This window comes from Streptomyces sp. CB02009, assembly GCF_001905825.1.
Lineage (GTDB): Bacteria > Actinomycetota > Actinomycetes > Streptomycetales > Streptomycetaceae > Streptomyces.
In genome coordinates this window covers 1-57671 of record NZ_LIVV01000013.1, presented here as the reverse complement: position 1 = coordinate 57671, position 57671 = coordinate 1, and the positions used below count along the sequence as shown (strand labels likewise).

General features: G+C 71.7%; 50 protein-coding genes and 1 pseudogene. 27 read left to right on the top strand and 24 right to left on the bottom strand.

Annotated elements, in window-relative coordinates:
* Positions 1-55: 55 nt before the first annotated feature.
* Positions 56-842, top strand: a pseudogene (locus tag AMK27_RS43875) (hypothetical protein); the annotation flags it as partial.
* Here the strand turns inward: AMK27_RS43875 and AMK27_RS37455 are convergent.
* The 4 genes from AMK27_RS37455 to AMK27_RS37440 all read right to left on the bottom strand — a co-directional run bounded on the left by AMK27_RS37455 (position 819) and on the right by AMK27_RS37440 (position 5119).
* The gene (locus tag AMK27_RS37455) at positions 819-1373 is read right to left on the bottom strand and encodes a tellurite resistance TerB family protein (RefSeq protein WP_073918430.1); all 555 of its coding nucleotides are present in this window, start codon (positions 1371-1373) and stop codon (positions 819-821) included. The pseudogene AMK27_RS43875 and the gene AMK27_RS37455 sit on opposite strands and share 24 nt — an antisense overlap.
* Positions 1374-1588: 215 nt before the next feature.
* Positions 1589-2041 (bottom strand): ATP-binding protein, encoded by a 453-nt coding sequence (locus tag AMK27_RS37450; RefSeq protein WP_241847739.1) that lies wholly within the window; start codon positions 2039-2041, stop codon positions 1589-1591.
* A gap of 175 nt (positions 2042-2216) precedes the next feature.
* Positions 2217-3509, bottom strand: coding sequence for a PP2C family protein-serine/threonine phosphatase (locus tag AMK27_RS37445; RefSeq protein WP_079188758.1), 1293 nt, complete (start codon positions 3507-3509; stop codon positions 2217-2219).
* On the bottom strand, positions 3506-5119 hold the full coding sequence (locus AMK27_RS37440) for a sensor histidine kinase (RefSeq protein ID WP_073918427.1): 1614 nt from the start codon (positions 5117-5119) through the stop codon (positions 3506-3508). The genes AMK27_RS37445 and AMK27_RS37440 overlap by 4 nt, the downstream gene beginning before the upstream one ends.
* Positions 5120-5238: 119 nt before the next feature.
* Between AMK27_RS37440 and AMK27_RS37435 the strand changes: the two genes are divergently transcribed.
* Complete coding sequence (locus tag AMK27_RS37435) at positions 5239-6030, top strand: response regulator (RefSeq protein ID WP_198956006.1); 792 nt, start codon at positions 5239-5241, stop codon at positions 6028-6030.
* A gap of 212 nt (positions 6031-6242) precedes the next feature.
* Entirely contained in the window at positions 6243-6779 is a 537-nt protein-coding gene (locus AMK27_RS37430; RefSeq protein WP_073918424.1) for a hypothetical protein, read from the top strand.
* 31 nt (positions 6780-6810) lie between these two features.
* Here AMK27_RS37430 and AMK27_RS37425 read toward each other — a convergent pair whose 3' ends face one another.
* Positions 6811-7293, bottom strand: coding sequence for a DedA family protein (locus tag AMK27_RS37425; RefSeq protein ID WP_073918421.1), 483 nt, complete (start codon positions 7291-7293; stop codon positions 6811-6813).
* A 622-nt stretch (positions 7294-7915) separates the two neighbouring features.
* Between AMK27_RS37425 and AMK27_RS37420 the strand changes: the two genes are divergently transcribed.
* Positions 7916-8506, top strand: a complete 591-nt coding sequence (locus tag AMK27_RS37420) for an epimerase (protein ID WP_241847725.1) — start codon at positions 7916-7918, stop codon at positions 8504-8506.
* Between the two features lie 64 nt (positions 8507-8570).
* On the opposite strand, the gene AMK27_RS37415 is transcribed toward AMK27_RS37420, so the two are convergent.
* Complete coding sequence (locus tag AMK27_RS37415) at positions 8571-9005, bottom strand: pentapeptide repeat-containing protein (protein ID WP_073918416.1); 435 nt, start codon at positions 9003-9005, stop codon at positions 8571-8573.
* Between the two features lie 320 nt (positions 9006-9325).
* Between AMK27_RS37415 and AMK27_RS37410 the strand changes: the two genes are divergently transcribed.
* Positions 9326-9931 carry a hypothetical protein gene (locus tag AMK27_RS37410; RefSeq protein ID WP_073918414.1) on the top strand — a complete coding sequence of 202 codons (606 nt, stop codon included), beginning with the start codon at positions 9326-9328 and terminating at the stop codon, positions 9929-9931.
* Between the two features lie 100 nt (positions 9932-10031).
* On the opposite strand, the gene AMK27_RS37405 is transcribed toward AMK27_RS37410, so the two are convergent.
* Positions 10032-10433, bottom strand: a complete 402-nt coding sequence (locus AMK27_RS37405) for a MerR family transcriptional regulator (RefSeq protein WP_073918411.1) — start codon at positions 10431-10433, stop codon at positions 10032-10034.
* A gap of 65 nt (positions 10434-10498) precedes the next feature.
* On the opposite strand from AMK27_RS37405, the gene AMK27_RS37400 reads away from it, so the two are divergent.
* Positions 10499-11662 (top strand): alkene reductase, encoded by a 1164-nt coding sequence (locus AMK27_RS37400; protein ID WP_073918408.1) that lies wholly within the window; start codon positions 10499-10501, stop codon positions 11660-11662.
* Between the two features lie 75 nt (positions 11663-11737).
* On the opposite strand, the gene AMK27_RS37395 is transcribed toward AMK27_RS37400, so the two are convergent.
* The gene (locus tag AMK27_RS37395) at positions 11738-11965 is read right to left on the bottom strand and encodes a hypothetical protein (protein ID WP_073918405.1); all 228 of its coding nucleotides are present in this window, start codon (positions 11963-11965) and stop codon (positions 11738-11740) included.
* 171 nt (positions 11966-12136) lie between these two features.
* On the opposite strand from AMK27_RS37395, the gene AMK27_RS37390 reads away from it, so the two are divergent.
* From AMK27_RS37390 to AMK27_RS37350, 9 genes are all read left to right on the top strand, one after another.
* Positions 12137-13474 carry an outer membrane protein assembly factor BamB family protein gene (locus tag AMK27_RS37390; RefSeq protein ID WP_107425770.1) on the top strand — a complete coding sequence of 446 codons (1338 nt, stop codon included), beginning with the start codon at positions 12137-12139 and terminating at the stop codon, positions 13472-13474.
* 126 nt (positions 13475-13600) lie between these two features.
* Entirely contained in the window at positions 13601-14011 is a 411-nt protein-coding gene (locus AMK27_RS37385) for a RidA family protein (protein ID WP_073918400.1), read from the top strand.
* Positions 14012-14147: 136 nt separating this feature from the next.
* Entirely contained in the window at positions 14148-15242 is a 1095-nt protein-coding gene (locus tag AMK27_RS37380) for a LacI family DNA-binding transcriptional regulator (protein ID WP_073918397.1), read from the top strand.
* A 138-nt stretch (positions 15243-15380) separates the two neighbouring features.
* Entirely contained in the window at positions 15381-16688 is a 1308-nt protein-coding gene (locus AMK27_RS37375) for an ABC transporter substrate-binding protein (protein ID WP_073918646.1), read from the top strand.
* 108 nt (positions 16689-16796) lie between these two features.
* On the top strand, positions 16797-17693 hold the full coding sequence (locus AMK27_RS37370) for a carbohydrate ABC transporter permease (RefSeq protein WP_073918395.1): 897 nt from the start codon (positions 16797-16799) through the stop codon (positions 17691-17693).
* Positions 17690-18643, top strand: a complete 954-nt coding sequence (locus tag AMK27_RS37365; protein WP_073918392.1) for a carbohydrate ABC transporter permease — start codon at positions 17690-17692, stop codon at positions 18641-18643. Before AMK27_RS37370 ends, AMK27_RS37365 begins: the two co-directional genes overlap by 4 nt.
* A gap of 189 nt (positions 18644-18832) precedes the next feature.
* Entirely contained in the window at positions 18833-19813 is a 981-nt protein-coding gene (locus AMK27_RS37360; RefSeq protein ID WP_073918389.1) for a hydroxyacid dehydrogenase, read from the top strand.
* A 105-nt stretch (positions 19814-19918) separates the two neighbouring features.
* Positions 19919-21928, top strand: a complete 2010-nt coding sequence (locus AMK27_RS37355; RefSeq protein ID WP_073918387.1) for a hypothetical protein — start codon at positions 19919-19921, stop codon at positions 21926-21928.
* Positions 21929-22108: 180 nt separating this feature from the next.
* Positions 22109-23071 carry an ROK family protein gene (locus AMK27_RS37350; RefSeq protein WP_073918385.1) on the top strand — a complete coding sequence of 321 codons (963 nt, stop codon included), beginning with the start codon at positions 22109-22111 and terminating at the stop codon, positions 23069-23071.
* A 64-nt stretch (positions 23072-23135) separates the two neighbouring features.
* On the opposite strand, the gene AMK27_RS37345 is transcribed toward AMK27_RS37350, so the two are convergent.
* Entirely contained in the window at positions 23136-23591 is a 456-nt protein-coding gene (locus tag AMK27_RS37345) for an SRPBCC family protein (protein WP_073918382.1), read from the bottom strand.
* Positions 23592-23710: 119 nt separating this feature from the next.
* A complete protein-coding gene (locus tag AMK27_RS37340; RefSeq protein ID WP_073918379.1) occupies positions 23711-24727 on the bottom strand; it encodes an aldo/keto reductase in 1017 nt (338 codons plus the stop codon).
* Between the two features lie 139 nt (positions 24728-24866).
* On the opposite strand from AMK27_RS37340, the gene AMK27_RS37335 reads away from it, so the two are divergent.
* The 3 genes from AMK27_RS37335 to AMK27_RS37320 all read left to right on the top strand — a co-directional run bounded on the left by AMK27_RS37335 (position 24867) and on the right by AMK27_RS37320 (position 28404).
* Positions 24867-25769, top strand: coding sequence for a LysR substrate-binding domain-containing protein (locus tag AMK27_RS37335; RefSeq protein ID WP_073918376.1), 903 nt, complete (start codon positions 24867-24869; stop codon positions 25767-25769).
* Positions 25770-25920: 151 nt separating this feature from the next.
* On the top strand, positions 25921-27150 hold the full coding sequence (locus AMK27_RS37330) for a PP2C family protein-serine/threonine phosphatase (protein WP_073918373.1): 1230 nt from the start codon (positions 25921-25923) through the stop codon (positions 27148-27150).
* Between the two features lie 684 nt (positions 27151-27834).
* Positions 27835-28404, top strand: a complete 570-nt coding sequence (locus AMK27_RS37320) for a SixA phosphatase family protein (protein WP_073918645.1) — start codon at positions 27835-27837, stop codon at positions 28402-28404.
* 61 nt (positions 28405-28465) lie between these two features.
* On the opposite strand, the gene AMK27_RS37315 is transcribed toward AMK27_RS37320, so the two are convergent.
* The 5 genes from AMK27_RS37315 to AMK27_RS37295 all read right to left on the bottom strand — a co-directional run bounded on the left by AMK27_RS37315 (position 28466) and on the right by AMK27_RS37295 (position 34456).
* Complete coding sequence (locus AMK27_RS37315) at positions 28466-29608, bottom strand: polyprenyl synthetase family protein (RefSeq protein ID WP_079188755.1); 1143 nt, start codon at positions 29606-29608, stop codon at positions 28466-28468.
* On the bottom strand, positions 29605-30753 hold the full coding sequence (locus AMK27_RS37310) for a tetratricopeptide repeat protein (protein ID WP_073918365.1): 1149 nt from the start codon (positions 30751-30753) through the stop codon (positions 29605-29607). Before AMK27_RS37310 ends, AMK27_RS37315 begins: the two co-directional genes overlap by 4 nt.
* Positions 30754-31042: 289 nt before the next feature.
* Positions 31043-31693 (bottom strand): DUF4360 domain-containing protein, encoded by a 651-nt coding sequence (locus AMK27_RS37305; protein WP_073918362.1) that lies wholly within the window; start codon positions 31691-31693, stop codon positions 31043-31045.
* A 448-nt stretch (positions 31694-32141) separates the two neighbouring features.
* Positions 32142-32921 (bottom strand): carbonic anhydrase, encoded by a 780-nt coding sequence (locus tag AMK27_RS37300; protein ID WP_073918359.1) that lies wholly within the window; start codon positions 32919-32921, stop codon positions 32142-32144.
* Positions 32922-33088: 167 nt separating this feature from the next.
* A complete protein-coding gene (locus tag AMK27_RS37295) occupies positions 33089-34456 on the bottom strand; it encodes an ROK family transcriptional regulator (protein WP_073918356.1) in 1368 nt (455 codons plus the stop codon).
* Between the two features lie 170 nt (positions 34457-34626).
* On the opposite strand from AMK27_RS37295, the gene AMK27_RS37290 reads away from it, so the two are divergent.
* The 5 genes from AMK27_RS37290 (at position 34627) to AMK27_RS37270 (ending at position 40416) form a co-directional block, all read left to right on the top strand.
* A complete protein-coding gene (locus AMK27_RS37290; protein WP_073918354.1) occupies positions 34627-35931 on the top strand; it encodes an ABC transporter substrate-binding protein in 1305 nt (434 codons plus the stop codon).
* A gap of 11 nt (positions 35932-35942) precedes the next feature.
* Positions 35943-36935 carry a carbohydrate ABC transporter permease gene (locus AMK27_RS37285; protein ID WP_073918351.1) on the top strand — a complete coding sequence of 331 codons (993 nt, stop codon included), beginning with the start codon at positions 35943-35945 and terminating at the stop codon, positions 36933-36935.
* Positions 36936-36969: 34 nt separating this feature from the next.
* A complete protein-coding gene (locus tag AMK27_RS37280) occupies positions 36970-37809 on the top strand; it encodes a carbohydrate ABC transporter permease (protein ID WP_073918348.1) in 840 nt (279 codons plus the stop codon).
* 35 nt (positions 37810-37844) lie between these two features.
* Positions 37845-39236, top strand: coding sequence for a GH1 family beta-glucosidase (locus tag AMK27_RS37275; protein ID WP_073918346.1), 1392 nt, complete (start codon positions 37845-37847; stop codon positions 39234-39236).
* Positions 39237-39384: 148 nt separating this feature from the next.
* Complete coding sequence (locus tag AMK27_RS37270) at positions 39385-40416, top strand: phosphotransferase (protein ID WP_079188754.1); 1032 nt, start codon at positions 39385-39387, stop codon at positions 40414-40416.
* 64 nt (positions 40417-40480) lie between these two features.
* On the opposite strand, the gene AMK27_RS37265 is transcribed toward AMK27_RS37270, so the two are convergent.
* Entirely contained in the window at positions 40481-41500 is a 1020-nt protein-coding gene (locus AMK27_RS37265) for a LacI family DNA-binding transcriptional regulator (RefSeq protein ID WP_073918343.1), read from the bottom strand.
* A gap of 191 nt (positions 41501-41691) precedes the next feature.
* On the opposite strand from AMK27_RS37265, the gene AMK27_RS37260 reads away from it, so the two are divergent.
* From AMK27_RS37260 to AMK27_RS37245, 4 genes are all read left to right on the top strand, one after another.
* Positions 41692-43887: a discoidin domain-containing protein gene (locus tag AMK27_RS37260; protein ID WP_073918340.1), complete on the top strand. Its 2196-nt coding sequence runs from the start codon at positions 41692-41694 to the stop codon at positions 43885-43887.
* Positions 43888-44012: 125 nt separating this feature from the next.
* Positions 44013-46196, top strand: a complete 2184-nt coding sequence (locus tag AMK27_RS37255) for a discoidin domain-containing protein (protein WP_073918338.1) — start codon at positions 44013-44015, stop codon at positions 46194-46196.
* A gap of 27 nt (positions 46197-46223) precedes the next feature.
* The gene (locus AMK27_RS37250) at positions 46224-47330 is read left to right on the top strand and encodes a DUF1996 domain-containing protein (protein WP_073918336.1); all 1107 of its coding nucleotides are present in this window, start codon (positions 46224-46226) and stop codon (positions 47328-47330) included.
* A gap of 82 nt (positions 47331-47412) precedes the next feature.
* Positions 47413-48831: a GH1 family beta-glucosidase gene (locus AMK27_RS37245; RefSeq protein WP_073918333.1), complete on the top strand. Its 1419-nt coding sequence runs from the start codon at positions 47413-47415 to the stop codon at positions 48829-48831.
* 31 nt (positions 48832-48862) lie between these two features.
* Here AMK27_RS37245 and AMK27_RS37240 read toward each other — a convergent pair whose 3' ends face one another.
* The 8 genes from AMK27_RS37240 to AMK27_RS37205 all read right to left on the bottom strand — a co-directional run bounded on the left by AMK27_RS37240 (position 48863) and on the right by AMK27_RS37205 (position 57019).
* The gene (locus AMK27_RS37240; RefSeq protein WP_073918330.1) at positions 48863-49129 is read right to left on the bottom strand and encodes a hypothetical protein; all 267 of its coding nucleotides are present in this window, start codon (positions 49127-49129) and stop codon (positions 48863-48865) included.
* A gap of 35 nt (positions 49130-49164) precedes the next feature.
* Positions 49165-49389, bottom strand: coding sequence for a DUF6479 family protein (locus AMK27_RS37235; RefSeq protein WP_073918327.1), 225 nt, complete (start codon positions 49387-49389; stop codon positions 49165-49167).
* A gap of 103 nt (positions 49390-49492) precedes the next feature.
* Positions 49493-50569: an aldose epimerase family protein gene (locus AMK27_RS37230; protein WP_073918324.1), complete on the bottom strand. Its 1077-nt coding sequence runs from the start codon at positions 50567-50569 to the stop codon at positions 49493-49495.
* Positions 50570-50710: 141 nt separating this feature from the next.
* A complete protein-coding gene (locus AMK27_RS37225; protein ID WP_073918321.1) occupies positions 50711-51769 on the bottom strand; it encodes a LacI family DNA-binding transcriptional regulator in 1059 nt (352 codons plus the stop codon).
* Positions 51770-51861: 92 nt separating this feature from the next.
* Entirely contained in the window at positions 51862-52917 is a 1056-nt protein-coding gene (locus AMK27_RS37220) for an ABC transporter permease (protein WP_073918318.1), read from the bottom strand.
* Complete coding sequence (locus AMK27_RS37215; protein WP_073918315.1) at positions 52914-53888, bottom strand: ABC transporter permease; 975 nt, start codon at positions 53886-53888, stop codon at positions 52914-52916. The genes AMK27_RS37220 and AMK27_RS37215 overlap by 4 nt, the downstream gene beginning before the upstream one ends.
* Positions 53885-55630: a sugar ABC transporter ATP-binding protein gene (locus tag AMK27_RS37210; protein ID WP_079188753.1), complete on the bottom strand. Its 1746-nt coding sequence runs from the start codon at positions 55628-55630 to the stop codon at positions 53885-53887. Before AMK27_RS37210 ends, AMK27_RS37215 begins: the two co-directional genes overlap by 4 nt.
* A gap of 297 nt (positions 55631-55927) precedes the next feature.
* The gene (locus AMK27_RS37205; protein WP_073918312.1) at positions 55928-57019 is read right to left on the bottom strand and encodes an ABC transporter substrate-binding protein; all 1092 of its coding nucleotides are present in this window, start codon (positions 57017-57019) and stop codon (positions 55928-55930) included.
* Between the last annotated feature and the right edge of the window lie 652 nt (positions 57020-57671).

The following is a 57671-nucleotide window of genomic DNA, read 5'->3' as shown; positions in this document are numbered from 1 at the left end:
GTCGAGGAACGCGACGACCTCCACTGCGTGCGGTGGACAGCCACATTCCGGACACATGATCCGTCTGCTGTGGATCCGCAGGATGACCGACGCAAGGATCGCCCGGGACCACATCCGTGACGCCTTCACCCACGGCACAAGTTCCGCCGGTGCGGACAGCGCGGAAGCCATCGCGGGCATCCTGGAGCGGCTGGAGGGAACGCTTGCCGAGCAGGAGAGGGGACTGTGGCGGCGACGGACCGCCGTGCAGCGGACGCGTACCGAAGCCAGACGGATGGGCCTGCACTCCGACTTCGTCACCCGACGTCTCGTGAACCTGCCCTCAGACTCCCCGCGTCAGGCAGACCTGGACACGCTGCTGGTCACCGAACGGATCCTCGGCCCGCTCGGCACGGCCGTCCAGGCCACTCGATTCATCGCCCCGGCCGCACACACCGCTCTGCGGGAGGAGTCCGAGCGACTCGATGAGGCTGAGGAGGCCCTGGACGACAGGGTCGCCGTCGATGATCCACGCGTGACTCAAGTGGCCGTCGAGCGCCGCCTTCGAACGCGCCCTCCAGGCCGTGATCGAGGAGTCCGGCACGGACGAGGACGACGATGTCCTCTTCGACGCTTGGGACGCTTTGCACCCCGTGGACGGCGAGCACGAGGCGGACCGCAACCCCGGCAGGCCGGGGGGCGACTCCATGAGCGTGCTCGAAGCCACGGGCAGGATGCCCTACGACCTTTCCCCAGCCCGCCTGCGCTGGACCGGCGGTCGGCGGGTCGGCGGAGGGGCTCGGCCATGTGTTTCTTTCCCAGGACAGCAGGTCAGCAGGTCAGATGCCGAACTCCGCCGCTGACAGACCAAGCGCACCACACGCCTCGCGGATGATCTGCTCCTCGGCAGGATCGATGTATCCGTCCGCACCCGCGATCACGATGCCGGTCTGGATGACAGCCCGTGCCTCGGTGGGCTTCTTCGCCACCTTGACAACCTCCTGAAGCACTGTCGCCTTGCCCATGACGAAGCCGGCCGAAAGCTGGTCGACGTGCTTGTTGAAACGCTGGCGGAGCTGGTCGGTGGGGAAGTTCTGAAGGACGTCATTGGTGAGGATGAGCGACTCGACGTGCTGACGCTCGGCCGGGTCGACCCGTCCGTCAGCGGCGGCCACCAACGCGCACATGGCCATGCTGGCGTCCCGGAAAGCGCCGCTCTTCAGCTCCGTCTTCAGCGATGTGAGCTGCGACTTCAGCGCGCTCACGAGCTCGGCCCTGGAAGTACCCCCGGACCGTGCGCCAGCAGGCCCATGGCCGCCGGAGCCGCCGCGCGCCCCTTGGGCCTGCTGCAGACCTCTGGTCGCCTGGTCCTTGATCCGATCCCACATCGCCACTCGTGCCACCTCGGCTTCAGCCACGTCGTCCCTCGTTGGAGACGCATCATCGTGCTAACGCCTTCGCCACACCGGGAAGTTCCACCACCACGACCGACACGACGGACTCGGCTGTCCACATGGCCGTCGAGCCTGGCACAATCTCCGTCGAGCCCGACAGCGGGTCCCACCGAGGCTCGCACTGCGGGTCGGCGGCTGCCGAGGGGCCGTCTGTGTCAGAGCGGGCAGCCGGTAGCGGTGTCGTCGGCCAGGGGGATGACCGCGGTGACGCGCTTGCCGACGGGTTCACGGTGGAGGGACAGACTCTGCCCGAGGGCCATCACGATCTCCAGCCCGTGCCGGCCGATCCGTGTCGGGTCGGGACCCATGAGAACCGGGAGCGTGGGGCTGCTGTCCCAGACCGACACCTCGACCGCACCGCCGGCGATCTCCAGGGTCAGCAGGCAGGGGCCCGGCGCGTACTTCCGGGCGTTGGTGACCAGCTCGCTGACTACCAGCTCGACCGCGCCTCTGGCCGTCTCGGACACCGTCAGCCCGTGCACCGCCTGCGCATCGGCCAGGAAGTCGCCGGCCAGATCGCGCGCGACCGCGATGTCCTCACTGCCCTCGAACAGGCCGGAGACCGACACGACCTCGTCCGTCAGCAGCCGCTCCGCAGCCCTGGCCACCAGCTCCACTCGGTCCCCCTCGCCCTGATCTCGTACCTGTCCGGGCGGTCGTCTACCCCGGTTCCGGACTCTCACACCGCGGCCTTGCCCATGATTCCTTCCACGCCCCTTGCGACCCGGGATCGGCAACGGCGCCCGCGGAGCGGGGGTGAACCCGTACAGCCCCTACGGCCTCCTACCCGAGTGTCGGTTCGTCCGCGGGCGGGCCGACCCTGGACGCCTGATCCGTCGTACGTGACAGACAGGGGTCGGCGACGTCGTTGCGGGCGCTCCAGGCGTCGATGTTCCAGTCGAGCCTGAGCACGGCGACGTCGTCCGTGTGCCGGTCCGCGTTGAGGGTGCGGGCCTCCTTGATCAGGTGGTCGAGATGGGTCGCCGGGTCGTTCGGAGACAGCTCGTGGATGAGTTGCAGCAGGCCCTCCACACCGAGCCGGTCACGGCCGGAGCCGTGGTGGCCTTCGGTGAGGCCGTCGGTGTAGATCGTCAGCGCTCCGGCACGCGGCAGCGGGACGACCGTGGCGGTCCAGGCGCCGAGGTCGGGGACGAGGCCCAGAGCCGTACCGTGTGTCGCCGGTATCTCCCGGGTGCCTTCGGCCGTGGTGAGGAGCGGGCGGTGGTGGCCGGCGAGGTGGAGGGTGGCGGTCGCCGCCTCCTGGTCGAGGGTGATGATCGTGCAGGTGGCGAAGAGCATGTCGGTGCCGCACTCGGCGATCAGCACGCGCTCCATCAGCCGCAGGAGTTCCGGGCCCTGGTGCCCTCCCAGGACGAGGGAGCGCCAGGCGATGCGGAGGCAGACGCCGACGGCCGCGGCGTCCGGGCCGTGTCCGCTCACGTCACCGACGACGGCGTGCAGCAGGCCGTCGTCGCCCTCGACGACGTCGAGGAAGTCCCCGCCCAGCAGGGCACCCTCCGCACCCGGCAGATAGCGGCTCGTGACGGTGACGGCGGAGGTGCCGAGGATGGGCGGGGGCAGCAGCCGCCGTTCCAGGCGTGCGTTCTCCTCGGCGCGCAGGCGGGCCTTCTGGGCCTGGGCGGCGGCGCGCTCGGTCTCGCTGCGGTAGACGGCGTAGCGCAGGGTCCGGTGGAGCAGCTCGGCCTCGACCCGGCCCTTGACGAGGTAGTCCTGGGCTCCGGCCGTCATGGCCTCGGCGCCGGCCTGTTTCTCGGACAGGCCGGTGAGGACGATCACGGCGGTGTGCGGGGCGATGGAGCGGACGGCGGCGACGGCCTCGGTCCCCGAGATGTCGGGCAGGTGCAGGTCGAGGAGGATGCAGTCGATCGGCCGCGCGGCGAGTTCGGTACGGGCGTCGGCGAGGGTCGTCCGCGTGGTCAGCTCGAAGCGGAGCCCGGTGTCGTACAGGAGCTCCTCGACGAGCAGGGCATCGGCTGCGTCGTCCTCGATGAGAAGGATGCGGTACGTGGGATCGGCTTCGGCCTCGCCCTGGCCGGCTCTGTGGGAGAGGGTCATGACGCCTGCTCCTCGTCTGCGCGGGTCGCCGCCGGCGTGGTGGAGAGGGCCGGGGGACCCTCCGTCACCGGCCGGGTGCTCGCCAGGGTGAACGTGATGCGGGCTCCGTCATGGTGATCGGGGTCCACGGCGATCGTGCCGCCGTGGAACTCGACGATCTTCTTGCACATCGCGAGTCCGATGCCGCTGCCCTTGTAGGCGTCCTTGGTGTGGAGCCGCTGGAAGATCACGAAGACCTTCTCGGCGTACTCCGGAGCGATGCCGATGCCGTTGTCGGTGACGGCGAACCTCCACAGCTCGCCGTCCCGCTCGGCGGAGACGTGGATGCGCGGTGCCGTGTCGGGGCGGTGGAACTTGAGGGCGTTGCCGATCAGGTTCTGCCACAGCATGCCCAGCTGGGTGCTGTCGGCGGTCAGTGACGGCAGCGGGTCATGGGTGATGGACGCGCCGGTCTCCTCGATGCTCACACTCAGCGAGGACAGCGTCTGCTCGTGGACGCCCTCGAGGTCGACGCTCTCCAGCTCACGGTGGACGCGTCCGACCCGGGAGAAGTCGAGGAGGTCGTTGATGAGGACCTGCATGCGGTTGGCGCCGTCGACCGCGTAGTCGATGTACTGGTCGGCCCGGTCGTCGAGCTGGCCGCCGTAGCGCCGCTGCAGGAGCTGGGTGAAGCTCGACACCTTCCGCAGCGGCTCCTGCAGGTCGTGCGAAGCGACGTATGCGAACTGTTCCAGCTCGGCGTTGGAGCGGTGCAGCTCGGCCGACTGCGCGTCGAGACGCCGTCGTGCCTCTTCGGTGAACGCCAGCTCGCGTACGAGACGGCTGCGCATGAAGTCGATCTCCGAGCTCAACCGGCGCAGGTCGGCGGGACCGGTGGGTGTGATGGGGTGCTCGAAATCGCCGCCGGCGATGATCCGGGCGTCCCTGCCGAGCTGCTCCAGAGGTGACGTGATCCCCCGGCGCAGGGCTTCGAAGACCAGGACCGCGAGGACGGCGATGACGGCCGCGATCGCGGTGAAAACCCAGTTCCGCAGCGTCATCGTTGCCGCCAGGTCCTCGGCGGCCCGCGTCCGGTCCGTCCGCAGCCTCTCCTGCTGCCCGCCGAGGGCGCTGCGGAGCGCGTCGAACCTCTGCTTGCCCTCCGTGGCCCGGCCGGCGGCCAGCGGAGAGGGCGAGCCGGCCGGGGCGGCGGCGATGGGGCGGGCGATCCGCTCCTGCCAGCTCTCCGACGCCTCCTGCACGGCCTGGAGATCCCTCAGACCGTCAGGATCGCCGCGGAGCAGCTCCTGCAGTCGCGCGGTGTACGTGGCCTGGTCGGCCAGCCCCTGCCGATAGGGGTCGAGGGTCTCGGAGGCCCCCGTGAGTCCGTAGCCGCGGATGCCCGTCTCCTGGTTGAGGAGCGCCGACTCCAGTCGGAACGCGGTGCTGAGGGCGGGCGACCTGACGTTCACCAGGTCGTCGCTGAGCGAGGCGGTCCGTCCCAGCACCCAGGCCCCTGCGAGCCCGAGGAGCGTCAGGACCGTCAGCGAAGCGGACACGCCCACCTGCAGCCAGCGGCGCGTGGTCCAGGTGGAGAACCTGCCCGCGCGCGGTCCGGCACTACCGCTCATTTCCGAGAACCCCTCCGATGATGGCCGCCTCCGGATGAGATGGGCAGCAGCGCACACTGTAGAACGCGACCGACAACGATTGTTGTCGCGGGGTCGGATCTGCGCCTACAGTTCCGCACATGCCTGGCAGGAACTTCGTTCTGCGCACCACACCCGAGGAGACGGCGGCCGTCGCGACGTCGGCGGTGGCTCACCTTGCACGACGTCTTGCCCTCCAGCTCTTCGAAGAAGTCCCGACCGCGCCGGAAGGAGTTCCGGCCGGAAACCGCGAGGCGGCACAGGCCCTGGCGGTACTGCACCTTTTGGAGCAGTTCCAGCAGGCCGCCGAGCAGCTCCAGCGCAGAGCCGCCCTGGCCGCAGCCCGTGCGGGTGCCGGTTACCCGCAGATCGGCGCTGCATGCGGGATGACACGCCAAGGCGCCCGACGCCGCTGGCCGGGACTCTTCGACCAATCCGACGACGCACCCATGGAGCACCCGATGATGACCATGCCTGTCCAGCCCTTCGACGTCCTGCTCGTCGAGGACGACATGGCCGACGCCATGCTCATCGAGGAGGCCCTGTCCGAGCGGGGTGCGCGGAACCTGGTGCAGGTCACCGACGGCGTGGCCGCGCTCGAACACCTCCGCACGCCCGGCACCCCCCGGCCGGACCTGATCGTCCTCGACCTGAACATGCCCCGGATGAACGGCAGGGACCTGCTGAAGGTCCTCAAGACGGACCCCTCTCTCCAGACCATCCCGGTCGTCGTGCTCACCACCTCCTCGGCGCCCGACGACGTGAGCGGCGCCTACAGCAGCCACGCCAACGCCTACGTGACCAAGCCCGTCAATCTGGACGAGTTCGAGGCAGCCGTCCAGAGCATCGACGCCTTCTACCTGGACACCGCCACCCGGCCGCCCCGCGGCTGACACGGGACGCCACGCTCACGGCGGGCTGTCGGGAGGCCGGGGGCACTCGGGTCCGGCGGCGGGCTCCCCGGCGGCGCTCTGCCCCCCGGGGGGCTGCCCGGGCCCCGGGGGTGACGAGACCGCGGACTCTGACGCCCGCCGCCGAGGTGACAAAGAGCTCACCGCACCGTCCCCAGTCCGGCCGAGGGGAGGAACCTGAGACGGTCACCGGCATGAGCGTGGTTCTGGGAGACAGGTTCAGATTCGCAGCGGAGGTCGGCGAGCCCGGCCCCCTGTGCAGGGTCGACCTCTGGGCGGCGGGAAAGTGGCTGACCTGCGACGACAACATGGCGTACGTCCCCGCTTTCCGCCACGCTGTCCTGGAAACCTGCGCCTGGCTGCGATCCGGCGAGGGGTCTCCCCTGCCGTTCCCCGGCTTGTCCGCCGAAGCCACACACCGTCGTCTCCTGGCACGCGTGATGGACGACGCCGATCCCGAAGTCGAACCCGAGGCGGGCTACGAGCAGCAAAGCCGGTTTCAGGTCCTGCACTGGGGCCCCACCACCGACAACGTGATCGCCCACCTGTTCCGCGAGAAGGACGACCTGGTGATCACGCTGGAGTTCTGGCGTGAGGAACACCTGCGCAACCACCCCGAAGACTCCGGGGCCGTCTTCGTGGTCGAGATCCAGGCTCAGGAGTTCGTCAGCATCCTGGAAGGCATCGTGGCCGCGTTCTGCCCCAGCCAGGCGAGCAGTCCAGGCCGGTAGCCCGGCAACGTCACGAGGCGGGGGCGGGGGCTCACGATTCCTCGGCAACCGGGACCGGAGCGGACGCAGCCGCCTTCCTTCTGCGGTACACCACCACCCCGCACACCGCGAGGAGAAGCGCTGCCACGGCCGACACCCCGAGGGCCGTCTGCTCGGCGAAGAGCCGTCCCAGCACTTCGAGCGCCCCGATCCCCACCGTCGCGTAGACCAGCGCCCAGGCCGCTCCGCCCACGAACAGCGCAGGGAGGTAGCGCGGCAACGGCATGCGCATGCTGCCGGCGAGGAAGTTCGCGGCGGTCTGGAAGCCGACGGTCAGGAAGGAGACGGCCACCACCGGCGCGCCCCACCGCTGGATCGCCCGCTCGGCGCGAACGAACTTCGCCGACGAGATCCGCCCGGCGAACCTGCTGCGCCGGGCACCGGCGCCGGCGAGCCAACCGACGGCGAACGTTCCTCCGGCGCGCAGCAGGACGATGACGTAGAGGGCTCCGGCCGTGAGCGCGATCTTACCCACGACGCCTCGTCCCGGGCGCCGGGCGGAAACCCGCCTCCCACGTCACTCGCACGGGGCGTCCCGCTTCGCCGGGCGCACGACGCGCACATACCCGGTCACCGATTCTCACCTGCGCCCCGCCTCTGTCCGATCCGGCCTCTGAGTTCCCACGTGCGGCGCCGGAACGCGCACCCGCACACCCGGGTCCGCCCGCCAGGCAAGGTCAGCCTAACCTAATGCCTATCGGCGGAAACAGTGCCCCGTCCACCCGAGCACCGAGCAGCGCCGTCGCGGGCGCGGTCACTGCATCCGGTCGGCCCACCCACAGCGTAGGCCGCCGCCCGTCTGGCAGGGTCCCCACCCCGTCCGTCGCCACCCCCGCGCCCCGGCGTGGTCGCTCGCCCGGACGCCCGCGATACCGTCTACTCGTCCTGCACCTGCGTGCCTGTCGTTGTGCGCGCGGGGACGCAGACGCGGTCGCAGTCGCAGTCGCAGTCGCAGTCGCAGTCGCCGGATGCTGCTTCCTCCGGCACACCATCCCGTACGAACCATCGAGAGAGGCCGCGCAGTGAAGGTGATCCTTTTCGGGGCGTCCGGCATGGTCGGTCAAGGGGTGCTGCGCGCCTGCCCGGAGGACCCCGGCGTGACCGAAGTCCTCGCCGTCGTCCGTCGCCCGCTCGGGCGCACCGCCCCCAAACTCCGCGAGATCCTCCACTCCGACTTCGCCGACCTCACCCCGCTCGCAGACGACCTGGCCGGGGCCGACGCGTGCTTCTACTGCCTGGGCGTCTCCGCGGCCGGGCGCTCTGCCGCCGCGTACGAGACCATCACGTACACCTACACGCTGGCGGCCGCCGACGTGGTCGCCGCCGGCAACCCCGATCTGACCTTCGTCTACGTCTCCGGCGAAGGCACCGACAGCACCGAGCGAGGCCGCTCGGCCTGGGCCCGCGTGAAGGGCCGCACGGAGAACGCCCTCCTGGCCATGGACATGCACGCCTATGCCTTCCGCCCGGGCTGGATCCAGCCCTTGCACGGTGAGACGTCGGGTACGCGCTGGTACCGCGTGATGTACCGGCTCACCTCGTGGCTGTACCCGGTCGTCCGCCGCGTGGTCCCGCGCTACGTGACCAGCACCGAGCAGGTGGGGCGCGCGATGCTCGCCACCACCCGCCTCGACGGCGCCGAGCCCCGCATCCTGCGGACCGCCGACATCAACCGACTGGCTGCCTGACCCGTCGGGGACATCCGGAACCGGGAGCCTCAGGGCCCGCAGCCGCACTGGTACGCATGGCCTCCTATCCGATGTCGCCCGCCGCGGACTGCCATCCGATGACCTCCTCGTGTCGGACGTCGTGCAGGATCGCCCCCTTGAGGAGGGCTCCGGTGATGTCGGTGAGGCCGTAGCGGGGTCTGCCGGTGTTCACCCGGCCGAAGTCGACTCCGGTGAGATCGGCGCCGCGGAGGTCCGCGCCACGAAGGTCGCAGCCGGACAGAACCGCTCCCCGCAGGGAGGCTCCCCGCAGGTCCGCTCGGCGCAGGTCGCAGAGCTTGAACGAACAGCCGTCCAAGCCGGCGTGACGCAGGTCGGCTTCGACGAACGTGCATCGCGTGAAGCGCAACTGCGATGTCCTGGCCGAGATCAGGTCCTGGCCGGTGAAGTCCTCTCCGCTCAGGGCCGAGTAGCGCGGAAGTGCCGCAAGTCGTTGCCGGGGGTTCAGGAGGGCGGCCATGGGCGCCAGCGTGCCAGCCGAGCCGGAAGTCCGCTCGCGGATTTCCACCGTGGCCGTGCCCGTCAGCGCTCCCGCGTTCCGCGCGATCTGCTGGAGGTCGATGAGGACCTCGTCCGCCCCTGCCGCAGGGGCGGAAAGCAGACAGTCCGCCAGCTGCGCGACCGTTCTCCGCTGAGGAACGGCGTCACTCGGCGCCCTGCGTGTGTCGGATGTTTGCCCGTGAGACGCCGTGGAAGAGTTGTTTCCGACGACCGGCCGGCCGCGTCGCGGGCCGGGCGGCCGGACCTCCTCGACGCCAGGCCTCGAACGGGAGTCACCCCTTGCGCCTCTACGCCCAGACACCCACCCGTCGGAACCTCCAGGTGCTCGTCGACCTGATCGCCGTGGCCCTGATCGCCGTCGCGGTGTGGGCGGCCCTCGTCGTCCGCGACACGATCATGCTGCTGGCCGAGCCGGGACGCAGGGTGGAGAGTTCCGGTGACCGTCTCGCCGAGGGGCTCGGCAGTGCGGGGGACGCGGCGTCGGGGGTGCCGCTGATCGGCGGCGTCCTGAAGAAGCCCCTGGAGGCCGCGGCCGACGCCGGCTCCGGCATCTCCGACGCGGGGGTGTCGCTCCAGGAGACCGTCAGCCAGGTCGCCAACGTGGTCACGACGGCCCTCATCATCATTCCGGTGTTCTTCGTCCTGCTGATCTGGCTCCCGCCGCGCCTCCTCTGGATCCGGCGCAGCAGCACCCTGCGCCGGCTCGCCGAGGCCCCCGGAGGCGCCGACCTGCTCGCCCTGCGCGCGCTCACCGGCCCGCCGCGCGCGCTCGCCAAGCTGGCGGTGCCGCCCGGCGGATGGGCCGACGCCTGGCGTCAGGGCGACCAGGAAGCCATCGCCGATCTCAGTGCGGTCGCGCTCAAGCACATCGGTCTACGGCCCTGAGCCGTCGCGCCCGGTCCGAGAGGCCGGCCCCCCCTCACCGGCGCCGTCGCTGTCCGTACGCCGCCGGTCGTGGTGGTGGTAGTAGTGGCGGCGCGCGCCGTCACACGGCGGTGCTCGACGCCCCCGCGTGACGGGCCGCCGGGAAGGACGACGTGGCGGCGGAGATGACCTCGTCGAGGACGTCCCGGGAGCGGATCAGGTCCGCGATCGTCCGGTCGATGCGTTCGCGCTCGGCGTGCAGCTCCTCGACCAGTCGCGGTGTCGCGATCTCGCTCGGTGCGCCGTCCGTGTCCCGCATGCAGGGCAGCAGTCGTGCGATCTTCTTGCTGGTGAGCCCCGCCGCGTACAGGGCCTGGATGCGGATGACCCGGTCGACCGCCCATTCTCCGAAGTCGCGCTGTCCGCCGGGCGTTCGCTCGGACGCCAGGAGCCCCTGCGCCTCGTAGTAGCGCAGCGACCTGTCACTCACCCCGCTGCGCCGAGCGAGTTCACCGATCCGCATGCCCCACCCCGTTCGCCGGCCTCGGCCTTGCCCCTGACACCAGTGTCAACTTCTACCGTACGGGCATGACGAACGCACCCGTTGGATCGCCCGTTGAATCCCGCCTCTTCGACTCCGCCCGCCTCGGCCCGCTGGAACTCCCCAACCGCCTGGTCATGGCGCCGATGACCCGCAACCGCGCCACGGCCGACGGCGTCCCGCTGCCCCTGATGGCCACCTACTACTCCCAGCGCGCCTCGGCCGGCCTGATCGTCGCCGAGGCGTCCACTCCGAACGCCGTCGGTCAGACCTACCCGAACATCACCGCCATCCACGAGGACGCCCACGTTGTCGGCTGGCGGCAGGTCACGGACGCCGTGCACGCCGCCGGTGGGCGGATGTTCCTCCAGCTGCAGCACGGCGGCCGGATCGGCCACCCCGACAACAGCGGGCTCACGCCCGTCGCTCCCTCCCCGATCCCGCTGCCCGAGCCGATCCACACGGCGAGCGGCCGCCGGCCCGCCGTCGTCCCGCGCGAGATGACCGTCGAGGAGATCCGGTCCACCGTCGCCGACTTCGCCGCCGCGGCCCGCAAGGCCGTCGACGCGGGCTTCGCAGGCGTCGAGGTGCACGCCGCCAACGGCTATCTGCTGCATCAGTTCCTCGCCAAGGGCACCAACCACCGCACCGACGCGTACGGCGGTCCGGTCGCCCACCGCATCCGCTTCGTCGTCGAGGTGGTCGAGGCCGTCGCCGACGCGATCGGCCCCGACCGTGTGGGCGTACGGATCGCCCCCGGCCTGACCGTCAACGGCATCGACGAGGGCGACACCGAGGACATCTACCCCGCCCTCGTCGCCGCCCTGAACGACATCGGTCCCGCCTATCTGCACGTCGTGTTCGCCGACCCGGACCAGCCGCTCTTCCAGGACATCCGGAAGTCCTGGCCGCGCACCCTCATCGCCAACCCGGTGCTCGGCTGGGGCCGTCCCCTGCCCGCCGACGGCGGCCGCGACGCAGCCGAACGCCTCCTCGCCGCCGGCGCCGACCTCATCTCCCTGGGCCGCCCCTTCCTGGCCAACCCCGACCTGGTCGAGCGGCTGCGGACCGGCGCCCCGATCAACCCCGTCCGCGAGGAGGGCCTGATGTACACGGGCGGCGAGCGCGGCTACACCGACTACCCGTACCTCCCGCGCCTCGCGGCGACGATCCCCTCGCCCCGTGCCGCCCGCGTCACGGATCACCTGTAGTCCCCGCTCCCCCGCCGCAGTGCGCGCTCTCCCGTCCCGACCGGGCCGGGGGACGCCGGCTGCGGGGTCCGTCGGTCAGGCGGTCTTCGCGGGCTCCGCCGCCTTGCGGGTCTTCACGCCGCCGGCGACCAGGGCCAGCCCCGCGGCGAGGATGCCGAGGTAGGCGGCGGACGGGAGGTCGACGACCTTGTGCAGCCAGCCCCACTCCGTACCGAAGAAGGTCACCGAAGCGAAGCTGACGAGTCCCTGGGCTCCGATGACGTAGCCGATGCTTTCGAGGGTGTATCCGATGGTTGTTCGCACGGATCAAGCCTCTCGCGACGGTTCCGCAAGATCGTCCTCCGCAGGACCGAGAACGTACTAGGCCGAAGGATGCAGGCTGCTGTGTCACTACGAGCCCGTCACGAAAGGGGAACGGGGCGGGCGGGCGGGCCTGCGGTCGCTCTAGCTTGAGCGCGGGTACGAGGGGGTGCGATGCGGCGTCGACGGTGGCGGTGGCTGCTGGGCGGGGTGCTGGTTCTGCTGGTCACGGGGTGTTTCGCCCCGCAGGGGCCGATGTTCGGCGACGGTTCGGCGGTACCCGAGGAGGCCTCGCGGGTGCGGATGCCGGTGCGGCCCGGGCCCGACGGCGGCTGGGTGGTGAACTCCACCGAGGCGGGGCTGCTCGGCCAGGGCCGCGCGCTCGTCCGGCTGCCGGGGCCGGGACGCCGGGGCTGGCGGTTGGCGCTGCCCGCCGAGTTCGCGGTGACCTCCCCTCAACCGGGCACGGCGCACTCCGCGTTCGTCCGTGGCCACCGGGTGGTGCTCGTCGGCGGGCGCGAAGGCCGGCGCGGGCCGAGTGCGATCGCCGGGCTCGACCCGGAGCAGGGGCGGCTGGCCTGGCGGCACGAACTGGCGCCGGGCAGTCGGGTGTTCCTGTACGAGGACGGGTTCGCGAGGGTGCTGGTGGCGGACTGCCGTCCCGGGTCCTGCGGCCTGACCGGCTTGGACGCCTGGTCGGGCCGGCGTGCGTGGACGTGCACGGAGCGCGGGCCGGTGCGGGTCCTGGACGGCTGCCGGGACGACGCCCTGGCCGTCGAGCGGCCGTCCGGCGACCACCGCTGCGGGCCCTATCTGGTCACCCCCGACCGCGTGGCCACGCTCGACCCGGAGACCGGCCGACCGTCCTGGCTGACGGGTCTCCGGGTGCCCCGCGGCGGCATCGACCGGATCACCCAGAACGGCGGACACCTCACCATGGCCACCGCGCCCGCCAGGGGCAGCTGTCGCGTCACCGTCGTCGCCGCACGCATCGGCAAGGACGACGGTGACGAGGAAGGGGACTGGCAGCGCACCTTCGTGTGGGACCAGCCCCAGGCCCCGCGCGAGCCGCGGAGCGGATGCCGCTGGGACCGTGCCCTCCCGCTGTTCGCCGGTTACGCGATGGCGCTGCCCGATGCCGAAGGAGCCCTTGTCGTCCCTTTGTACGTCGGCACGCTCAGCCACTCCCGGCGGCTCGCCCCCGGTGAGTACCTGGTCGGCGACGGCACCATGAACCCGGTCATCCGCGCGGCCGGCCGCCCTGACCGGCGCCTGGACAGGTCCGCCCCGCCGGTCCGCCCCGCCGGACTGAGCGCCGCCGCACGCCGCGTCACGGCAGGGTTCTGGCAGGACGGCAGACGCCTGGTGCTACTGGACCACGAGGGCCGCCCCCTCTGGGAGGGTGCCTCGGACTGTCGGGCCTTCGCGGGCGAGGGCAAGGGTCCCGGAACCGCCGTCACCTGGTGCGACGGCGCCGACCTGGTCACGCTCCGCCCCGTGGGCGCGGACTGACGGACCGTGCTGTCGGCCGTCGACGGCCCGCACCGCGCGAGGGCGTCGGGAAAAGGAGAGGCGAAGGCGACGCGCCGTTGGCAGGATGTCCGCGCTCTGCATCGACCAGGAAAGGAACGGCCGACCGTGGCTCGTGCCATCACTCTGATCCGCTCCGCCGCATTGTCCGATGTCGCCGAGTACGCCTACGCCGCCACGGCCCCCGCCGAGGCGCGCCTGATCTTCCTCGCCGGGGCGTGTCCTCTGAACGACGACGGATCGACGGCGGCGGTCGGGGACTACGCGGGCCAGGCGGCGAAAGCCGTCGAGAACATGCGGGTCGCCCTCGCTGCCGCCGGCGCGTCGCTCCAGGACGTCATCAGCACCCGGGTCCTCGTCGCATCGGCCCGCCGGCAGGATCTGGGGGCTGCCTGGGCCGTCGTCCGGGACGCGTTCGGCGACCACGACGTCCCCAGCACGCTGATGGGCGTCACCGTACTCGGCTACGACGACCAGCTCGTCGAGATCGAGGCCGTCGCCGCCGTGCTCGATCAGTGAGCACCGCTTCCGCGGGACCGCGCGGAGGCGGGCGGGGAGGCGGGCGGGCAGGCACGCAGGCCGCGATGCTTCGTTGATACCTTTCGTTTGTCGAGTGAAAGCAAAGAGCCTTCACTCACGACGAGAGGGGTGGGCGGTGCTGACGGAAGAGCGGCGTGAGGCGATCCTGCGCATGGTGGAGCGCCGGGGGACGGTCACGGTCAAGGAGGTGGCCGCGGAGACCGGTGTCTCCGCCGTCACGGTGCGGCAGGACGTACGGGACCTGGCCGGCCGCGGGCTCGTCGTCCGGGTGCACGGCGGCGCGATGTCCCTGGCGGCGGCCCAGCAGGCTCCCGCCCCGGGCACCGCGGCACCGCGTCCGGCAGCCCAGCAGGACCGCGTGCTGGGGCTGGTCGTTCCGCCCGGCGACTACTACTACCCCGAGATCATCCGCGGGGTGCGGGAGGCCGCTCGCGCACACGGGATGCGTCTCGTGCTCGCGGTGTCCGGCGAGACGCTGGCGGACAACCAGGAACAGGCACGACGGCTCGTGGCGGCGGGGGCCGACGGTCTGCTGCTGATGCCGCGGGCCGGACTCGAACCCGCGGAGCGGGCGGAGCAGTGGCCCGCCGGCCTGGACGTACCGGTGGTGCTCATGGACCGCCGGGCGGGCCCGGAATCCGGTCGCGTCGAGCAGGTCGCGTCCGATCACGCCCACGGCGCGGGCCTGGCCGTCCGTCATCTCGCCGGCCTCGGGCACCGGCGCATCGCCCTGGCGGCTCGGGCCGAGAGCCCCAACACACCCTTGATCCGCGAGGGTTACCATGCCGCCTGCCAGGCGCTGGGGGTGCCCGTCGGCCCGGAGTACCGTGTCGGTCCGAGCGACGGGCCGACGTCCGCCGAGAGGTACGAGGATCTCGTGAGCGCGGTCGGGGCGGGTGACGTCCGGGCCGCCCTGGTGCACAACGACCTGGATGCCGTCACTCTGGTCGGCCTCCTCCAGTCGCGCGGCCTGCGCGTCCCGGAGGACCTCGCCATCGTGACGTACGACGACGAGGTCGCCGAGCTGAGCGATGTGCCGCTCACCGCCGTGGCTCCGCCCAAGAGGGCCGTGGGAGCCTGGGCGGTCGACCTGATGCGGCGCAGGCTCGCCGATCCGGGCGCCCCTCTGACCGCGTTGCTGCTCCGTCCGGAACTGCGGGTCCGGGACTCCAGTGGCGCCGTCGAGGGGCGCGACACCCCTCGTACGTAAGGGTCACACTTCAACCTCAGGCACTACGCAGCTTTCACTTACTTTCACTTGCCAGCATATGAAGCCGAAAGCATTGACGAAGCAAGTGGGCTGTCGAATGATTCCGTTCGACGCCCCAGCGAACGATCGGTGCACATCATGCTTCGCAGAAACACCACCGCCCTGGCCTGCTCCGCAGCCCTCGCCCTGCTCCTCACCGGCTGCGGCGGAACCGGTCAGGACGACTCCCCCGGCACGGGGAAGAAGGCCGGCAAGGTCACCTTCTGGTCCTTCGTCAAGGGTTCCGATCAGGTGGCCGCCGCCTTCAACCGCAGCCATCCGGACATCGAGGTGACGTTCGAGACGGTCCCGTCGGGCCAGGAGTACTACTCCAAGCTCACCAACGCCGTGAAGGCCGGCACCGCGCCCGATGTCGCCGTCGTCGAGTACCCGCAGCTGCCGGAGTTCGCCGCGCAGGGCAAGATCGAGGATCTGAGCGAAACGCTCGGTCCGGTGGTGAAGGACCGCTTCCCCGAGGCGGTGCGGCAGTTGGTCGACCTCGGCGGCAGCACCTGGGGGGTCCCGCGTGACGCGGCACCCCTCGTGCTGATGTACCGGAAGGACTTCTTCGCCCGGCACAAGATCTCCGTACCCACCACGTGGAACGCCTACCGGGACATGGCGGAGCAGGTGCGGAAGGCCGACCCGGGGGCCCGTGGCGGCGTCCTCTTCACCGACAACCCCGGTCTGCTGACCGCGCTCGCCTGGCAGGCCGGCGGACAGTGGTTCAGCGCCGGAAAGGACGCCTGGAAGGTCACCCTCGACGACGGGCCGTCGAACAGGGCGGCCGCCTACTGGGGAGACCTCGCCCGTGAGGACCTCGTCCACTCGCTGAGCTCGCTCGACCCGTTCTGGACGAGCGTCCAGAAGAACCGGACCGTCGCCTACGTCTGCGCCAGCTGGTGCGCCGGGGCGCAGCAGGCCACCGTCCCCGACCAGAAGGGCAAGTGGGCCCTGGCCCCCGTGCCCACCTGGGACGGCAGGCCCGCCTCGGCCATGTACGGCGGCTCCTCCTTCGTCATCCCGAAGGGCTCCGACAACAGCGGTGCCGCAGCGGAGTTCATCCGCTGGATCACCACCGACCCCGAGGGCATGAAGGCATGGGTGTCCTCCGGCACCAGCAGCATGTTCCCCGCCGACCCGGCGCTCGTCCCGGTCACCAGGGCCGCGTTCGGGACCGCGTACTACGGCGGGCAGGACGTCTACGCCGTCGGGCAGGCCTCGTACGAGGCGATCCGGCCCGGCTGGACCTGGGGACCGGTCATGGGGGCGACCAACACCGCCCTCGTCGACGAACTTCCCAAGGTCGCCGACGGCACGGCCTCACTGCCCGCGGTGCTCTCCCTCGCCGAGCGGACCACCGTCGCGCAGATGAGGCAGCGGGGCATGAAGGTGACCGCTCCGTAGGAGCCGCTTGGGCGGGCACGCCGGCGCCTGCCGCCCGCGCACCGGGCGCCCGCCGGCTCTCCCGAACGCACCTCCCGATCCATCCCGCCCCACCCCGAAAGGGCCGTCATGGCGACCCCCTCCACTCTCGGACAGCGCCGGACCGCCGCGCTGCTCCTCTCCCCCTTCCTCGGCCTCTTCGCGGCCGTCACCCTCGCCCCGCTGGTGTACGCGGCCTGGCTGAGCCTGTTCACCACCCGCACCTCCGGCCTCGGGTTCGGCGGCACCGAGAGCGTCTTCGCCGGCTGGGACAACTACGCACGCGCCCTGTCCGATCCGGCGTTCCGTGACGGGTTCCTCGTGGTCGCCGCGTACTGCGCCGTCTACATCCCCGTGATGATCGGCGGGGCACTGGTCCTCGCCCTGCTGCTGGACACCGGACTCGCCAAGGCCCGTTCCTTCTTCCAGCTGGCGCTGTTCCTGCCGCACGCGGTGCCGGGACTGATCGCCGCGCTGATCTGGGTGTACCTCTACACGCCCGGCCTCAGCCCGGTGATCGACTTCCTCGAATCCGGCGGGATCCACCTGAACTTCCTGTCGGCCGACAACGCCGTCTTCTCCGCTGCCAACATCGCCGTGTGGGAGTGGACCGGCTACAACATGGTCATCTTCTACGCGGCCCTGCAGGCCGTGCCCCGCGAAACTCTGGACGCCGCCCGTGTCGACGGCGCCGGCGCCGTCCGTACGGCACTGTCCATCAAGGTCCCGATGATCCGCCCCGCGGTGGCCCTCGCCGTCCTCTTCACCGTCATCGGATCGATCCAGCTCTTCACCGAGCCGAAGGTCATCTACAACGCGTCCAGCGCGATCGGCAGCAGCTGGACCCCCAACATGTACGTCCAGACGGCCGCCTTCCAGAACAACGACTTCGGTCTGGCGGCAGCGGCTTCGCTGCTCATCGCCCTCTTCGCCGCCGTGCTGTCGTTCGCCGTCACCCGGATCTCACGCCGCGGGAGCAAGCCGTGACCACGTCCTCCGTCCTTCCTCCCCCGGCCGTCCCCGAGCCCTCGACCCCGCCGCCGCCCCGGCCCGGCCCGCTCCCCCGCCGGTCGAGGCGCGCCGCCGGACGTCACTCGGCGCTGCTGTCCAAGGCAGGTGTCACCGCACTCCTCGCCCTCGCCACCCTCTACACCCTGCTGCCGCTGACCTGGCTCCTGATGTCGTCGACCAAGAGCCGTGAGGACCTCTTCGGCACGAACGGCTTCGCGCTGGGCGACGAGGTCCGCCTCGGGGAGAACCTGGGGCACCTCTTCACGGCCGACGGGGGTGTCTACCTGCGCTGGGTGGCCAACACCGTGGTGTACGCGGGCGTCGGTGCGCTGCTGGCAGCGGTCTTCAGCGTGGCCGCGGGCTACGCCTTCGACAAGCTGGCCTTCCCCGGCAAGGAGCGGCTGTTCTCGCTGGTGCTGCTGGGCGTGATGGTGCCCGGTACCGCGCTGGCGATCCCGCTGTACCTGCTCGCCGCCGAAGCCGGGCTCGTCAACACCTTCTGGAGCGTGTTCGTCCCCGGACTGGTCTTCCCGTTCGGCGTGTACCTGGCGCGGGTGTTCAGTGCCGCCTATGTGCCGGACGAGGTGCTGGAGGCGGCGCGAATGGACGGGGCCGGCGAGTTCCGGGCGTTCCTCCGCATCGCGTTCCCGATGCTGGCACCGGGCTTCGTCACCATCTTCCTCTTCCAGTTCACGCAGATCTGGAACAGCTTCTTCCTGCCCCTGGTGATGCTGTCCGACCAGGACCTGTATCCGGTCAACCTCGGTCTGTACGTGTGGTACTCGTCCGCACTCTCCCAAGGCCACCCCGAGGACTACCTGCTGGCCGTCGTCGGCTCGCTGGTGGCCGTGGCCCCGCTGATCGCCGTCTTCCTGATGCTGCAGCGGTTCTGGAAGTCCGGCATGACCGCCGGCGCCGTCAAGTAGGCCGTCACCGCAAGGAACCCGAGGAACTCACGCATGCCCCCGAGCACAAGCAGGACGAGCAGCACAAGCAGTACGAGCAGCACGACCGGCACAAGCAGTACGACCGGTGCCCCGGCCACGGACACCCCTGCCACCTCGGACACCCCGCCCGCCTCGGCGGCGCCCCCTCGTCCCCGAGCCCTCTTCGCCATGAGCCGGCGCCACCGGGACGCGCTGTTCCCGCCGTCCGAGGCCGCACGCCTCAGGACGTACGTCGACATCGACCCGGACCACGTGGTCGAGGTGGTCGAGGACTTCTCCCACGCGCCGGGCCTGGAGGACGTGGAACTCCTGATCACCTCATGGGGATGCCCTCGCCTCGACGCGGGGGTGCTGGACCGCGCCCCGGCCCTCAAGGCGGTCGTCCACGCGGCGGGCAGCGTCAAGCACCATGTGACGCAGGCCTGCTGGGACCGGGGGCTCGCGGTGACCTCGGCCGCCGCCGCGAACGCCGTCCCCGTCGCCGAGTACACCGTGGCCGCGATCCTCTTCGCCAACAAGCGGGTCCTGGACATCGGCGGCCTGTACCGCGACCGGCGCTCCCCGCTCGACTGGTCGCTTCTCTTCCCCGGATTCGGCAACTACCGCCGCACCGTGGGAGTCGTCGGCGCCTCGCTCGTCGGCCGCAAGGTGCTCGAACTGCTGCGGCCCTACGATCTCGACCTCCTGCTCGCCGACCCCCATGTCGGCCCGGCGCAGGCCGCCGCGCTCGGCGCGCGGCACATGACACTCGACGAGCTGGTCGCGGCCTCGGACGTCGTCTCGCTGCACGCCCCCGCGCTGCCCGACACCCACCATCTGATGGATGCCCGCAGGCTGTCCCTCCTGAGGGACGGTGCCACGCTCGTCAACACGGCGCGAGGCTCCCTCGTCGACACCGAAGCCCTCTCCGCGGAGGCCTCGACCGGACGCATCCACGCGGTCATCGACGTCACCGAGCCGGAGGTACTGCCCGCGGACTCGCCGCTCTACTCCCTGCCGAACGTCCTGCTCACACCGCACATCGCGGGCTCGTTGGGCGGCGAACTCCGCAGGATCGCCGTGAGCGCGCTCGACGAGGTCGAGCGGTACTGCGCCGGACGGCCGTTCCGCCACGCCGTCCACCAGACCGCCCTCGCCACGTCGGCCTGAACCCGCCGGAACCCGTGCCGGAACCCGCGCCTGGATCCACGCAGGCGCACCACCGCCCTTCTCCGCCTCTCCCCATGTCCCGCACGACGACCCAAGGAGTCCCCCATGCAGCACTCTCCGTCGATGGACAGGCGTCAACTGCTCCGCGCAGGCGGCGCCCTCGGCCTGGGCGCCGCCACCGCCCCGCTGCTCGGCGCGCCCGCTCAGGCAGCACCGTCCCGCCCCCGTACGACCGTCACCGATCTCGGGCCCGCCATCGAGCAGTTCGCCCTCATGAGCGGGATCCTCGTCGGTGACACCGTCTGCATCGGCTCGCGGAACCTCACCCCCACCCGGCTGATCGCCTTCCATCTGCCGACCCGCAAGGTCGTGGCCCGCACCGACCTGGGCACGGGCCATTCCGTCCAGGCGCTCGCCGCGGACCCGTCGGGCAGGTACCTGTACGCCGGCGTCCTGACCAAGGCCGACGAGGGCAGGCCGAACCTCTTCCGCTGGGACCTGACGACCCCCGACAGGCCCGCCGTGGCCGTCGGCCGCACCGAGGACCGGGACATCCGCGAGCTCGCCGTCGCCCCGGACGGCACCGTGTACGCCGTCGGCGGCATACCGGGAAAGGCGCCCGCGCTGTGGATGTACGACCCCGGCACCGGAGCGGTCACGAAGCTGGGCATCCCCGACCCGAACGCCACCCTCGCGAGGGCCGTCGCCGCCACGGACACGACCGTCTTCTTCGGTGCCGGCAGCGTCCTGTCGGGCGGGGGCGAGGCGAGCAGGGCCTCGCTGTACGCGTACGACCGGGCGGAAGGCACGTTCACCGACATCACGCCGCCGGAGCTGCAGCGGGACCCCAGCCTGCGGGAACTCGCCGTCCTCGGCGACCGCCTCGTCGTCAGCACCTCGGGGTCCACGGAGGCCGCCAAGCTCGCCGTGATGGACCTGGCCGACCTCTCCTCCTACACCGTGACTCCCACCCGGGGGAAGGTGGCGAAGACCCTCACGACGGACGGCGAGCGGATCTACTTCGCCGGTGACGCCGGACTGCACGCGTACACCATGGCGACCCGGACGATCACGCCGGTCGCGTTCGACGGGCCCGAACTCGGGGAGATCTGGGGGCTCGACCACACCGGCGGAACACTGGCCGTCGTCTCCGGCTACGGCTTCGTCGCCGAGGTCGACATCGCGGCCGGTACGTCCACCGTCACCGATCTCGGCTCGGCGGGCGCATCCGTCGACCCTCAGACCGTCATGGGGATCGCCGCCGACCGCCGATACGTCTACGTCGGAGGGAACAACGTCATCGCCCGCCACGACCTGCGCACCGGGAAGGTGGTCAACCTCCGCGCTCCGGGCGAGGCGAAGGACGCCGAGGTGCTGAACGGGGTCCTCTACACGGGCCAGTACAGCGGACAGGGCATGTGGACGTACGACCCCGCGGAGGACGAGCAGCCCCGACAGCTCGCGTCGTTCCCCAGCGAGCAGAACCGGCCCCTCGACGTCTGCTACGACCCGGTGAACCGTCTGCTGCTGGTCGGCGCGCAGTCCGACACCGAGGGCGGCGGTTCCCTGTGGACCTACTCGCCGAGGAAGGGCAGGAAGGCCGTCTTCGTCGATCCGGTCGACGAGAACCAGCTGGTCCGTGCCGTCGCCACGCGGGACGGCATCGCGTACCTCGGAGGTGACAACCCCACCGCGCAGGGGCCGCGGGGCACCCTCGTCGCCTTCGACCCGGTCGCCGGGCGCGAGGTGTGGCGCACCGACCTGCCGCTGTCCACGGGCGTGGCGGCGCTGGCGGTGCAGGGGCGGCACCTCTTCGGCCTCACGCGGAGGGGTGGTTTCTTCGTCGTCGACCTGCCGGCCCGTCAGGTGGTCCACACCGCCGACCTGCGGGGGATCTGCCCCGGCTTCGCGGCCATGGTGACCGGCCGCGGTGCGGTCTACGGCGTCTCCGACACCACGCTGTTCCGCATCCACCCGAAGACCTTCGCCGTCACGACGGTCGTGCCCGAGATCAACGGCGCCTGGTACAGCGGCCCGCACGTCACCGTGGACGCACGCGGCCGGCTCTACACGATGCGCGGCCACCACCTCGTCCGCGTCGAGGACAGGCCGTGATCTGACCGTGTCGGCACCTGCACCACCGGCTGCCGGGCGGACCCGGCCTCCCGTCCCGGCAGCCGGCGCACGACCCAGGAGGAGCGCCCCGGGGGAAGGGTCCCCGCGGTGCGCCCCAGCGGGAGCGCCGCTCCTGTGGGAGAAACGGACCGATGTGAGGCACACCGCGGGAGTGTTCCGATGAGCCATGTGATCGCCCTGGACGTGGGCGACAGCGGAATGACGGCGGCGCTGGTCGCGCCGGACGGCGCACTGCTGCACGAGGAGCGGCGGAGCCCGGCGCGGGGGCCCGGTCCGGAGGTCGTCGTTGAGTCGGTCCTGCGTTTCGCGGAGGATCTGCGGGCCCACGGTCTGGAGCGGTTCGGCGCGGCCGCGAAGGCCGCGGGTGTCGCCGTTCCCGGACTGATGTCCGCCGAGCAGAGCGGTCCGGCCGGGCACTCCGTCCTTCTGGGCCGGAGTGCCGTCCCGATGCGGAGACGGCTGAGCGACAGGCTCGGCGGGATACCGGTCGCGGTCGAGTCGCGCGTACGCACCGCAGGCCTCGCCGAGGGCCGCCTCGGGGCGGGTCGCGGTACGGGCCGGTTCCTGCTGGTGACGCTCGGCACCGTCGTCGACGGGGTGATCGGCGTCGACGACGGCATCGAGGCCGGCGCCCATGGACTCGCCGGGAGGATCGGGCACGTCGTCGTACGCCCCGGCGGCCCGCCGTGCGGCTGCGGTCGGCGCGGTTGCATGGAGGCAGTCGTGTCCACGGACGCCGTCGGCCGCGCCTGGAGCGAGGTGAGCGGCGCAGTCGGCGCCGTGGACAGCGCCGACTGCGCCCGAGCTGCCGCGGCGGGCGACGAGGCCGCCACCCGAATCTGGCAGGCGGCGATCGACGCGCTCGCCGACGGACTGATCGCCGCGCACACGGTCCTGGACCTTCGCCCCCTGATCGTCGGAGGTGGACTCTCCGAGGTCGGCGAGGCCCTGTTCACGCCGCTGCGGGCGGCGGTGGAGGCCCGCCTCACCTTCCAGCGCACGCCCACCGTCGTTCCGGCCGCCCTCGGTGACGGCGCCTCATGTCTGGGCGCGGGACTCCTGGCACGCGCCCTGCTCACCAGGACGGCGGCTCCTCTCCGTCCCACGAGCGGGGGCCGCTGAAGCGTGCCGGCCTCCGGACCGGGTGGGCGTGAAGCGTGCGTCGTGTTTCGCGGGGCGTGAGTCGTCACACGGTCCGCTGGGAGAGGCCTGCGGTGATCCTCGCGCCTGCGGTGATCGTCGCGTGCAGGGCCGCCAGGCCGTCCCGGTAGATGCCGTGGAAGAGGGCGACGGCCTCGTCGTCGCTGACGCCGTCCGGGGTGAAGGTGCCGGTCCACTCCACACGTGCCGTGGTCGCGTCCGGGCCCGCGTGGACGATGAGCGTGGAGAGGTAGTCGGTGACGGGGAACGGGGCCTGGAGGATGGAGTAGCTGTAGCTGCGGCCCTTGTCGTCGAAGGACTCGAGGCGTTCGACGATCACGCCGCCGTCCTCGTTAGTGAGGGTGCGGACGCGGCCTCCCTCTCCCAGGCGGCTGGTGGGGATGTAGGGCAGCCAGTCCGGGAGCGAGTCGAAGCCGCCGACGAGCTGCCAGACGCTGTCCGGGGACGCGGGGATGTCGAGGGTCGCGGTCGTGGTGGCCATGGGTGCTCCTTGTTCTGCGGGGGTGGGCGTGGGGGGTGTCAGGTGGAGGTCCGTCGGGCGGCGGTAAGAAGCCGCTCAGCCCGTGGGGACCGATGCGGGGGCGGTCGGTGGGAAGCCGCTCAGACGGTGGGGACCGGTGCGGGGGCGTCCCCCGCGATGAGCCCCTCGGCGCGGAGCTCGTTCCAGAAGGCGGAGGGGATCGTCTCCTCCAGCGCGGCGACGTCCTCCGCGATCCGGCTGGGCTTCGTGGCGCCCGGGATCGCGGCGACGGTGGCCGGGTGGGCGAGGGAGAACTGCAGGGCGGCCGCCTTGATGCCGACGCCGTGGCGGGTGGCGGCGGCCTTGATCCGCTCGACCTTGTCGATGATCGCCGCCGGCGCCTTCTGGTACTCGAAGTGGGTGCCCCCGGCGAGGATGCCCGAGCTGTAGGGGCCGCCGACGACGATGTCGACGCCCTGTTCCGCGGCGGCGGGGAGCAGGCGCTGGTGGGCGCGGCTGTGGTCGAGCAGCGTGTAGCGGCCGGCGAGGAGGAACGCGTCGGGCTTCGGCTCGTCGAGGTCGAGGGTGAGCTCCAGGGGCTCGACGCGGTTCACGCCCAGGCCCCAGGCCTTGATGACGCCCTCGTCACGGAGCTGCTGGAGGACGCGGAACGCGCCGGTGCGGGCGGTCTCGTACGCGGCCAGCCACTCGTCCCCGTAGAAGTCCTGGGCGACGTCGTGCACCCACACGATGTCGAGGCGGTCGGTCCTGAGCCGCTTCAGGCTGTCCTCGATGGAACGCAGCGTGGCGTCGGCGCTGTAGTCGTTGACCATCCTGTTGGGGCGTCCGTGCTCGAAGAGGCCGCCCTTCTCGCCGAGGTCGCGGGCGGCCGGGTCCTCGGTCTCGTCGAGGACGAGACGGCCGACCTTGGTGCTGAGGACGAACTCGTCGCGGGGGTGCTGGGCGAGGACGTCGCCCAGGCGGATCTCGGAGAGGCCCGCGCCGTAGAAGGGGGCGGTGTCGAAGTAGCGGATGCCCTGGTTCCAGGCGGCTTCGACGGTGGCCGCGGCCTCGTCGTCGGGGATGGCGCGGAACATGTTGCCGAGGGGGGCGGTGCCGAAGCCGAGGGCGCCCGGGAGGAGGGACGAGAGGGTCATGGAAGATCCTTTTTCAGGTGGAATACCATGGTCGGTTCGCTTGTGAGCGATCCGCCTGGCTTGTGCTTCCGAGGTTAGGATCCCTACATGAGACTGTCCAAGACTTACTCTGGCTCACTTCAGTCCTCCGAGGTCCCACATGCTTGACCTGCGACAACTCCGCTATTTCGTGACCGTCGCCGAGACGGAGCACGTCGGGCGCGCCGCCGAGCGGCTCCACATCTCCCAGTCCCCGCTCAGTCGGCAGATCGCCCAGCTCGAGAAGAACCTGGGCCTCACCCTCTTCGAGCGCAGCCAACAGCGCATCAGGCTCACCTCCGACGGTCGTGTCTTCCTGACCGAGGCCCGCGCGCTGCTGCGGCACGCGGACCGGCTGGAGAACCTGGGCCGACGGCTCGGCCGGGGCGAGGAGGGCGGGCTGTGCATCGGGTACGTCGCCGACGCCATGCACACGGGAGTGCTGCCCACGGCCCTGCGCGGCCTGCGCGAGGAGCGCCCGGGCATCCACGTGGCGTTGTACGACCAGGAGTCGGCCGACCAGTTCGAGGGGCTCCGCCAGCGCAGCCTCGACATCGCACTCGTCCGCCGGCCCCCTCAGGAGGACGACCCGGACCTGGACGCCGCGCCCCTGCTGCGGGACCCCCTGCTGCTCACCCTGCCCGAGGGCCATCCGCTCGCGGCTCGGGAGGAGCTCACGCCCGACGACCTGGACGGTGAGCCCTGGATCGCGGTGGGCGACGCGCACGCCACCGGTGGGCGTGACGCGTTCGTCGCGTCGTGCACCGCGTCCGGCTTCACCCCGGACATCCGCCTCGACGCCGCCGACGCCCTCACCGCACTGGGCCTGGTCGCCTCCGGCCTGGGCCTCGCGCTCGTCCAGCAGAGCATGGTGCGCGGTCCGACCGAGGGCATCGTCGTACGCGAACTCCCTTGGTACGAAGGATCGGTGCAGCTCTGGGCGGCTTGGCACCGGGTCGATCTCCGGCCGGTGGTGGCGTCCTTCCGCGCGACGGTTCTGGCGGGAAGTCCGCGAGCCGAATGACGTAACGTTCCGGCGTCTCGATGTGATGACCCCCATGGGGCCAACCGGGTGACGATCTTGGGCTGGGGAGAACTCCACCCCGGTCCCCGTGGCACGTTCCCTCCAAACGCGAAGAGCACTCAACGACGGTCGGCGTCGGGACGGGCGGGAAATGAACGATCAGCAGGTCGACTACGCGGCCGTGTTCCAGGCCCTGCCCGGCATGGTCGCGCTGCTCACGCCCGAGCTGGTGTACGTCGACGTCAACGAGGACTTCGCACGGCTCGCCGGGCGTTCCCGCGAGGAGCTCGTCGGCCGCTACATCTTCGACGCCTTCCCCGAGAACCCCGGCGACCCGGCCGCCGCGGGCCGGCGGGAGACCGAGGAGTCGATGCTGCGCGTGGTCGCGTCCGGCGAGCGCGACACCATGGCTCTGCTCCGCTACGACATCGAGGACTCCCAGCGGCCCGGCCACTGGCAGGAGCACTTCTGGAGCCCGGTCAACGCGCCGGTCCTGGGCCCCGACGATCAGGTGGTGCTGATCGTGCACCGCGTGGAGGAGGTCACTCAGCTCATCCGTGCGCGCGGCGGTCTCGCGGGCACCACCAAGGCCGCCCGACTGGAGGCCGAGCTCTACACGCGCTCCCGGGAACTGCAGGAGGTCAACGAGCGCCTGCGCAAGGCGCACGCCCGGGAGCGCAAGGTGGCGCTGGCCCTCCAGGCGGCGATGCTCCCCTCCCCCGGCCCCGTCGGACACCATCGGGCGGCCGTCCGCTACCGCCCCGCGGTCGGCGGCCTGAACGTGTGCGGCGACTGGTACGACCTGGTCGGCCTCCCCGGGGACCGGATGGCGGTGGCCGTGGGAGACGTGGTGGGCCACGGCCTCACCGCCGCCTGCGTCATGGGACAACTGCGCAGCGCGCTCAGCGCGGCCACGCTCGTCGCCGACGGCCCGGCCCAGGCGCTCGAAGTCCTCGGGCTGTACGCCCGCTCCGTCGACGGCGCCGAGTCGTCCACCGTGGCGACGACCTTCATCGACTGGAGCACGCACACCCTCACGTACAGCAGTGCCGGGCATCCTCCGCCCGCGCTGCTCACCCCCGAGGGCGACGTGACCTTCCTCGACCAGGCGACCGACCCTCCGCTCGGCGCCCGCCCCGAACACGTCTCCCGCCCCCAGGCGACCGCCTCCTTCAGCGAAGGCGCCACGCTGGTGCTGTACACCGACGGCCTGATCGAGCGCCGCGAGGAGGACATCGACGTCGGCCTCGCACGTCTCGCCGCATCCCTGCGGCGGCGTGGCCGGGACAACCCCGAGACCATGGCCGACGACCTCCTCGCGGACCTCCTGAACAGCAACCGCAACACCGATGACACGGCGCTCGTGGTCATCCGCCTGTGAGCCGGGGGCGCGGGCGACCGGTCACGCACCGGCTACGGGTCTGTCACCCACTAGCCCTCGCGGACTCTGTACAGACGTCGGTACCACCACACGTCCCCCTTCCAAGGACGACGATCGGCCAGCGGGTCGGGCAGAGTGCGCTTGAGGTACACGCGGTCGAGGGACGCGATCCGGCGCCCCAACTCGGCGCGCGCCCTCGGCGGCAGGTGTGCAAGGGCCTCTTCGAGGAGGTCTCTGGCGTGCCGGACGTCGTCGAGGCTGTGGCCCACGCAGCCGCAATCGGGGTCCTGCGGGTAGAGGGGGCGTCGTCCCGGCGGAGCGAGGAACGCCTCGTACCGTCGTAGTGCCCGGTCGACGGCGCCCGGATACAGGTAGCTGGGGGCGAGTTCCTCGACGCGGTGGATCGCATTGCTGGTGCGGGCGGACAGTCCGTGAATCCGTCCCGGCGGTGGCTTGTCCCAACGGCGCGGCCGCCCGGGGTGTCCGGCGCGAAGCGCGCCCGGCCGTCTACGCGGCATGTGCCTTTCGGAGTGTGCTCATACGCGGCATTGTGCCACCCGCAACGCCGACGTGCGGGCCTCCCCGTGGCATCCATGGCCGTGCGGGGGCGCGGGCCGTACGCTCAAGGTCGTGCAGCCCTCCAACGAGTCCCCTGAGCACAGCCGTGCCGAGCAAGGCCAGTCCATCAAAAGCCCCTCCGCCGAAGGCCGTTCCGGCGGCGGTCGGTCTCGTCGGCTGTTGGTGCTGCGGCACGCCAAGAGCGCCTGGCCCGAGGGGGTGCCCGACCGGGACCGGCCCCTCGGCCCGCGCGGGCTGCGTGACGCACCGGCTGTCGGGCGCTTCCTGGCCGGGGCCGGCGGGCCGCCCGATCTGGTCCTGTGCTCCCCGGCACGGCGGGCCCGCGGTACCTGGGAGCTGGCGGCCGCGGAGCTGGGCCGCGCCGTGCCGACCCGTCACGACCCGCGGTTGTACGGCGCGGACGGCCCGGAACTGCTCGATGTGCTCCACGGCGTGTCCGACGAGGTCGGGACCTTGCTCCTCGTCGGGCACAACCCGGGTCTGGAGGACCTGGTCCTGCTGCTCGCGTCCGGTGCGGCGGACGCGGACGAGGACCTCCTGGACCGGGTGCGGACCAAGTTCCCGACGTCCGCGGTCGCCGTCCTGACCTGGTCCGGCGCCTGGGCCGACCTGCGCCCGGGGGACGCGCTCCTGACGGACCTGGCGATTCCCCGCGGGGGCCGCGACTCCTCCTGAGCCGCGGGGCGCCCGCGGCCGTCACGTCCTCGCGCTCGCCGTCCTGCCACGCCGCGTCACGTCACCACGTGCGGTCGAGCAAGTGGGTGAACAGCACGTCCAGTTCCTCCGCCGCGGTGTGCTTCAGCGTTGCCTCCCGCAGCGCGTGACGGGCGGCGTCCAGCTGCCGGAGGGCCTCCTCGCGCGTCCCGGTCCGCCCGCCCGCGCGCTCCACGAGCGCCGCGACGTGTTCGGCGGTCTCGCCGTCGATCCGCCGGCCGGACGCGAGCAGCGCCTCGGCTTCGCTCGCGGCCCTCCCTCCGGCGGCCAGTGCGATCAGGACGGGGTAGGTCTTCTTGCCCTGCCGGAGGTCGGCGTGGACGGGCTTCCCGGTCGCTCTCGGGTCGCCCCAGATGCCGAGGATGTCGTCCACCGCCTGGAAAGCGAGACCGAGATGGCGCCCGGCGCGGTCGAGCGCGGTGACGGTCCGGTCGGGGGCGCCGCCGAGGATCGCGCCGAGCGCGAGCGCGCAGCCCAGCAGGGCGCCCGTCTTGTCCTCGGCCATGGACCGGTACTGGTCCGGCTCGACCGCCCCGGGACCGGACCACGGACGCTCCTCGAAGCGCAGGTCCTCCGCCTGTCCGGACACCAGCGTGGTCAGCGTCCCGCAGAGGTGCCGGACCGCGGCCGCCGTGCGGGGGCCCGGCGTCTCCGCCAGGCTCGCCACGGCCTGGGCGAGGAGCGCGTCGCCGGCCAGGACGGCCGGGCCGGTCCCGTACGACTTCCACACCGCGGGGCGCTGCCGGCGCAGCGCGTCGGCGTCCATGATGTCGTCGTGGAGCAGCGAGAAGGTGTGCACGAGTTCGACGGCGACGGCGCCCGGGACCGCGTCGCCGCCGTCCGCGCCCACCGCCTCGGCGCCGAGCAGGGCGAGCGCCTGGCGCACTCCCTTGCCCTCGGATCCGCCGGGATCCGGGGTTCCGGCGGGATCGGCCCAGCCCAGCGCGTACGCCGCCATCTCACCGGTCCAGGGGTGCAGCCGGCCCACCGCCTCCACCAGCGCGGGCCGGACCCGGTCGCGGCACCGGTCCAGGAGCGCGGCCGCCGAGGCCTCGTGACCGCGGGTGGCGCTCGCCGAGGTCACGGCCGTTCCTCCCTGTGCGCCCGCGCGGGCGCACAGGGAGCGGGTCGATGTCGGCGGGGCGGATGCCGGGAGGGCGCTCATCGCAGCCCCTCCACGTCGACCTTGCTGAGCGCTTCCGCCCCGGCCGCCGGCAGGACCCGGCCGGCTTCGCCGGCGCCGTCCGCGTCGTGGTCCGGCAGCGGGCCGACCCCCAGTTCGGCCGCGGCCTTGTCCACCATGTCCCGGGCGTGCCGCAGCCCGATGCGGTCCAACGTCGTGCGGAGTGAGGCCAGTTCGGCCGCGGTGTGCGCGGCGTCGCGGCCCAGGCGGGCCTCGGCCTTGACCAGTCCCAGGCTCGACAGGGCCGTACCCCGGGGCTCCTCCATCTCGCGGAACTCCTCCAGGGCCTGGGCGTACAGCTCGCGGGCCTGCTCGTAGCGGCCCGCCCGGTACAGCACGTTGCCGCGCATCTTGTGGTTGTAGGCGAGGGCGCTGGCCAGCCGTATCTCCCGGCAGGCCTCCTCGGCCTCCGACAGCAGCGACAGGGCGCGCTCCACGTCCCCGTCCCGTACGGACACCACGTCGGCGATGCCCCGCAGGGCCCAGGCCCAGCCGCGCCGGTCCTCGGCGCGCGACGCCGTCTCGGCCGCCTCCTCGAAGAGGGCCAGGGCCTTGTCGTAGGAGCCGGTGTTGCGGTGCATCTGCGCGATGCCCTCCAGGGCCCAGACCGTGTGGCGGGCCTCGCCCCGGCGGCGCGCCTCGGCCAGCAGCTGCTCGTGGAGCCGTCCCACCGCCTCGTAGTCGCCCTGGATGCGCCCGGTCTCGGCGAGCCCCGCCAGCGAGTAGCCCCGCACGACGACGTCGCCGCCCCGCTCGCCCGCTTCGGCGGCGAGCCCGAGCAGCCGGTAGGCCAGCCGGAGCGCACCGCGCTGGCGGGCCAGCGTGCCGCCGCTCCACAGCGCCCACGCCATGGCTCCCTCGTGGCCGGCCGCACGCGCCGCCCGGTAGCTCGCCTTCCATGCCCGGTCGGCCTCCTCGATCCGGCCGAGCCTGCGGCAGGCCTCCGCCACGGCGAGTCCGCAGCGCGCCGCCTCCCGCAGGTCTCCGGTCTCCTCGGCCGCCCGGAGTTCCCTGACCCCCCGGTCGAGCACCTCGGGCAGGGAGGCGTTCACCGAAAGCGACCCCAGCGCCCCTTGGTACTCCGGCGCCGACGCCCTCGCCGGCCTCTCCGTCACCTGACCTGCCATCAGAACCTCCTCGGGTCGACTCGACGATCAAGCCGACGCGAGGATCAAGACGGTTGTCCCGGGCCCGGGTTCCCCATCCGGGGGAATGTCCGTCTCCGTATGGGCGCCGGATCATCCTCAAGTACTACGCGGTGGTGGGAGATCGTCAGCGAGACGGACGTCGGAGCGGACGCCCGCGTGGGAGGCACGCGGTGCGGGGTCGCTGCCGCAGGGGCCGAGTTGAGGGGCGCGACCGGGCGGAGGGCCGGGCGGCGGCCGGGCGCGGTGGTGCGCCCGGCCGCCGCGGTTGTCAGCCGGCCGGGCACTCCTTCCACGCCAGGTGGTAGACGGTGCTGATGTCACCGTCCGTGGAGTCCATCGTCATGTAGCTGGTGGCGCTCGGGCTCGACGTGCCGGCGTTCACCCGGAGTTCGGTGTTGATGTTGAAGTTGCGCTGGACACCGCAGGGCGCCCACACCAGTTGGGCCCAGTCGGTGTCGTCGGTGGCCTGCCAGTTGTCCTCGTACGGGCCACGGAAGGTGTGCGTGCGGGAAGCCGTGCTGGGCGAGCCCTGGAAGTAGTACGAGGCCTTCTCCGTGCTGCTCGCGCCGCGTTGGAGCGAGGCGTAGCCCCGGTAGTCGGCGCTGGCGATCGCGTACGTGAAGCCCTGCGGCACGTGCACCAGGAGGTTCAGCTGGCAGTTCCTGCGGGCCGCCGTGGGGGACGAGCCGCCGCCCACCTGCGCGAGGTACTCGCTGTAGGTGACGGTGAAGGCGGTGTTGTCCTCGGACACGGCGATGGCGGCGGTGCCCAGGGGACAGCCGGATCCGTTCACGGTGGCGATGTCGATGACGATCCTGTCCGGCGGCGGGTCGACGATCGACCCCGGCCCGGCCTGGGCGGGCAGGGCCGAGGCGAACAGGGCGGCGGCGGCCGCGCTCACGAGCAGGGGACCTCTCATGGTGCTCCCATCCGGTGCTTGGGTTCCCGAGGGGCCGGGACGCACGGGTGCGTCCGGGCCACGGGCGGGGGATGCGGCACGCCGCGCTCAGCGGCGGCGGCCGTCACGGACCTACTGCGGTGGAGACCTGGTGCGCGGTGCGGGAGATCGAGAAGGCCGGGGGTACGCAGTGGGGTAGTCCAACCGGCAATGGTTGAACTATCATGTGTATGAACTCTGTCCGGCCACCCCGCCGTTGTGAGCGGGGATGGTCGAATGCTAGGTGCCCGAGCACCTCGGGGCAGGGTGGCGCCCGGCCATTAACCGCGCGTCGGAGCGCCCTCTTTTGGCGTGGAAGCGCGCATGCCGCCTCTTGACCTCCCTGCGGCGGTCGGAGACGCCCAGACCGTGGCGCTGTCCGTCCGCCGGCCGGCGGGTGGACCGGCGTGCGGACGGACAGCGGGAGCGATCAGTCGACAGGGTGGACCAGTTGGCTGGTCAGTTCGTACCGGGCGCCGACGATCGCCAGGCGGCCCGCACCGATCCGGGAAGCCAGGTCGGGCTCCGCAGCCAACTGCGACCGCACCCGCCGCACCTGTGCCGAGACGGTCGCGTCGACGCGGGCGGCGCCCTCCTGGCTGTGGTCGATCGCGGGTCTGATCCGGTCCGCGAGGTACTGGATGTGTACGGGAAGGCGCTCTCCCGTCTGCTCCGCGCGGACGGCCGCGGACACGGCGCCGCATGACTGGTGGCCGAGCACCACGACGAGCGGGATGCCCAGCTCGAGCACTCCGTACGCGATGCTGCCGAGCACCGCCTCGTCGAGGACCTCTCCGGCGGACCGCACGGTGAGGAGGTCACCGAGGCCCTGGTCGAAGACGAGCTCGGGCGCGACGCGGGAGTCGATGCAACCGAGCACGACGGCGAACGGGTGCTGCCCGGCGACCATCTCCCTCCGGACGGCGAGCGACTCGTGCGGGTGCCGCTCGTGGTGGGTGCGCCAGCGCCGGTTGCCCGCGTTCAGCTCGCGTAAGGCCGCCGCGGGTGTGGTGGGCCGCGGCTTCCCTTGCGCCCGCGGTGTCGCCGATGCCGCGGGGAGGTCCCAGGCCCATGACCCTGCGGTCAGGGCCGCTCCGGTGAGGGCGGTGCGCAGCAGTGTGCGACGTGAGGAGGAAGTGGCCTCGGAGGGGCCCTGGGCTATGTGAGGTTCAGCGGAAGAAGGGGTCACCTCAGGAACGTACGACCGCATGAGGTCGCCCGGCCTTCCCTTGCTCAACGCTCAGCACGTCTTTGACAACTCTTGAGGCCACACCGTCCGGGAGCGTTCCGGCTGTATGTCCCCCGTCACCGCCTGGCGGGGGACCTGGTCGGCAGGTGTGCCGCCCGGGCGGATTCCCTGTCCCGGATCGCGGCGACTCAGGTGGAGACCCGGTCCTGGAGGGCCGACTGCCAGGCGGGGGCGGGGGTGGTGGGCTTGCTCTCGGGGCGCCGGCCTCCCTGGGCGAAGAAGTCGACCAGCGGCAGCAGGGCCGCGCCGACGGTGACGGCCTCCGGGCCGAGGGTGCCGAGACCGATGCCGGTACGGCTGGCGGGGTAGCTGAGCGCGTACTCCTTCGCGTAGCCGGAGACGGTTTCGAGGAAGCGGGTGCCGAGCTGGAGGCCGGCCCAGCCGCCGACCAGGATGCGCTCGGGCTGGAAGAGGTTCATGAGGTCGGCGAATCCGGCGCCCAGGTACTCGGCGGTCTCCGCCAGGACGGCGAGCGCCGTGGCGTCCGGCTCGGTCCGCGGCGCCGTCCCGGGGTCCGCTCCCGGCTCCGTCCCGGGATTCGTCCCGGGTTCCGTCCCGGGTTCGGCCGGGTAGGCCGCGGCCAGCATCGCCGTCAGTGCCGTCTCCTCGTCCGCGCCGGCCGGGGGCACCCCGCCGGCCTCCCGCCACCGCTCCAGGAGGGCCTCCGCCCCGGCGTACGCCTCCAGGCAGCCCTGGGCTCCGCAGCGGCAGCGGCGCCCCCGCACCCGTACCGTCAGATGGCCCCACTCGATCGCCCGGCCCGGCCCCATCGGATCGGTGACCACGCACGCGCCGACACCCGAACCGAACAGGACCACCACCGCGCTGCGCGCGCCCCGGCCGGCGCCGAACCACATCTCGGCCTGGCCCAGGGTCTTGGCACCGTTGTCGATCCAGTAGGGGACGGTCTCGGGGAGGTCGACGGCGGCGCGGAGGAGGCGTTCGAAGGGGACCGCGTCCCAGCCGACGGTCTGGCCGTGCACGACCGCGCCGTCCTCGGGGGTGCGGGCGACGATGCCGGGGACGCCGACGCCGACGCCGATGAGGCGGTCGGCGGGCACCTCCGCGAGGCGCAGCACCTCGGCGATGCCCTCGCGGAGGTGGTCGACGACGAGGTCGACGTCGTAGCGCGCCGTGCGGGGGCCCGAGGGCGCCAGCGGGCGCTCGGTACGGGCGAGTTCGGTGAGGGTCAGGTCGAACAGCTCGATCCTGACCCGGGTCTCGCCGATGTCGACGCCGATCATGAAGCCGCTGGCGGGAGTGATCCTGACGAGGGTGCGGGGGCGCCCGCCGGCCGAGTCGACGCTGCCGGCCTCCTCGACGAGTCCGTCGGCGACGAGTTCGGCGACCACGTTGCTGACGGAACCGGAGCTGAGCCCGGTCGCGGGGCCGAGCATGAGGCGGCTCATCGGGCCGTCGAAGTACAGCCTGCGCAGAACGGCGGTGCGGTTCTCGCGCCGCAGGTCACGCACCGTGCGGCCAGTTCTCGCGTGCACTTTGGTCCCCGTCTCTGAAGTCGTTCGTTGCAACATACCCGCAGTACAAGCCTTGACGCGACCTTCTCATGGGGTTTAACTCACATCCTAAATTAAGCCGATGTTACGGCGAGGCCTCCAGGCGCCCACCACATCGGCGATCCCCTCGTCCCCGAAAGGGCCCAGGAGCCATGCGCAGAGTCAGAGCCGCTGTCACCGGAGTCGTCACCCTCTCCCTCGCCTTCACCGCCACCGCCTGCGGCGGGGGTGAGAGCAGCGAGTCGACGCCGAAGACCCTCACCTACTGGGCCTCCAACCAGGGCGCCAGCCTGGAGGTCGACAAGAAGGTCCTGCAGCCCGAGCTCGACCAGTTCGAGAAGGAGACCGGGATCAAGGTCAAGCTGGAGGTGATCCCGTGGTCCGACCTGCTCAACCGGATCCTCACCGCGACCACCTCCGGCCAGGGCCCCGACATCCTCAACATCGGCAACACCTGGAGCGCCTCGCTCCAGTCCACCGGTGCCCTCCTGCCGTGGGACGCGAAGAACCTGGAGGCCATCGGCGGCAAGGACCGCTTCGTCGACTCCGCACTCGGCTCCACCGGCGTCGCCGGCAAGGACCCGGCCGCCGTCCCGCTCTACTCCATGGCCTACGCGCTCTACTACAACAAGAAGATGTTCAAGGAGGCGGGCATAGCCAAGCCGCCGACCACCTGGGACGAGGTGATCGCGGCCGGCAAGAAGCTCAGCAAGGACGGCAAGGCGGGCATCGGGGTCGAGGGCTCCAACCTCTCCAACAACATCCACCAGGTCTTCGTCCTCGGCAAGCAGCACGGCGCCGACTTCTTCACCGCCGACGGCAAGCCCGACTTCACCTCCGACGGTGCCGTCGCCGCCGTCAAGCAGTACATCGACCTGATGGCCGCGCAGAAGATCGTCGCCCCCGGCAACGCCGAGTACGCGCAGAACCAGTCCCTCAGCGACTTCGCCAAGAACAAGACCGGCATGGTCCTGTGGCAGACCCCGTCGCAGACCTTCTCCGCGCAGGGCATGGGCCCGGAGGAGTGGGGCGTGGCTCCCGCCCCGGTCCCGTCGGGCAAGCCCGGGCAGGGCGCCCAGACCAACTCGATGGTCGCCGGCATCAACCTGGCCGTCTTCAAGAACACCAAGAACCTCGACGGCGCGCTGAAGTTCGTGAAGTACATGACGAGCGACGAGGAGCAGGTCGTCCTCAACAAGTCGTACGGTTCCGTGCCGCCGGTCAAGAGCGCCCAGAAGGACCCCGCCTTCGCCGACCCGTCCCTCACCGTCATCCGCGACACCCTCTCCACCAGCGCGGCGGCCCTGCCGCAGGTGCCCGAGGAGTCGCAGTTCGAGACGGTCGTGGGCACCGCGGTCAAGGAGCTGTTCGCCGACGCCGCCGCCGGCCGCCCGGTGACCACGGAGTCCGTGAAGGCCAAGCTCGAAAAGGCCCAGCAGCAGATGCCCAAGAAGTAGGCCGCCCCACCATGACCGAAACCGCCGTCGCTCCCACGACCGAGCCGGCGGTGCGCAAGGCCACACCCGGAGGGGCACGCGCACCACGCCGCTCCGGGCGTCGCCGCATCGCACTGCCCTACCTGCTGCTCCTGCCCGCCCTGCTCCTCGAACTCCTCGTCCACCTCGTGCCGATGCTCATGGGCATCGCCATGAGCTTCAAGGAGCTGACCCAGTTCTACATCCGGAACTGGGGCGAGGCTCCCTGGTCGGGCCTGGACAACTACACCGTCGCGATCGACTTCGACGCCCCCGTCGGGCAGGCGCTCCTGAAGTCCTTCCTGACGACCTGTCTCTTCACCTTCCTCTCCGTGGGGCTGTGCTGGTTCCTCGGGACGGCCGCCGCGATCTTCCTCCAGGAGAACTTCCGGGGCCGCGGCTTCCTGAGGACGCTGTTCCTCGTCCCGTACGCCCTGCCCGTCTACGCGGCCGTGATCACCTGGGCGTTCATGTTCCAGCGGGACAACGGCCTCATCAACCACGTCCTCCACGACCAGCTCGGCATCGGCGACAGCCCCGCCTTCTGGCTCATCGGCGACAACGCCTTCTACACGCTGCTCGTCGTCTCGGTGTGGAAGGGCTGGCCCTTCGCCTTCCTCACCGTCATGGCCGGGCTGCAGAACATCCCCCGGGACATGTACGAGGCGGCGGCGCTCGACGGCGCCGGCGTCTGGAAGCAGATCCGGCACATCACCCTGCCGTCGCTGCGCTCCGTCAACCAGGTCCTCGTGCTCGTCCTGTTCCTCTGGACGTTCAACGACTTCAACACGCCGTTCGTGCTCTTCGGCAAGGCGGCGCCCGAATCCGCGGACCTGATCTCGCTGCACATCTACCAGTCGTCCTTCCAGACCTGGAACTTCGGCACCGGCTCGGCCATGTCCGTGCTCCTGCTGCTCTTCCTCCTCGTCGTCACGGGCGTCTACCTCCTGCTCACCAGCCGCGGAAGGAAGACCTCAGATGTCTGAGCACGCATCCCGGCGCGCGGCTCCGCGCTCCCCCATGGCGGCGCCCCGCTCGTTCCTCTGGGCGCGGCGGATCTTCCTCACCCTGCTCACCGCGTTCGTGGTGCTGCCGGTGTACGTCATGGTCTCCAGCTCCCTGAAGCCGCTGGAGGACGTCTCGGGGAAGTTCGAGTGGTTCCCCTCCGGGCTCACGCTCCGCCCGTACGTCGACATCTGGGAGACCGTCCCGCTCGCCGACTACTTCATGAACTCGATCGTCGTCGCGGGCGCGGCCACCGTGTTCTCCGTGATGGTCGCGATCTTCGCCGCGTACGCCGTCAGCCGCTACACCTTCCGCGGCAAGCGGGTCTTCACGGTCACGGTGCTGTCCACGCAGATGTTCCCCGGCATCCTCTTCCTGCTGCCGCTCTTCCTCATCTACGTCAACATCGGCAACGCCACCGGCATCGCGCTGTTCGGGTCCCGTGAGGGCCTGATCCTCACGTATCTGACCTTCTCGCTGCCGTTCTCCATCTGGATGCTCACCGGCTACTTCGACTCGATCCCGCGCGAGCTCGACGAGGCGGCCAAGGTCGACGGCTGCGGGCCGATCAGCGCGCTGTTCCGCGTCATCGTCCCGGCCGCCTCGCCCGGCATCATCGCCGTCGCCGTCTACGCCTTCATGACCGCCTGGGGCGAGGTCCTCTTCGCCTCCGTCATGACCAACGACACCACCCGCACGCTCGCCGTCGGTCTCCAGGGGTACGCCACCCAGAACGACGTCTACTGGAACCAGGTGATGGCCGCCTCCCTCGTGGTCAGCGTCCCCGTCGTGGTCGGCTTCCTCCTCCTCCAGCGCTATCTCGTCGCCGGCCTCACCGCAGGCGCGGTCAAGTGACGTCCCTCTCCACACCCATCACGAAGAGGTTCCCCGTGTCCGAATCCACCGACTCCCGCACCACGCTCGACCTGGAGGCCTTCCCGCCGGACTTCTCCTGGGGCACCGCGACCTCCGCCTACCAGATCGAGGGCGCCGTCGCCGAGGACGGCCGGGCCCCGTCCATCTGGGACACCTTCTCCCGCGTCCCCGGGGCGATCGACAACGGCGACCACGGCGACACCGCCTGCGACCACTACCACCGCTGGCCTGAGGACGTCGCCCTGATGAAGGGCCTCGGCACCGACGCCTACCGGCTCTCCGTCGCCTGGCCGCGTGTCCTGCCCGGCGGCGACGGACCCGTCAACGCGCCCGGACTCGACTTCTACGACCGGCTCGTCGACGGACTCCTGGACGCCGGCATCACGCCCTCCGTCACCCTCTACCACTGGGACCTGCCGCAGGCCCTCCAGGACCGGGTGACGGACAGCCGCGGCGGCTGGACCGAGCGGGCCACGGCCGAGCACCTCGCCGCCTACGCCTCCGTCGTCGCCGAGCGCCTCGGCGACCGGGTCACCCAGTGGGCCACGCTCAACGAACCGCTCTGCTCCGGCTGGATCGGGCACCTGGAGGGGCGGATGGCCCCGGGCCTGACCGACCTCACCGCCGCCGTCCGCGCCTCGTACCACCTGCTCCTCGCCCACGGGCTCGCCACCCAGGCCGTCCGCGCCGCCGCGCCCGGCGCCCAGGTCGGCCTGGTCACCAACCACTCCACCGTGGCGCCCGCCTCCACCCGGCCCGAGGACATCGCCGCCGCCGCCCGCGCGGACGGCCACACCAACCGCTGGTGGCTCGACCCGGTGTACGGCCGCGGCTTCCCCGCCGACATGCGCGAACTGTACGGAGTCGAACTGCCGGAGAAGCCCGGGGACCTGGAGACCATCGCCGCCCCGCTCGACTGGCACGGCCTCAACTACTACTTCCCGGTCACCGTCGCCGACGACCCGACGGGGCCAGCGCCCTACGCCCGCGAGGTGCGCCTCCCCGACGTACCGCGCACCGGCATGGACTGGCAGATCGACGCCGGCGGCCTCGAGGCCTTCCTGCTGCGGCTCACCGAGGACTACGGCGTACGGAAGCTGTACGTCACCGAGAACGGCTCGGCCTTCCCCGACACCGTCGGCCCCGACGGCGCGGTCCACGACCCCGAGCGCACCCGCTACCTGGAGCAGCACCTCGCGGCCTGCGCGAGCGCCCTGCGCAAGGGCGCCCCGCTCGCCGGGTACTACGCCTGGTCGCTCCTGGACAACTTCGAGTGGGCCTACGGCTACGACAAGCGCTTCGGCCTCGTCCACGTCGACTACGCCACCCAGCGCAGGACCGTGAAGACGAGCGGACGCCGGTACGCGGACATCGTCCGCGCCCACCGCGAGGCGAACGCGGGCTGACCGGACGCCACGTCGCGCACCTCCGGAAGGCCGCCCCGGCACCACCGGGGCGGCCTTCCACGGGTCTCCCCCTCTCCCCCTCTCCCCCTCTCCACCTCACGCTGCCCAACCCCCCTCCCCTTCGTCGGCATCCCCCGCAGGAGTGTCCATGGCCGCCGGCTCCGTGCCGTCCCCGCCACCGAGGTCCGGCCGAGGCGACGAGCTCGCCGCCGCACGGCTCCGCCGCGTCCTCGGCCCGGCGGCGGTCGTCCGGGAGACCGCCCTCAGCGGCGGCCTCTACAACTCCGCCCGGTTGCTCGAACTCTCCGACGGGCGGCGCCTGGTGCTCAAGACCGCGCCCGCGGCGAGCACCCCCGCCCTCACCCACGAGCGGGGGCTCCTCGGCACCGAGGCCCTCTTCCACCGCCTCGCCGCCACGACGGGCGTCCGGGTGCCGACCGTCCTGCACCATGAACCCGCCGGTCCCTGCGCCCCCGCGGAGTGGCTGCTCCTCTCCTACGTCGACGGCACCACCTGGCACGCCGGGCGCGACCGGATCGCCCCGGCCGATCGCGCGGCGCTGCGCCGTCGGCTGGGCGCGTGCCTGGCCCGGATCGCCGCCGTGACCGGTCCGGCGTACGGCTACCCGCAGCCCGCCGCTGGGCTCTCGGCCCCGGACTGGCCGGCCGCGTTCACCGCCATGCTGCACGCCGTCCTCGCCGACGCTCACCGGTTCGATGTCGCCCTGCCCGCCCCCACCGGGTTCCTCGCGGGGCTGCCCGTACGGTTCGGGCACCGGATCGCCGAGGTGCGCCGGGCCGCGCTCGTCCACTTCGACGCCTGGGAGGGCAACGTCGTCCTCGCCCGCGACGGGGAGGGTCCGTGGCGCCTGAGCGGGCTGATCGACGGAGAGCGCGCCTTCTTCGGTGATCCGCTGGCCGAGCTCGTCGGAGTCGATCCGCTCGGCGCGGCCGAGGACGACACCGACCTCCTGGCCGGGTACCGCTCCGTCGCTCCCGCCCTGACCCTCGACACCGGCGCCCGCGTCCGCCTCGCGCTCTACCGGGTCTATCTCGCCCTCGTGATGCGCGTGGAGTCCGTCCCCCGCGCCTACGGAGGAGAGTTCGCGGCCTGGCTCGACACCTGGTCCGCCGACCGTGTCATGGAGCAGCTCGCCGTCCTCGACGCCCTGGAGGCGTGACGGACGGGAGGCGACCGGCGGGAACGGGCTCCGTGCCCGGCGCGGGCCCGCCGTCACGGGACGGTCAGGCGGACTCGCGTACGACCAGCACCGGTGCGAACACCTTCGCGGTGGTCCCGGCCGGGGCGCCGTCGAGCTGCTCGACGAGGAGTGCGGCCATCGCGGCCGCCATGCGCTCCACGGGCTGGCGCACCGTGGTCAGCTGGGGCCGGGACTTCCGCGCCGCCACCGAGTCGTCGAAGCCCACCACGGCCACCTGGCCGGGGACGGAGACCCCCTGCTCACGCAGGTACTGGCAGGCGCCCTGCGCCATCAGGTCGTTGGCGGCGAACACGGCGTCGATCTCCGGGTGGTCCTTCAGGAGCCTCGCCATGGCGCGCCTGCCGCTCTCCACCGTGAACCGGCCCCGTACGACGGGGACCGCCGTCACCCCGTGCGCCGCGAACGCCTCCCGGAAACCGTCGAGGCGTTCGTCCGCCGTGGGGGCGGTGACCGGCGCGGCGATGGTGGCCGGGCGGCGCCGGCCGACCGACCACAGGTGCTCCGCCGCGAGGCGTGCGCCGGCCGGGTTGTCGAGGTCGACGTAGCCGCACCGCTCTCCGTCGCGGGGGCGGCCGAAGAGGACCGTGGGCAGGCCCGCCTCCACCAGCATCGACGGGAGCGGGTCGTTCTCGTCCAGCGGCACGACCAGGGCTCCGTCCGCGCCACCCTGCCGCAGGTACTCGACGAGCTGGGCCCTGGCCTGCTCGGACTCGGCGACGAGCAGCACGGGCTGGATCGCGCGGCGGCGCAGGACCGGCAGGACGCCGTCCACGACGCGTCCGAAGAACGGGTCGGAGAACACCCGGGCGGTGAAGGACCGGCCCGTGGCGGAGAGGACCAGGGCCACGGTCCCGGTGCGCCGGGTGACCAGGGAGCGGGCCGCCTGGTTGGGCGTGTAGCCGATGCGGGCGATGGCCTCCTGCACGCTCCGCTGGATGTCGGGGGCCACGTTGCGCACGCCGTTGACGACGCGGGACACCGTCGCGCGTGACACCCCCGCCTCGCGTGCGACGTCTTCCAGAGTCGGTCCTCGATTCCCCACCTGCGCACCTTAACGGTGTCGTGTGTCCGGTGGGAGGACGGTCCACGCCTGGCCGGAAACGGTTGGCGTCGACACTTAATGAAAGCCAAAAGAAAAGTCATGTCATACGCCTTGACCGCCAACTCGCCCTGCGGGCAAGGTTTCGGGAGAGCGCTCTCCCACGTTTCCCCCATGTATCCAGAGGAGACCCCATGTCTTCCCTCGGGTCCCCGCCGGTCTTCCGGCGACCCGCCTCACGCGTCCGCCGGGCCACCGTCGGCGCACTTGTCACCTCGCTGGCCGGCAGCCTCCTCGCCCTCGCCCCCGCCACGACGGCGCAAGCGGCCCCCACCCTGCTCTCCCAGGGGAAGACCGCGACCGCCTCCTCCACCGAGGGCGGTGCCTTCTCCGCCTCCGCCGCGGTCGACGGCGACCTCACCGGCACCCGCTGGGCCAGTGCCTGGCAGGACGCCCAGTGGATCCAGGTCGACCTCGGCAGCAGCGCCACGCTCAGCCACGCCGTCCTCACCTGGGAAGCGGCCTACGGCAAGAGCTACGACATCCAGGCCTCCGAGAACGGCACCGACTGGCGGACGGTCACCACCGTCAGCGCGGGCGACGGAGGCACCGACAACGTCACGCTCTCCGGCACCGGCCGCTACATCCGTATGAACGGCCTCACCCGGGCCACCGGATACGGCTTCTCCCTCTGGGAGTTCCAGGTCTTCGGCACCACCGGCGGGACCGGCCCGACGCTCCCCGGCGGCGGCGACCTCGGCCCCAACGTGCACGTCTTCGACCCGGCCACCCCCGGCATCCAGGCCAAGCTGGACCAGGTCTTCCAGGAGCAGGAGTCGGCCCAGTTCGGCAGCGGCCGGCACGCCTTCCTCTTCAAGCCGGGCACGTACAACGGCCTCAACGCCCAGATCGGCTTCTACACCCAGATCGCCGGCCTCGGTCTGCGCCCCGGCGACACCACCATCAACGGTGACGTGACCGTCGACGCCGGCTGGTTCAACGGCAACGCCACCCAGAACTTCTGGCGCGGCGCCGAGGGCCTGACCCTGAACCCGGTCAACGGCACCGACCGGTGGGCCGTCTCGCAGGCCTCCTCGTTCCGCCGCATGCACGTCAAGGGCGGCCTCAACCTGGCACCGAACGGCTACGGATGGGCCAGCGGCGGCTACATCGCCGACTCCAAGATCGACGGCCAGATCGGCAACTACTCCCAGCAGCAGTGGTACACCCGCGAGAGCACCATCGGCGGCTGGTCCAACAGCGTCTGGAACCAGACCTTCTCCGGCGTCGAGGGCGCCCCGGCCACCTCCTTCCCGGAGCCCCGCTACACCACGCTCGACACCACGCCGGTCTCCCGCGAGAAGCCGTACCTCTACCTCGACGGCAACGAGTACAAGGTCTTCGCCCCCGCCAAGCGCGTCAACGCCCGCGGCACCAGCTGGGCCAACGGCGCCCCGCAGGGCGAGTCGATCCCGCTGAGCCAGTTCTACGTGGTCAAGCCGGGCGCGACCGCCGCCACGATCAACCAGGCGCTGTCCCAGGGCCTGCACCTGCTGTTCACCCCGGGCGTCTACCACGTCGACCAGACCATCAACGTGAACCGGGCGAACACCGTCGTGCTCGGCCTCGGCCTCGCCACGATCATCCCGGACAACGGCGTCACCGCGATGAAGGTCGCCGACGTCGACGGCGTCCGCCTGGCCGGCTTCCTGATCGACGCCGGCCCGGTCAACTCCCCGACCCTGCTGGAGCTCGGGCCGCAGAACTCCTCCGCCGACCACGCCGCCAACCCGACCACCGTGCAGGACGTCTACGTCCGCATCGGCGGCGCCGGCGCGGGCAAGGCCACCACCAGCGTGGTCGTGAACAGCGACGACGCCATCATCGACCACACCTGGGTGTGGCGCGCCGACCACGGCGAGGGCGTCGGCTGGGAGACCAACCGGGCCGACTACGGCGTCCGCGTCAACGGCGACGACGTGCTCGCCACCGGTCTGTTCGTCGAGCACTTCAACAAGTACGACGTCGAGTGGTACGGCGAGCGCGGCCGCACGATCTTCTACCAGAACGAGAAGGCGTACGACGCGCCGAACCAGGCCGCCATCCAGAACGGCGCGACGAAGGGGTACGCGGCCTACCGGGTCGACGACTCCGTGAACACCCACGAGGCCTGGGGCCTCGGCAGCTACTGCAACTACAACGTGGACCCGAACATCCGCCAGGACCACGGCTTCAAGGCACCCGTCAAGCCGGGCGTGAAGTTCCACAGCCTCCTGGTCGTGTCGCTCGGCGGCATGGGCCACTACAACCACGTCATCAACGACACCGGGGCGTCCACGGTCCCCGCCGGCACCTCGACCGTGCCGTCCACCGTCGTCTCCTTCCCCTGACGGTCCCGCCGGGACGCGCCCCGTGAGGCGCGTCCCGGCCTTCTCACCCCTTCCGGGCGGCGCCCAGTCCCCGCCGCGCCGCCCGGAAGGCGATCCCCCCTCCCCCCCTCCGTCCAGGAGCGTCCATGACCGCGACCCGTACCCCCACGACACGAAGGCGCGCCCGCGACCGCGCCCGCACGACAGGCTCACTCGTCTCCCTGGGTGCCCTGCTCGCCACCTCGGCGACCGCACTCACCGCCGCACCCGCCGCCGCCGCGGAGACCCTCCTCTCCCAGGGGAAGACCGCCACCGCCTCCTCGAACGAGGGCGCCGCCTGGGCCGCCTCCGCCGCGTTCGACGGCGACCTCACCGGAACCCGCTGGGCGAGCCAGTGGAGCGACGCCCAGTGGATCCAGGTCGACCTGGGCAGCAGCGCGGACGTCAGCCGCGTCGTCCTGAACTGGGAGGGCGCCTACGGCAAGGCGTACGACATCCAGCTCTCCGACAACGGGTCCGACTGGCGCACCGTCAAGTCCGTGACCGCGGGCGACGGGGGCACCGACGAGCTGGCGGTGACCGGCAAGGGCCGCTACGTACGCCTCCAGGGGATCACCCGGGGCACCGGCTACGGCTACTCCCTGTGGGAGTTCCAGGTGTACGGCGGCGGATCCGCGCAGCCCGAGCCCGGCGGAGCCGTCCGCGTGAGCGGTACGCAGGGCAACTGGCAGCTGACGGTGGGCGGGCAGCCGTACACCGTCAAGGGTGTCACCTGGGGCCCCTCGATGGCCGACGGCCCCCGCTACATGCCGGATGTGAAGTCCATGGGCGTCAACACCGTCCGCACCTGGGGAACCGACGCCGGCACCAAGCCGCTGCTCGACGCGGCCGCCGCCAACGGCGTCAAGGTGATCAACGGCTTCTGGCTCCAGCCGGGCGGCGGCCCGGGCTCCGGCGGCTGCGTCAACTACGTGACGGACACCGCGTACAAGAGCACCATGCTCACCGAGTTCGCGAAGTGGGTCGACACCTACAAGTCCCACCCCGCCACCCTGATGTGGAACGTCGGCAACGAGTCCGTCCTCGGCCTGCAGAACTGCTACAGCGGCACCGAGCTGGAGGCCCAGCGCAACGCGTACACGACGTTCGTCAACGACGTCGCGAAGAAGATCCACTCCATCGACCCCGACCACCCCGTGACCTCCACGGACGCGTGGACCGGCGCCTGGCCCTACTACAAGCGCAACGCGCCCGACCTGGACCTCTACTCGATGAACGCCTACGGCGACATCTGCGGGGTCCGCGAGGACTGGGTGGAGGGCGGCTACACCAAGCCGTACATCATCACCGAGACCGGACCGGCCGGCGAATGGGAGACCCCCAAGGACGCCAACGGCGTCCCCGACGAACCCACCGACGTCCAGAAGGCCGACGGGTACACCAAGGCCTGGAACTGCGTCACCGGCCACCAGGGCGTCGCCCTCGGCGCGACCGTCTTCCACTACGGCACCGAGCACGACTTCGGCGGCATCTGGTTCAACCTGCTCCCCGACGGCCTCAAGCGCCTCTCGTACTACGCCCTCAAGAAGGCGTACACCGGCTCCACAGCCGGGGACAATACCCCGCCGGTCATCAGCAACATGACGGTCACGCCCGCCGGATCGGCTCCCGCCGGCGGCGAGTTCACGGTCCGCGCCGACGTCCGCGACCCCGACGGCGACGCCGTCACCACCAAGATCTACCTGAGCGGCAACTACGCCAACGGCGACAAGCGCCTGATCGACGCGCAGTACCGCCCGCTCGGCAACGGCGCCTTCGCCGTCACCGCGCCCGAGAAGCTGGGTGTGTGGAAGGTGTACGTCCAGGCCGAGGACGGTCGCGGCAACGCCGGCATCGAGACCAGGTCCGTCAAGGTCGTCGCCCCGCCGGTGGCGGGCACCAACATCGCCCTGAACCGGCCCACCACCGCCTCCTCCGCCCAGGCCTCCTACGGCGACTGCCCCTGCCCGGCGGCCAACGCCACCGACGGCAACACCGCCACCCGCTGGGCCAGCGACTGGAGCGACCCGCAGTGGATCCGGGTCGACCTCGGCTCGGTCCGCTCCTTCAACCGCCTCCAGCTGGTCTGGGATCCGGCCTACGCCCGCGCCTACGAGGTCCAGGTCTCCGACAACGGCGACACGTGGCGGACCATCCACGCCACCACCACCGGCAACGGCGACATCGACACCATCGAGACCGGTGCCACCGCACGGTACGTCCGGCTCCAGCTCACCGCACGCGGCACCGGCTGGGGCTACTCGCTCCACGAGTTCGGCATCTACAGCTGACCCCCTGAGGAGAACGAGGAGAACACGATGAGAATCCGCGGCCGGACCCTGTCCGCCTTACTGCTCAGCGCCGCACTGGGCGTCTCCGCCCTGACGGTGAACACCTACACCGCGGCCGCCGCCCGCGGGGAGACCACCGCCCCGGCCGCGAGCGCCCACGGGGCCCACGCGGCGGGCGCCGCCCAGGGCCATGTCATGGCGGCCTCCGCGCTCCCCTCGGGGGACGACGCCGACGGCGACGGCTACATCCCGGCCGTTCCCCAGGTGACCGGGGTGACCCCGTCCACGGCCACCCCTCCCCCGGCCTACCACCACGAGTTCCAGGCCGGCTGCTCCGTCACCCACACCGCGCCGGACGACCCGATCGTCTACCCGGGCCAGTTCGGCAAGTCCCACGACCACACGTTCATGGGCAACACCTCCACCGACGCCGCCAGCACCACCGCCTCGCTCTACGGAGGCAGCACCACCTGCAAGGCGCCCGCGGACGCCTCCGCGTACTGGATGCCCTCGCTGTACAAGGGCGACCAGAAGATCCTGCCCGTCGGCCCGCAGGTCATCTACTACAAGGCCGGCGTCACCGACTACCGCAGCGTGCGGCCCTTCCCCAAGGGTCTGCGGTTCGTCGTCGGCAACCCGATGCAGACCGCCGAGGAGTTCCGCGCCCACAAGGGCTTCGTCGAGGGCTGGGAATGCGGTGACAGCTTCTTCAACACCGACATCCCGGCGAACTGTCCGAGCCGGCCCGACGTCCAGCTGAACCTGCGCATGCAGGCCCCCAGCTGCTGGAACGGCCTGTACCTCGACACCCCCGACCACAAGAGCCACATGGCGTACCCGGTGGTCAAGCCCGGCACCAACGACAACATGTGCCCGGCCTCCCACCCGGTCGCCCTGCCGATGATCGAGTTCAAGATGGCGTGGCCCGTCAACGGCGACATGAGCCAGGTCCGCCTGGCCAGTGGCCGCGGCTACTCCTTCCACTACGACTTCTTCAACGCGTGGGAGGAGCGCACCCTCAAGGCCCTCGTCGACCACTGCATCGTCGGCGGCCTGCAGTGCGACACCCGGGGCTTCGACCTGTACCGCCCCGAACGCGGTGTCGTGCTGGACGAGAACCACCGCCTGCCCTGACCCGTCACCCGCACCCGGCCCGGACGCCCGCGAGGGCGCCCGGGCCGCTTTCCCGTCCGCCTCACCGCACCAGGAGGACCCCGTGACCGCCCCCGCCCCGTCCGCCACCGCCCACCACGACGCGCTCATCGACCTCCTCCCCCCGCACTTCCGCTTCGGCGCCGCCACCTCCGCCTTCCAGATCGAGGGAGCCACCGCCGAGGACGGCCGCACCCCGTCCATCTGGGACACCTTCTGCCGTGTCCCCGGGGCCGTCGACAACGGCGACACCGGTGACGTGGCCTGCGACCACTACCACCGCATGCCCGAGGACGTCGCCCTGCTCGCCGCCCTCGGCCTGGACACGTACCGCTTCTCCGTCTCCTGGTCCCGCGTCCAGCCGCACGGGCGCGGCCCGGTCAACCCGGCGGGGATCGGCTTCTACGACCGCCTCGTCGACGAGCTCCTCGCGCACGGCGTCACCCCCTGGCTGACCCTGTACCACTGGGACCTGCCCCAGGAGCTCCAGGACGCCGGCGGCTGGCCCGCCCGCGACACCGCCCACCGCTTCGCCGACTACGCCGAACTCGTCCATGAGCGCCTCGGTGACCGTGTCACCCACTGGACGACCCTCAACGAACCGTTCTGCTCGGCCGTCCTCGGCCATGTCGAAGGCGTCCACGCGCCCGGTGGCCGCTCCTTCGCCGACGGGGTGCGCGCCGTGCACCATCTGCACCTCGCCCACGGTCTCGCGGTCCAGCGCCTGCGCTCGGCCGCCCGCCGGCCCCTCGACCTGGCCGTCACCCACCTCCTCGGCACCAGCCGGCCCGCCACCGACTCGGCGGCCGACCGCGAGGCCGCGCGGCGGGCCGACGCCCTCGGGTTCCGTTTCTACCTCGACCCGATCCTGCGCGGCCGGTACCCGCAGGACCTCGTCGACGACCTGGCCGCGCGTTCCGTCGAGATCCCCGTCGAGGACGGCGACCTGGAGGTCATCTCCAGCCCCGTCGACACCCTCGGCGTCAACTACTACCGCTCGATGCGCACCTCGGGGGTCGACGAGAACGGCGCCACCACCGACGCGCGCGGCCTCCCCGTCACCCGGAACCTGCCGCACGGCGACCTTCCGGTGACCGGCCTCGGCTGGGAGGTGATGCCGCACGACCTCACCGACCTGCTGCTGCGCATCTCGCGCGACTACCCCGGCACACCGATGGTGGTCACCGAGAACGGCGCCGCGTACGAGGACGTCCCCGACGCCCACGGCTTCGTCGAGGACACCGACCGCACCGCCTACCTGGCGTCCCACCTCGCCGCCGTGGCCGAGGCCCGCTCCCGGGGCGCCGACGTCCGCGGCTACTTCGCCTGGTCGCTCCTGGACAACTTCGAGTGGGCCTACGGCTACGACAAGCGGTTCGGTCTGGTCCGCGTCGACTACGCCGACCAGACCCGCACGCCCAAGCGCAGCGCGCTGTGGCTGCGCGACACGGCGCACCGCGTCCGCGCCGGCGCCCACGGCTGACGTTCCGGAATCGGCCCGAGGAGCGGAGGGGTCACGCCTCCCGGTCCCGGGTCTGATCCTCCTGCTGCTCCCTGGTCTGCTCCTCGCGTCCGATGCCCGGGCGCTGACGCTTGGCCCGGTGGCCATCCGCGCCCGCCCGGTCCGAGTCACCGGCGCGGTCCCGGTCACCGGCGCGGCGCGTCACGGCCGCTTCGGCCGCCTCGCGCGCCTCCTTGTCACCGCTCTCCCCCTCGGCGTCCGCCGGAGTCGTGGGAGCGGTGCGGCGCTGCCTCGCGTCCTCGTTTCCTCGTTCCCTCACGGGGTCCTCCTTCCACCACGGCCCTACGGGCCTCCTCATCGGTCCGTGCTCTCGTCCGGCGCGGTCCAGGAGTCGCGCCTCGCCTCAGCCGCCGGCGGCTGTTGGACTCCGGCGGAGGCCCTTCTGCGCGCCACGCGGCGGGAGCCCCACCAGAAGGCCCCGATCAGGAGGACGGCCACGGCCACTCCGATCAGCAGCAACAGCAGGGCCGGGGAGCCGGACGCGGCCAGTTCGGAGGCGGTGGCAGTGGAGAAAGGCATGGGGCACCCTTCCTGTCGAGAGCGGAACGAACCGTCTGAGTTCCGCGACTACCCCCCGGAATCGGAATCAATCACCGGTCCGCCGGGGCGACGGAGGCGAGCGCTATGCCCCGGCGTCGAGGTGCGGGAAGCGGAACTCCGTGCGCCGGTGGGCGGTCGTGCCGGGGCGCAGTACCGCGCTGGGGTACTCGGGCCGGTTGGGGGCGTCGGGGTAGTGCTGCGTCTCCAGGCAGACCGCGCTGTGGCGTTCGTGGGCGCGGCCCGTCCCGTCGGTGAGGGACCCGTCCAGGTGGTTGGCGGTGTAGACCTGCACTCCCGGTGCCGTCGTCCACACCTCCATCACGCGGGTCCCGGCCGGCGCCGTGAGCCGGGCGGCGTACCGCAGCGGGCCCGGCTCCCGTCCCGGGAGCGTCCAGCAGTGGTCGTACCCGTCGGCCCGGCTGATCTGTGCGTCGGTCGAGCGGACGCAGTCGCCGAGGAGCCGGGGGGACGTCAGGTCGAACGGGGTGCCCGTCACGTCCTGGACGGGGCCGAGCGGGATGCCGTCCTCGTCGACCGGCAGATAGGCCCCGGAGTCGATCTGGAGCGTGTGGCCGAGGACGTCGCCGGTGCCCGCCAGGTTGAAGTAGGCGTGGTTGGTGAGGCTGACCACGGTCGGGCGGTCGGTGCTCGCCGTGCAGTCGACGGAGAGCGTGCCGGCGGAGTCGAGGGAGTAGGTGACGGTGACGTCGAGGGCGCCAGGAAACCCCATGTCGCCGTCGGGACTGTGCAGCGAAAGCCGGAGTGAGGCCGTGTCGCCGTCGGTGAGCGGGCGGGCGTCCCACACCCTCGAGTCGAAGCCCTGGGGACCGCCGTGCAGGGCGTGACCGCGATCGTTGAGGGGGATGTGGTGCGTGGTGCCGTCGAGGGTGAAGCGGCCGTGGGCGATGCGGTTGGCGTAGCGGCCGATCAGCGCACCGAGGTAGGGGCCCTTCTCGGCGTACTGGTCCACCGAGGTCAGCGAGAGGACCACGTTGGCCGTCCCGCCGTCGGTGTCGGGCACGCCGAGGGAGTGCAGGACGCCCCCGTACGTGAGGATCTCGGCGTACACGCCGGAGGTGGATTCCAGCCGCCAGAGGACGACCTCCTCTCCGCTCGGGGCGGTGCCGAACGGCCGGTGGCGGATGGTGGGTCGGAGCATGGCGAGTCCTCAGGGCGAGCGGATGACCGGTCGTGACGGGTGGGAACCGCGCACGACGAACGGTGAGGGGCTGACGGTGGCGTGTGCGCGGCGGGCGGCGGGCCGTGGCCGTGCGGGGTGGGTGACCGGAGGGTCCGCGGGTCAGGCGACCGGTGCGGACGGGCTGTCGGCGCCGGACCGGGCGTCCGTGCGGCCGCCCCCGGTGGACTCCCTGACGACCAGCTCGTACCCGGGGCTGATCCTGCGCGGCTCGGAGTCCGAACGGCCGCTGAGCCGCTCGACGAGGCGGTCCACGGCGAGGCGGGCGATGGCGTGCTTGTCGGGGGCGACGGTGGTGAGGCTGATCGCGCCGAAGCGGCTCTCCTCGATGTCGTCGAAGCCGACCACGGCGATGTCGTCGGGGACGCGGAGGCCGCGTTCGATGAGGGTCCGCATCGCGCCGAGGGCGATGAGGTCGTTGTACGCGAAGACCGCGTCGGGCCGCTCCCCCCGGTCCAGGAGCGCCGACATGGCCGCCGCGCCGTCGGAGCGGCCGTAACCGTCCGTGGCGACGATGAGCGTCTCGGCCGGCTCCAGGCCGGCGGCGACGAGCTCTTCCCGCCAGCCGCGCAGCCGCAGGTGGGCGGGCTGCCGCTCGCGGTCGGTGCGGGAGCCGAGGAACGCGATGCGGCGGCGGCCCAGGCCCACGAGGTGGCGGACCGCCTCGCGGGCCGCCGCCACGTTGTCGATGGCGATCTGGTCGTACGGCGCCTCGTACTCGCGCTCGCCGAGCAGCACCAGGGGGGAGGTCTCCTGCCGGGCGACCAGATCGGCGGTCTCCAGGTGGATGGGGCTCAGGATCAGCCCGTCGATGACATGGGAGCGGAACTCCTGGCACACCAGCAGTTCCCGCTCCCGGAGCCCCGCGGTGTGGTCGACGAGGACGGTGTAGTCGTGCTGGGCGGCGGCGTCGATGATGGCGCCGGCCAGCTCCGCGAAGTACGGGTTGCCGAGCTCGGGCACGGCGAAGGCGATGATGCCGGTCCGCCCCTTGCGCAGATGGCGGGCGGTGAGGTTCGGCCGGTACCCGAGCTCGTCGATGGCCTGCTGCACCTTGGCGCGCATCTGGGGCGTGACGTGGGGGTAGTTGTTCACGACGTTGGACACGGTCTTGATCGACACGCCTGCCCGCTGCGCGACGTCCTTGAGGCTGACGCCCACGGCACTCCTCCGGTTCGGCTCTGGGTCGGTTCTGGATCGGCTCTCGGGCACGGCTCTGGAACGGCTCGGGTTCGAGCATGATCCGTCCCCCGTCAGACGGTACTTCGGCTCCGCGACAGGTACCGCTGCGCGACCACGACGAGGATGAGGAACCCGCCGCTCACCACCGACTGGTACGAGGAGTTGAGGGTGCCGATCTGGTTGATGAGGTTCTGGATGACGGCGAGCAGCAGCACCCCCCAGAGGGTGCCGCTCACCGAGCCGGCGCCGCCGACCAGCAGCGTTCCGCCGATGACGACGGCGGCGATCGCGTCGAGCTCCATGCCCGCGCCGATGATCGTGACACCGGAGGAGAGCCGGGCCGCGTTGACGGCCCCCGCGAGGCCCGCGAGGAGACCGCTCAGCAGGTACACCGTCACCTTGGCGCGGGCCACGGGCAGGCCCATCAGGGTGGCCGCGTCGCTGCTGCCGCCGACGGCGAACAGCGTCTGGCCGAACGAGGTGCGCTGGAGGACCAGCCCGCCGGCGGCGAAGAGGGCGAGCGCGAGGAGGATCGGGTAGCCGAAGCCTCCGATGCTGCCCTGGCCGAGCTCCGCGAACGCCGAGCCCTTGGGCACCAGGTAGGTGGTGGCGCCCTCGTCGGTCAGGGCCAGCAGCAGTCCGCGCGCGCCGAGGAGGGAGGCGAGCGTGACGATGAAGGGTGCCATTCCGGCCCGGGCGATCAGCAGGCCGTTGATCAGGCCGATCGCCCCGCAGGCCCCGAGCGGTACGAGGAGCGCGGGCAGGATGCCCCACTGGGAGGCCCAGGCGGCGAGCACCCCGCCCAGCGCGAAGACCGAGCCGACGGACAGGTCGATGCCACCGGTGATGATCACCAGGGTCATGCCGAGCGCGACGACGGCGAGGAACGACGCCTGCACCGTCACCCCCCGCGCGTTGTCGAGGGTGGCGAACGTGGGGTAGACGAAGGAGGCGATCAGGACGACGAGGAGCAGGACGGCGAGGACGCCCTGGCGCTGCACGAGCGCGGCGAGCCGTTCCCGGCCGGAGACGTCGGCCCGCCCGCGGTCGGCGGCGGTACCGCTCCCGGTGGGCGCGGAGGGCGTGGTGCCCGTCCCCGGTGCGGCGAGCGAGGAGGTGGGGTTCATCGGGATCGGCGCTCCCGTGCGACGTAGACGGCGGCGATGATGATGGCGGCCTGGGCTATCTGGGCGGTGGAGTCGGGCAGGTCGTGCTTGACGAGCGTGGCGCGGAGCAGCTGCATCAGCAGCGCGCCCGCGACGGTGCCGAGCACCCGGATGGATCCGCCGCTGAGCGGGGTTCCGCCGACGACCACCGCGGTGATCGCGGACAGTTCCATGAGGGTGCCGAGGGAGGACGGGTCGCTGGCGGTGAGCCGGGCGGTGGCCAGGATGCCGGCGAGGGCGGCGAGCACCCCGCACAGGATGTACACGCCGGTCAGCACCCGCTTGACGGGCAGTCCGGAGAGGGCTGCGGCGGACCGGTTGCCGCCGATCGCGACGACCTGGCGTCCGAAGGTGGTCCGGTGCACGAGGAAGGCGACCGCGAGCGCCAGTACGGCCGCGATCAGGACGACCAGCGGGATGCCGAGGAGGCTTCCGGTGCCCAGTGCCAGCAGGTCGGGGTTGACGATCTGCTTGAGCTGGCCGTCCGCCATCACCAGCGCGATGCCGCGTCCGCCGACGAAGAGGGCGAGCGTGGCGACGATGGGCTGGAGCCCGACGACGGACACGAGGGCGCCGTTCACCGCTCCGACGACGGCGCCGGCGAGCAGCGCGATCAGCAGGGCGGGCACGAGGCCGTAGCCCAGGTACAGCGGCAGGAGTGCCGCGGCCAGCGCCATGGCCGACCCGACGGAGAGGTCGACTCCTTCGGTCCCGATCACCAGGGCCATGCCGAGGGCCACGATGACGATCGGGGCGACCTGGATCAGCTGGGTGCGGAGGTTGTCGACGGTGAGGAAGTGCTCGGTGAAGAAGGCGTTGAACAGCAGGAGCGCTGCCACCGCCGCGTACACGCCGTACTCCTGGAACCAGGCCGGGGCGCTGCGCCGTACGGGGGCGCCGACCGGCGGCGCCGCGGTCACCTGGGTGGTCATCGGGGGTCCTCCTCGGCGCCCTCGGCACGGCCCGTGGCCGCGGCCGGGACGGCGGTCTCGGGTCGGACTGCGGTCTCGGCCGTGCTTGCGGTCGCGGGCCGGCCTGCGGTCCCGGGCCCGGTCTCCGTGCGCGCGTCCTTCTCGGTTGTCGGTGCTGTCGGTGCTGTCGCCGCCGCCGGGGAGTGGTCCGCGAGTACGGCGAGCAGCTCGTCCTCCGACATCTGGTCCCCGGTCAGTTCGCCGGCCGTGGCCCCGTTCCTCAGGACGACGATCCGGTCGGAGCCCTCGACGAGCTCCTCGATGTCGGACGAGATCAGGAGGACGGCGAGGCCCTCCTGGGCGAGTTCGTCGATGAGGGCCTGGACCTCGGCCTTGGCGCCGACGTCGATGCCCCGGGTGGGCTCGTCGAGCAGCAGGACCTTGGGTTCGAGGCACAGCCATCGGGCCAGGAGCACCTTCTGCTGGTTCCCGCCGGACAGTTCGCCGACCTTCTGCTCGGGGCTGGACGCCTTGATCCGCAGCCGCTTCACGAAGATGTCGACGACACGGTCCTGCTGCGCGCGGGAGACTATGCCCGCGCGCGAGAGGCGCGGCAGCGCCGCGAGCACGATGTTCTCGCGCACCGAGAGGCCGGGCACGATGCCCTCGGCCTTGCGGTCCTCCGGCAGGAGGCTGATCCCGGCGCGGATGGCGCTCGCCGAGGACATCCGGTCGAGCGGCGCGCCGTCGACGGTGATCCGCCCGGTGTCCAGGGGCAGGGCACCGGCGAGCGCCTTCGCCGTCTCGCTGCGGCCGGAGCCCAGCAGGCCTCCCAGGCCCAGCACCTCCCCCGGGTGCAGTTCCAGCGAGATGTCGTCCAGCTGGTGCCTCCTGACCATGCCGGTCGCCGTGAGGACGGGCTTGCGGGCGATGTCGTGGCCGTCGCCCGCGAAGCTCGTCGTGCCGTGCCGTCGGACCTCGGACAGTTCCCGGCCCAGCATCATGGAGACCAGCTGCATCCGGTCGAGGGCGGCCAGGTCGCCGGTGTGGATGTGCCGCCCGTCGCGGAGCACCGTGACCCGGTCGCAGATGCGGTACAGCTCGTCCATGCGGTGGCTCACGTAGACGACGGCGATGTTCTGCCGGCGCAGGTCGCCGATCACCCGGAACAGCGTCTCGACTTCGCGCGGCTCCAGGGAGGAGGTGGGCTCGTCCATGACGACCACGTGCGCCTGGACCGACACCGCGCGGGCGAGCGCCACCATCTGCTGGGCGCCGATGCCGAGGGTGTGCAGCGGACGACGGGGGTCGACGCGGACGCCGAAGCCGTCGAGCAGGGCCGCGGCCTCGGCGTGCATCCGCGGGAAGTCGATCAGACGGAGACGGGTCCGGGGCTCGCGGCCGAGGAAGATGTTGCGCGCCACGCTCATCAGCGGAACCAGGTTCACCTCCTGGTAGATCGTTGAGATGCCGGCCTGCTGCGCCTCGAACGGGCGCGAGAAGTGGACGGGGCGGTCCGAGAGCAGCAACTCGCCGCTGTCCGGGCGGTGCACGCCCGTGAGCACCTTGATCAGGGTGGACTTGCCCGCGCCGTTCTCGCCGACGAGCGCATGCGTCTCGCCGGCGCGGAGCGTGAACGACACGTCGTCGAGGGCCACGACGCCGGGGAATCGCTTCCCGACGCCGCGTGCCTCCAGCACCGTCGGCGCGACGGACGGCCCGGTGCCGATCGTCGCGGACGGGGCCGCTTCGGGGGGTGCCATGAGCGTGGCCTTCCGGAGATGGTTCGAGTGGGTGGGATGGGGTGGCGGGGTGGGGTGCGGTGCGGTGGTACGCGGGGTGTCCGGGCGGGTTGTCCTGGCGGGGGCGGTCACCACGGGGCCCGGGCGGGGCCGGTCACCACGGGCGGGGAGGTCCCGTGGTGACCCGCGTGGCCCCGGTGTTCCGTGATGACCGTGTGGCCCCCGAGTCCCGTGGTGACCGCGTAGCCCCCGGGGTTCCGTGCGCCGCCCTCGGCCACCGCTCCAGCGAGCGCGGCGACCGGGGGCGGCGTCGTCGTGTCAGTACGCTCCGCCGAGGGACGCCTTGGCGTTGGCGGGGTCATAAGCGCGGTCCGCGATGATGACGTCCTCGGGGATGCCCTCGCCGGCGTAGAACTTCTGGGCGGTGGCGAACGCGAGGGGTCCGAAGCGCGGGTTGGACTCGATGACGGCGTTGAGTTCACCGTTGGCCAGGGCCTGGACGGCGTTGCGCGTGCCGTCGATGGAGACGACCTTGACGTCCTTGCCGGGGGCCTTGCCCGCCGCCTTGAGCGCGGTCACGGCACCCAGGGCCATCTCGTCGTTCTCCGCGTAGACCGCCGTGATGTCGGGCTTGGACTGGATGAGCTGCTCCATGACCTGCTGGCCCTTGTCGCGGGCGAACTCGCCGGTCTGCTGGGCGACGATCTCGATGCCCGGCGCCTGGGCCGCGATCTGGTCGACGAAGCCCTTGGTGCGGTCGGTCGTGACGCTGTTGCCGGAGGAGCCGAGCAGGATGGCGACCTTGCCCTTGCCGCCCGTCGCCTTGATCATCGCGTCGGCGGCGCGCTTGCCCTGCTCGACGAAGTCCGAGCCGAGGAAGGCCAGGTAGTCCTTGCAGGCGGTCGCGTTGACCTTGCGGTCGATCGTGAGGACCGGGACCTTCTTCGCGGCGGCCGCCTGGAGGGCCGGCTCCAGGCCGTCGGAGTTGAGCGGGGCGACGATCAGGAACTGCGCGCCCTGGGCCAGCATGTCCTGGATGTCGCTGATCTGCTTGGAGAGCTGCGACTGCGCGTTCGTGGTGAGCAGCTTCTTCACACCGATCTTGGCGGCCTCGTCCTTGATGGACTGCGTCTCGGCGATGCGGAACGGATTGGCCTCCTTCTCCGACTGGGAGAAGCCGACGACCGCGTTCTTGAGGTCCAGCTTCGGAGCGCCGTACGCGGTGAGTGAGCAGCCGGAGCCGGTGGCCGCCGACGCCGTGGGGGTCTGGACGACCTGTGCGCCCTGACTGCTGTCTCCGCCGGCCTGGTCGGAGGTCTCGGACTTGGCGCAGCCGCTCAGTGCCAGTGTGGCGGTGGCGACCACGAGACAGGCGACGGACAGCGCGCGGGATCTCTTCGGAAGGGCCATGTCAAGACACTCCTTGGCGGGGGACAGCACCGCCGAGTGGCGTGCGGTCGCGCGGGGATGGGAAACGTTGTCAGCCCGTCAGGAAGGCTGTGCCTGCCTGGCAGAGATGAGCCTGAACTGGGGAAACTCGGCCTCGACGCCCTGAGTGCGACTGGGCGGCGTCGGCGGCTTTACAACGTTATAACTGCGCCGTGGAGCACACGGCAAGAGGTCGGCGCGACGTTTCCTGAATGCGCTCTCAAGCGGCAACCCCGCAGCGTCGCCCCGATGGTGAGGTGCGGTCAGCGGAACGGTGCGAGGGGTCTGGACACCGGCCGGACGGCGTGCTGTCATTCCGCTGCACGCCGATTTCCAACGTTGGAATGACAGCCGGTCGGCCATCCGTGCCCGCACCGTGTCGGGCTCGGCCGCCGTCTGCCTGACGCCGCCCGGGCGACCGCCCGACCGCCCGAGCGGCCGTGCGCCGGCCGTACGACCGCCGTACCGCCACCGCACGACTGCCGCACGACGTCCCGTACGGCCTCCGCGCGACACTCTGCGACCGCCGCACGTCGGTCGTACGGGCGCACTCCCGCCGCCGGGACGCCGGCACACCGTCGCGGCGACCGTCACCACGTCAGCCTGCCCACCCACCCACCCACCCACCCACCCA

Bases quoted from the DNA above. Each gene is read 5' to 3' on its own strand.
- AMK27_RS37445 (WP_079188758.1), bottom strand. From the start codon at position 3,509: ATGACCCTCTCCCACAGAGCCGGCCAGGGCGAGGCCGAAGCCGATCCC.
- AMK27_RS37440 (WP_073918427.1), bottom strand. From the start codon at position 5,119: ATGAGCGGTAGTGCCGGACCGCGCGCGGGCAGGTTCTCCACCTGGACC.
- AMK27_RS37435 (WP_198956006.1), top strand. From the start codon at position 5,239: ATGCCTGGCAGGAACTTCGTTCTGCGCACCACACCCGAGGAGACGGCG.
- AMK27_RS37430 (WP_073918424.1), top strand. From the start codon at position 6,243: ATGAGCGTGGTTCTGGGAGACAGGTTCAGATTCGCAGCGGAGGTCGGC.
- AMK27_RS37415 (WP_073918416.1), bottom strand. From the start codon at position 9,005: ATGGCCGCCCTCCTGAACCCCCGGCAACGACTTGCGGCACTTCCGCGC.
- AMK27_RS37405 (WP_073918411.1), bottom strand. From the start codon at position 10,433: ATGCGGATCGGTGAACTCGCTCGGCGCAGCGGGGTGAGTGACAGGTCG.
- AMK27_RS37400 (WP_073918408.1), top strand. From the start codon at position 10,499: ATGACGAACGCACCCGTTGGATCGCCCGTTGAATCCCGCCTCTTCGAC.
- AMK27_RS37390 (WP_107425770.1), top strand. From the start codon at position 12,137: ATGCGGCGTCGACGGTGGCGGTGGCTGCTGGGCGGGGTGCTGGTTCTG.
- AMK27_RS37375 (WP_073918646.1), top strand. From the start codon at position 15,381: ATGCTTCGCAGAAACACCACCGCCCTGGCCTGCTCCGCAGCCCTCGCC.
- AMK27_RS37370 (WP_073918395.1), top strand. From the start codon at position 16,797: ATGGCGACCCCCTCCACTCTCGGACAGCGCCGGACCGCCGCGCTGCTC.
- AMK27_RS37360 (WP_073918389.1), top strand. From the start codon at position 18,833: ATGAGCCGGCGCCACCGGGACGCGCTGTTCCCGCCGTCCGAGGCCGCA.
- AMK27_RS37355 (WP_073918387.1), top strand. From the start codon at position 19,919: ATGCAGCACTCTCCGTCGATGGACAGGCGTCAACTGCTCCGCGCAGGC.
- AMK27_RS37350 (WP_073918385.1), top strand. From the start codon at position 22,109: ATGAGCCATGTGATCGCCCTGGACGTGGGCGACAGCGGAATGACGGCG.
- AMK27_RS37345 (WP_073918382.1), bottom strand. From the start codon at position 23,591: ATGGCCACCACGACCGCGACCCTCGACATCCCCGCGTCCCCGGACAGC.
- AMK27_RS37340 (WP_073918379.1), bottom strand. From the start codon at position 24,727: ATGACCCTCTCGTCCCTCCTCCCGGGCGCCCTCGGCTTCGGCACCGCC.
- AMK27_RS37335 (WP_073918376.1), top strand. From the start codon at position 24,867: ATGCTTGACCTGCGACAACTCCGCTATTTCGTGACCGTCGCCGAGACG.
- AMK27_RS37330 (WP_073918373.1), top strand. From the start codon at position 25,921: ATGAACGATCAGCAGGTCGACTACGCGGCCGTGTTCCAGGCCCTGCCC.
- AMK27_RS37315 (WP_079188755.1), bottom strand. From the start codon at position 29,608: ATGAGCGCCCTCCCGGCATCCGCCCCGCCGACATCGACCCGCTCCCTG.
- AMK27_RS37310 (WP_073918365.1), bottom strand. From the start codon at position 30,753: ATGGCAGGTCAGGTGACGGAGAGGCCGGCGAGGGCGTCGGCGCCGGAG.
- AMK27_RS37305 (WP_073918362.1), bottom strand. From the start codon at position 31,693: ATGAGAGGTCCCCTGCTCGTGAGCGCGGCCGCCGCCGCCCTGTTCGCC.
- AMK27_RS37300 (WP_073918359.1), bottom strand. From the start codon at position 32,921: ATGCGGTCGTACGTTCCTGAGGTGACCCCTTCTTCCGCTGAACCTCAC.
- AMK27_RS37290 (WP_073918354.1), top strand. From the start codon at position 34,627: ATGCGCAGAGTCAGAGCCGCTGTCACCGGAGTCGTCACCCTCTCCCTC.
- AMK27_RS37285 (WP_073918351.1), top strand. From the start codon at position 35,943: ATGACCGAAACCGCCGTCGCTCCCACGACCGAGCCGGCGGTGCGCAAG.
- AMK27_RS37280 (WP_073918348.1), top strand. From the start codon at position 36,970: ATGGCGGCGCCCCGCTCGTTCCTCTGGGCGCGGCGGATCTTCCTCACC.
- AMK27_RS37270 (WP_079188754.1), top strand. From the start codon at position 39,385: ATGGCCGCCGGCTCCGTGCCGTCCCCGCCACCGAGGTCCGGCCGAGGC.
- AMK27_RS37260 (WP_073918340.1), top strand. From the start codon at position 41,692: ATGTCTTCCCTCGGGTCCCCGCCGGTCTTCCGGCGACCCGCCTCACGC.
- AMK27_RS37255 (WP_073918338.1), top strand. From the start codon at position 44,013: ATGACCGCGACCCGTACCCCCACGACACGAAGGCGCGCCCGCGACCGC.
- AMK27_RS37250 (WP_073918336.1), top strand. From the start codon at position 46,224: ATGAGAATCCGCGGCCGGACCCTGTCCGCCTTACTGCTCAGCGCCGCA.
- AMK27_RS37235 (WP_073918327.1), bottom strand. From the start codon at position 49,389: ATGCCTTTCTCCACTGCCACCGCCTCCGAACTGGCCGCGTCCGGCTCC.
- AMK27_RS37230 (WP_073918324.1), bottom strand. From the start codon at position 50,569: ATGCTCCGACCCACCATCCGCCACCGGCCGTTCGGCACCGCCCCGAGC.
- AMK27_RS37220 (WP_073918318.1), bottom strand. From the start codon at position 52,917: ATGAACCCCACCTCCTCGCTCGCCGCACCGGGGACGGGCACCACGCCC.
- AMK27_RS37215 (WP_073918315.1), bottom strand. From the start codon at position 53,888: ATGACCACCCAGGTGACCGCGGCGCCGCCGGTCGGCGCCCCCGTACGG.
- AMK27_RS37210 (WP_079188753.1), bottom strand. From the start codon at position 55,630: ATGGCACCCCCCGAAGCGGCCCCGTCCGCGACGATCGGCACCGGGCCG.
- AMK27_RS37205 (WP_073918312.1), bottom strand. From the start codon at position 57,019: ATGGCCCTTCCGAAGAGATCCCGCGCGCTGTCCGTCGCCTGTCTCGTG.